The following is a 57,671-nucleotide window of genomic DNA, read 5'->3' on the forward strand; positions in this document are numbered from 1 at the left end:
GACTGGGGTTTTGATCAGGCCTTCCAGCTCTACCTCTTCGCCACGGGCATCGGTGTTACCGTCCATCACCAGACTGCTGTTCCCGCTGATCAGGTAGATACCCTCCTGCGCGGTTATCTCTATCTTCTTCTCCGAAGTCCATTCCAAATCCTTCTCTGCCGACAGCACAATTCCGGTATCACTCTGGATCGTGATGCCGTCGCTGTCTTCCAGCGAGATGAACAGACTGCCTTCGGTTGCTGTCAGGCTCATCTCGTTCGTACCGAATTTCAGCTCTTTGCCGAAATTGGTTCCCCAATATTTCGTATTCGGGTCCTCCAGCTTGGGGGAGGGCTGTCCGCCCTTGCGCACCGAGCCGCGCACGATCGCTTCTTCTTCCCTCGCGCTCTGAAAATACACCTGCACCGCATCCCCCACCTGAGGCATGACATACAGGCCGCTGCTGCCTTCTGCGGTATAGGGCGACTCGAACGGCAGCCAGACTGCCAGGCTCTTGTCCTGGAGTTCATCGATGTCCAGGTGCACGCGCACCCGATCTTTTTGCACATCCATAATTTTGCCGTCCAGGGATACCCCGGTAATCCGGTCGTTCAGGTAGAACGGCTGGCGGATCCCCGATTCCAGGCGAAGTGTGTAAGTATGTATTAGGGTGCCGTCCTGCAGAACGGACACCGCTCCGGCCACGGCCAGCTCCTGATCCCGGAATTTCACCCTGTCGCCAAGGCCGAGCCATCGCTCGGTTTCGACTTCATAATAGGTGAAGTCTGCCGGGCTTGCTTGAAGACCAGCCGCCTGCACCTGTGCGTAGGCGGCCAGATCACGGCCAACGGTGAAAGCCGTCTCTGACGGCAGCTGAGCCAAAGCACCATCCGGTAAGCCAATCCACAGTTTGGGTGAAGCGGCGGATGATTCCGGGATGATGACTGCACCGCTGCTGGAAGCCAGCCGTTTGATAAACTCCCAGTCCGTCTCCCGGTACTGAAGCACCAGCGAGTCCAGCCGATCCGCACCGTTCGTGGTGTCGATCAGATCCGCTCCGTCGTAAGCCATGACGACTCGTTCAATCAGCTCGGATGTGCTTTGATTCCCCAGCTGATAGGAACGGCTTTGCACCTTCCGGTCCAGCAGGGCAGAGTGGGAGACAGCTTCCAGCCTCAGCTGGTACACCCCGCGCACTGTCGTGATTTCTAGCTGCTCGACCCGGCCGTGGAACAGAACGCGCACCAGGGCGCCATCTGCATCCGTTTCCTGTATTTGGATCATTTCTTCCCTGACCTTCAACTGCACACTCTGGTCCTTCTGCTCTTCCGGAAGCACGGCGGTCAGGAACAACCTCGCGTGCTCCCCCACATGTCGTCTGATCTCAAGTGTGCCGAGGCTTTGAATTTCATAAGGAGACACGAGCCGAATCTGCCCGTATCCCTTCCAAGTATGTATCGCTGCCATCATAAATTCCCCCTCTCCCTGCACGGCCATCCACAGTTTTATCCGATCAATCCATTCCGCCGCTCGCGCTGCCTACGGATACCCCTCCCAGATTCTGGCCGTCATCCTCGATCACGATCAGACTGCCCGCGTAGATGCAGGTATTGGTGCACGTGCTAAGCAGTGCAGGGCTGCCTTCAATCAGGACGTCACTCTTTCCGTTGATCCAGGGGCCTGTAATGACCGGCACACAGGGCGCCTTCTGGACCCCTTCTGTATCGAACTGTCCGTTCTGCACAGCCGGATTGAGCTGGTTCGTACAGTTGCCGAAGTTGATAATATTCACGTTAGGCACATAATCGTCGATATTCATCTGGGGTTTCTCTTTCACGTAGACCCCGTGGCTGTATGGCAGCTTCAGTCTTGTCAGTTGTGTTCCACAGCTGCAGCTGAGAATGGCTCCGGCAACGACATATGACGCTTCAGCTTCCCCGCCGATCGAAGGCTGGATCTGTGGCATACTCTTACTGGACATCATGATTCCTCCTACGAATCCGCTCTGATCAGGCGAATCCCATTGTAGTCTCTTCGCAGCAGCGCTTCTGCCAGTGCCAGATGCATCAGCAGAATTCGCTCCCGCACGCCCCCGACCTGCAGGAGCATCTTCCCTCCCGTGTGGGCACGATCCACGACTAGCCGTTGCAGTGACCCATCGGGTGCAAAATCGCTCTTAACCGACAGACAATCGATACGGAGAGGTACGATCAGCCAATACACCTCTTGATGTCTGCGTGTTAGATCTGTAAAGGCTCCGGGTACGAACAGGGTGTCTGGAGCGAACTTCTCCACGATTCGCTTCAGCCTGTCCGAGACGAATGGAGCGGGCTGCTCGATATAATCCACATAATCGATCTGACCTGCTTCGGCTACCGTGAAATGCAGATTTGTGGCTGCAAGCTCCTGGGCATGGTCCGTTGACAGGAGCTCTGGCTTAACAACTTCCGATACGCCGAGCGGCTTGACCGCATTCACGAACCGATGATCCTGACTCAGAATGAAATAGCTCATCTTCCCGCCTCCCTCAGAAGGACGTTCCAGGGGCCTTCTGGAAGACTTGCTCCGGCCAAATTAGCCGCCTCCAGCACCGCGCCGGTAAGATTGGCTCCTGCAAAATTAGCTCCACGCAGGTCAGCCCCTGTAAAATCCGCGTCTCTCAGATTCGCTGCTGTAAAATCCGCGCCCCTTAGATCAGCATGGCGGAAGTCCGCTCTGTGCAGATCGGTCTCCGCAAAACAGACGCCAGCCAATCCCGGCATGATCCATTCGGTCTGTTCCTCTGTCGGCCATCCTGCGCTGATCCCGGTACATATGGCCTGCGGCAAGCGGCATCCTCTGAAATCGGCCCCCTGAAGCGCACTGAAGCTGAGATCAGTCTCCTCCAGCAGACACCCTCTCCAGTGAGTTCCAACCATCATGGAGAACGAAAGCTTGGCTGTTGACAGATTGCAGGCCCGAAAGGCCGTATACCGAAAATCCAAGCCGGGATTTATAATCCCGGACAAGTCCACTTCTTCAATCGCCTGATAAGCGTATTCGCCCTCCAGCTTGGCATCCAGCCATTCCCGGACCACGCTGCTGCTCAGACCCCTTCGGTCCTCTTTGTACACGGTGATGCTGTGATCCATGTATTCTCCGACCCTTACCTCGAATACACTGGTTCTTGCCAATGCCTGATATTCTGGCAGCAGAACAGCTTGCGGCATTGCATACCGGATCAGCTCGGATACATAACTGTGGAAATGAATCGCCTCTTCCAGCCTCAGTCTCTCAAGCAGCGGACGGGGAATTTTGCCTGCATACTTTCTTGCGTCAGGCTCCCAGCGTGACTCCAGTCCTTCCAGTGATTGAAATGCCCACTGTGGATCATATTCTTCCTGAACAGGCTGGCGGTCGAAGAACCAGCGCTCATCGAATGCCTCGGCTAGATAGGCTGGATGACCGTCTGTCAGCCCTGTCCGCAGCAAGGAATAGGTGATATAGCCGATTGCCTCCTTGTCTTTGGCTTGTTGGCGATCCAGTATCTTGCGGCAGAACTGCTGAAAATGTTCGATGAAGTCAGCCGCCCACTGCTCCCGCTTCGCTCGATATTCCCGATCCATGCTCAGAAGCGACGCATGGTGCCAAGGGGTCACCACGGTCTGTCTAAACTGTTCTAGCGCCTGTTCGCTGTACATCTATGCTCCTCCCCTCCGCTTCCCAGTGCCCTGCACCCGGCCGCTAGTTGGTATTCAGCTCTGTACCGATAAGCTTGGTCTGACCGTTCATCAGCAGGCTGCTCTCCTTACAGGTCAGGCTGATTTCGTCTTTGGCCGAAATGGCTACATTCTGTCCTGCCTCGATCATGATGTCTTCTGTGGCAATCAGCTTGATCATTTGACTGCTGGAAATTTCGATGCCGCCGCTCTCGTTTAGCCGGATGAAGATTTCCCCATCCTTGCCGGTAATAACGATCTCCTCCGGCCCCATCAGCAGCTCCTTGCCTGCCGCCGTACGGAAATATTTCATATCCGGGTTGCCCAGCTTGTTGCTCTCCCCTTCATCCGAGTTCTGCCGGACTGAACTGCTGGCCACCCCTTCCTCTTCCTTGCTGCTTGGAAAATACACCCGCACATGGTCGCCGACCTCAGGCATGCAGTACCAGCCGCTGTTGCCCTCCGCCGTATACATGGAGGCATACGGGAAGCAGTGCGCGCTATCCTTGCTCTGCGACTCGTCCATATAGAGATGAATCTGCACGGTGTCCTTCTTGACCCCGATGACCGTACCTTGTATAGAAGCCCCGATAATGCGCTCGTTGTACAGCTTGCGCTGGCGTAATCCCCGGCGTGTACACAGCACGTATCTGTGGACCAGAAGACCATCTCTCATCTCTGAGCAAGAGCTGCGGACATAAAGCAGACGGCCTTTGAATTCGATGGCATTCCCGAGATCCAGCACCCGGCTTGTCTCCACCTCGTAGAACATGAAGTCATTCTCGTCCAGGTGTGCTCCATCATTGGCAGAGTGGTACAGGAAATCCGATACGTTCTTGCCAACCTGGTAATGGAAGTTGTCCAGCTTGCCTTGCGAAGGAGTATCATAGATGCCGAAGTAGAATTTGGGATAGCTGAAGGTGGAAGCAGGCATGAGGGAAGTGTGGAAGCGGGAAGCAAGACGTTTGAGGAATTCCCAGTCTGTCTCCTGATACTGCATCGTAAAATTACCGATGGAAGCGCCGCCTGTCGCTTCATCCATGACGTCAAAGCCTGTATAATCGGCGGCAACCAGGTCGAGAAGTTCGCCATAGGTCATATTGTGATTCTGAAAAGAGCGGTTCTTCCGCTTGACATCAAGCAGGTACGTATGGGAAATCGCCTCAACCTCGAGATGGTATACTCCCCTTACCGCCTTCACCCCGACGTTCAGCACAATGCCGTGGAACAGGGGCACACTGCCGCCTTGTTCATCCACCTGGCTGACCTCAATGGTGGTATCGGCTTCTGTCATCAGCACGTAGCTCTCCTTCTTGTCTTCCGGAACAATCCCGGTCATCTTCAGGCGGGCATGATCATTGATCGCTTTGGTGATGGTGAGCTGCTGAAGACTGACAAGCTCGTAAGGGGTTATCTTCAAATTACCGTATGTAACAGCTAACGTGCTCATTGCGCCCCTCCTCCTTCGGCAGTTTCATGAACACGGAGAGAATCCAGCATGGCCAGGGCAACCGGACGCCACGCCTTCTTGTCCTCTTCAATGCAATTGAACGTGCAGATCAGAAAGCGCTTGTCCAGGGAAGCAAAAATCATCAAGTTATAAATATTGGTGTTCAGTGCGGGAGACATAAACTCACAATAGCCAAACGTCTTCTCTTCCGCTTGCTGCACGCCGTCCCCGATCCACTCGCGGATTGGCTGGGTAGAACGGGTAATCTGCACCATGGCATCCTTGAACTCCTCCACATCGGCTTCATCCAGTACATTGGCGGTGTGATTAAATGTCAGATTTATACTCAGACCATCATTGGTGAAGATAATTGCCGGACGGCGCTCGGAAGGATATTTCACCAGCGCTTCCTGTCTGGTCATGGGCCTTAACGAGCGGGGCATGGTGATCCTGACCCGTCCGTCGAGCAGTTCCTGCTCGTGGAACATCACCTTCTCCCCCTCAATCTCCACCAGCAGTTTCGACAGATCTGCACGGTCCGTCTGCCCTGTCCCGGCACTGGAAGAAGCTGCGGGATTACGCTTTGCTTCCGCCTCAATCAGCATGGATATTACTTTCTCGTCCATATGCTTCATTCAATTCCCCTCCTTGTCACAGTAATAATCCCCTAATCTACCATCATCCGCTGCGGACCGTTTCGCCTATAGCCTGTTAGCGGACGCTGTCCGCCATTCTCCTCCAGAATCCGCACCAGTGTCCGGTGGAGGCTCGTGCGATCCTGGGCCAAATGCCTGATATCCTGCAGACTGCTTCCCGTCCGCACCGCCACATAATGCAGCAGCGCCTCCATCTCGATGTACTCCTGATTCAGGCACAGCAGGGAGAATGACAGATCCGCCGGATCGGCGCTTCCCCTGCCCAGCAGTTCTCTCGCATAACACCTCAGAATCATCGGGGCGAGGGTGTCTTCTCCCCTGCCCGCACGCCGGACGTGAAGGACATTGAGTGTATTGTATTCGGTAGCCAGATCCGCAAAGTCTATGTAATTGGAGCGCAGCACGGCTCCTTCCTTCAGCTTGAATCGGCACAGCTCCAGCTCGTCAGGGCCGGGTGCATGCTCCTGAATGACGAGTCTTCCGGCATAGCTGTCGAAATCGGCAGACGACTCTACTGCTGCAAAACGCACGGCCAGCACCGCCTCCCTGCCGGTTGCAGTGTAAGGCACCTCCTGCTCCTCAGCCATCTGATAGATGATACCGGCATGCTTAACCAGTCCCGGCGTCACCGTCAGCGCATGCGGACCGACGTTGATATCGGCACCGGTCAGGATGCCGTCTGAATAGTCGCGGTACCGAATATCCAGATAGGAGCGCGGATAATCTCTCAAGCTCTCCAGCATGGAAGTCTTCAGGATTCGCCCCTTCTCGAACCGGGGCATCGTATGGATGAACATCAGCTGTCGCCTCCTCTCCCTTCGCTATTTCGTCCCGTCGAAGAAGTCCAGCTCGGACAGATCGTCCTCAAACGCGAAGAAGTGCTTTTCTCCAAGCTGCAGCATCTCATCCTGTCTTGCGACCGGAACGACATGGAATCCCCAGTGGCTGCCGCCTGTGAATACAAAATAGCGGGTCTCGCCGTTGCTAATCGAGTCGGTGTCATCCTGGAGGATGTCCTTCCCGTACTGCTGCGCGATCTCTTCGTAGGTTACCGGGCGGTATAGACCCGGCCGGTTATGGTACACATGGCGCCGGGGCGACGCCCCGCTTGCAGAGAGGAAGAATTCCACCTCCGCGGTGTGGGAAGGACGCGAGATATACCGCGCGGCCCCAAGCGGCGCCAGACTTTCAATCAGCACCTTCTCCACTCCGGTGTGCGTATACGCGCTGACCGCATAAGGAATGGCCGGCACATCGCTGGACAGGACCGGCTCGATCCGGCCCATCTTCTTCGAGTTCAGGTATCGGATCGCCCCTCGCACACATGCCAGCTTTAGTTCAGATACCCGGTCCTGATCCCCCGGCTTCTGCCGGAATTCAATGCTGCGACCCGGCACGAACTCCTTGAGTGCTTCGCGGAATACGTCAATGCGGCAGCTCTGGCCTGTCAGCTTGATGATCGAATAGTCCTGGAGTCGTCCATCCTGGTACAGATCCTCCAGAAACCTGCGCACGATGCCGTATATATCCGCCTTAAGCAGCTGCTCGATCTCCCGGATATTGAAGATGACATCGGGCAGCCTGTATTCTTCTCTGAACCGGCCATTCTCCAGGACCGAGACCATCCAGCGGTTCATGACCGCAATATTCAGATCCGTATCGGCAGGAATGACATTCTCTGTCTCGAACCGGCTGCGCAGAATCCCCGTACGCCGGAAGAATTCGCGCTTCATATTCTCGGCCGCATCCCAGAGCAGGTGGAAATTACCGAGCACCCGCTCATATTCTTCACGGTTCGCGTGCTCGTAACGTCTGTATGCGGTTGGAAGGATCGCCTCCGCTTCCCGGTAGCGCCGCTCAAGCTCGGCATACAGGGCATCCACGCCGTGTTCATCCACATACCGGTAGATATCGCCGGGCGATTCACGGATCAGAGCTTGAATCTCCGTGTCCGGCAGCCGCTCCTCAGCCGCATAGTAACCAGCGAACACAATCTTCATGTACTGCATGATCCGGTAGGTCAGATTGTTGCCTCCGAAGTTGGTATCACCGTTCTCATAAGTGGTATGAATGTCCAGCTTATAGGCGATGCGCCCGTCTTCAATCCGGAATCGGCAGGAGGAGAGATCCGTCGTTCCTCCCCCGCAGTCAATGACCAGCGCCTGATACTCTCTGCCGTCGGTGAACGTTCTTCTCTCCATCTGGTCTGCCAGCGTGTTGTACAGCACAGCTACCCCTTCGTCCAGCGCATCAGCGGCTTCAATCCGGTATTCCGGCACAATCTCGGTAAACATCTCGATGAACTGCGTCTTCAGCTTCACTGGAGCCGAGATATGCAGGTGGTGGAACCGGCATTTGAACTGCTGCTCCGCCATGCCCACGACGTAGCGGATGAATGCGCCCAATATCTCGCTGCGCGGAACCCGGGCCGTGCGGCCCTCGGGGTCTATCAGCTCCTCGGCGCGCTTGTAATCATTCACCCAGCGCTTGATTCCCCGCAGCACGGTAGCCTGCTTGCCGATCGTTCCCTCTCCCCGTGGCGCGGCCTCTCCAAATGCATAGACAATCTGCTTCGGATTGGAGCAATCCTCCACCGCAACGGCAGTCGGCAGCACTTCAAGCCACTCTCCGTCCGGGCCGGACGGTCCGGGGAATTGAACGTAATTGATGTCGTTCAACCGGATTCGCCCCGCTCCTCCGTGGTCTGGCATCGATACGTATCCGCTGTCCAGATAAGCACCGGCCGTTGTATTGGACGTGCCGAAGTCGATGGCCAGCACCGCATCGGTCCGCTCCGGCTGACGGATGACCAGCTCTGCAACCGGAACTCGAACCGCATGCAGACTGGTTGGCACGAGCGGTTTGTCGCCGTAATAAGCTTCATAGAGATAATCCGATTCCCGGCGCCTGAAGAACAGCAGGCTGTAGTGCTGATTGACGGTTCTTCGCAGCTCGGCCATACTGTCACGGCACAGATAATAGTCCTTTCCCTGCTCTCCACTCCTGACCAGATTCAGAACACCGCATAGTTCATCCTCCCTGTTCACGATCAGCACATTACCCTCATCCAGCCATGGCAGCTCTGCCTCCACCCTGTAACCGTCTGTACGATCCAGCATAATGTCTTCGTACAGTACGATCTTGGCTGGCACTCTCATCCGTCCGGAATCCTTGCGGTCCGTCCCCAGATATCGGCGAATCGCCTGCTCCAGACGCTCAAATCCGCCCTTATTCGGAACGGTGATCAATTTGCGGCTGTCAGCTCCCCGGTATCGCAGAATAAGCTGAATGAGCTTGTCCCGATCCAGCGGATTGGCGAGACCTTCTACCAGCCGTTCTTTTGTGCATATGCTGCGAAGCTGAAACGTCGTCATCTGCTCCAGCTCAGCTCTTGTATATTTCGCTGTGAACCGGACCCCTTCGGACGTCGTGGAGTCGTTGTACAGCCGGTATGTATATGGTCCGCTCATCCTTCATATGTCCTTTCTTATGGCCTCAAGGCCGCTGCTCTTTACAGACGGCACCTGGAAGACCCGGTTATGTAGGGTCAATACAGAGCTATTTCGTCCATCCGCATGGTGCTGTCCTGGTCCATAATTCCGAAATGTCTACTCCAATAGATCTCTGTATGCAAGCGCGCGGGAAGGAACAGATCCATAATGAGTCCGACACGCAGGCGGGATCCTTCACTCTCTTCCCGGCCCACATAGATCAGCAGTTCATCCTTCTCCTCGCAATTCGCATAGATGATCGAATGGGGAAATAACTGGCGCATCGTCTTGCGGAACAAGTGGACCGCTTCCCCCGTTTCATAGAGACTGAGTAAATTCTCTGCCACGTAGTCCTGTTCGGTGAGTTCAAGCCTGGCAAAACGCATCCCATTCTGTACCCCGAAGATGCCTTCGGCAAGATCCCGCTTCATGAAACGGATATAGTACTCCCGCCGGTTCATCCCCTGATACAGATCAGCCTCAGCCAGGAAGTGGATCAAGAGATCGAACAACGTCTCCCTGAGCTCCGCATGCTCTTCCACCCCGGGTCCGAACAAATCCCGGAAGATGGAGTAGAAGCGGTAATAAGGATTCACCTCTACGGTCTGCTCCGGTTTTGTAGCGTTCAGATCGGACAGGCTCAGCTCCATATAAGGGGAATAGGTGGTCGCCGGGACAAAACGGATGTCCTTGTCCGCAAGCTTCAAGCTTCGGGCCCGCATAAGCACATCCCAGACGTAATTCATACCCAGACCCCCACACACCGGTATTCGGGAAAATACATCTGTACTTCCGAGACGAGAAAGCTAATCAGATCCCCGTCAATAAAAGACGGGCCGGCTCCCCTCTGCTCTGTCCGGCGGAACCCCAGCCGCATGACCAGCTTGTCTTCTTCCCTACGCACATGATCACTAACGAACGAGTTCAGCGGATAGGTGAAGCCAGCAGCTGCTTGAGAAGCTGGCACAATATCTACCGTCTCGAGTTCAAGGCCCTCTCCCGCTTCCATGGTAGACACAATCCGGGCAATTTCCGCTTTGGCCCGAACCGCCATTCCCTGCTTATGGGCATATCGCCCGGCGAAGCTGTCCCGTCTCGTGTTGGACACGAGCTTGTACATCTGCCTGCCAAGCCGGAGCTCCATCGGCCGCGTAACTTTCAGCACTTCCCAGACCGCCGCCTTCTCGCGCGGTGTCACAATGGTCAGCTCCTGTTCAGAACGCTTGATGTACCGGATTTCCATTTCTTCGCCAGGACGTACAAGATAGCCGTGCTCTGCGCCAGTTTTGCGCAGTGACAGCACATGCTCATAATTGATTCTGTCAATCGCCGGAACCGGGAACCCGCTGTTCTTCAGCGACAATCGCTCGATATTCCAGAGCGGGATCAGGTCCTGTCTCCTCACCGATTCATATTCTTCCAGCGACACTGTAATCTCCCGAATTTCCTCATGGGGCTGAGGGTCTTCCTCACCTCCCGTAAGGACGCAATCGACGAACTTCCGGATATACGGATGGTTAACCGTTCTCCAAGGAACCCCGTTGTCCAGAAAGACATGGTAGAGCTTCTCGATCTCCTTAATATAAGTGTCGCTTGCTCTCAGCGTGACATCGATCCGGTAACTCCCCGCATCCGTCACGAGCTGGCCGTGAAATTTCCTGCCGCTCGCTGCAAGCTTCAGGATGTCAGCGGTGTCCATCTCCAGAAACAATCCGAACAGCTTCATCTCTCCGCCTTCGCGGATCACTTCCGCCACCTGGCTCATATCCACCATGGACCTGTTCACATCAGACGGAAGCATCGGGAACAAGTACTCATGAATCGGATCGTAATCTTCAAGGGAGCAGACAGCCCCGTAAATGTCATACCGGGAACCGGGGTCCTCCAGCTCATCGAACACGCGCTGCTCCAGCTTGCGAATCATCTCCTCCTGGTAGTCCACCAGATTGAGGAATACACCGGTCATCAGATTCTTCAGCAGCTGGCGCTGCTCAAGATCATTCATCTTCCCAAGCCGTTCCTGTACAAGTTCCTTCACATCTGCTCCCCCTTCCCCTATTCCTGACTTTCCGAATCTGAAGCCTCGGCTTCATTGCCATCTGAATTGTCTTCGCTTCCGTTCTCTGCTGGCTCTTTAGTCTGCTTCTTCTGCTCGGTCTGTTCGGTCTGCTTATTCTGTTCCGTCTGTTTGGTCTGCTCCCGGATAGCGGCTTCAGCTGCCATCCGGGCTGCCTGTTCAATGGCCGCTTGCTGTGCCGCAGCTTGATCGGCCGCAGCCTGCTGAGACCCGGCTTGACCGGCTGGCCCTTGTTGGATTGCTCCCAGATCACTGGCTTCCTGCTGCTGAGCCAGCGCAGCTCTCTCTTCATCCTGCTTCGAACGCTGCTTGTCCTCCACCTTGGTGATGGCGCGCTCCATAGACAGGACACTCTCCAGCTTGCCGATCTCCTGATAGATCTGCTGCGCCTCAGCATAGGCGTCGATGGCGCCGCTGTATTCTTCGGACTGCAGCAGCCGCTCGCCGCGAGCTGCTAGCTTGCCGGCCCGGATTCCCTGCAATTCATGCTCAATCGCGGTTAATTTGTCCTGGGTATCGCTTTGCTTTCCACTGATCTCCTGGATAACGCGATCATATCCACCCTCTGTCGCCTTCTTGTACGCCTGCTCATACAGCTTCAAGGCATCCGTGTAATCTCCCGCCCGGAACTTCACGTCTGCTTCGGTAATCTGCTTGCGGATCGCCTCATAACCGTCCAGATCCTGGATCCTCTTCTCAATGGTATCGACACTGGAAGAGAGGTAGGTCTTGGCGAGGCTCAGCGCCTTCTCGTAGCTAATCTTCGCATTCTCGAAATCCCCTTCATCCACGTAACCATCCCCATCGACAATCGCTTGTGACAAGGCCTGCTTGTTCAAATACAGTTTTCGGTTGACCAGATCCTTGATGCGAGTCGCGGCATTTTTGGCCTCACTGTAAGGAGAGATCGCCTTCTGGAAATCCCCGAGTCTCGCGTATTCGTCTCCGAGGCTCCCTGATTCCATGATCTCTTGCACCGCTTGGGCCTTCTTTTCAGCCGATCTTGCCAGGGTAATCCAGGTTCCGCCCCCGATCAGAAGCATGACAATAAGCGCGATAAGAATTCGCTTGATGAGCTTGGCACGGTTCTTTGGCTTCTCCTGATAGATCTTCTTGACACTTATGGCTGCCGCCGTGTAATTCGGTATAATTCGGCGCTGCCGGCTGAGCAGCACCTCTTCCAGCGTGTCTGTCAGTATGACCGGATCTTTCGACTCTTCGAGCGCACCCAACATCTCGGCCAGTTCGACCTCTTCCCACATGCCAGGTGTAACCATCAGCAGCACATCTCCGTCAGCAAGCATCGTCTTCTTGGAAACATAAGCTTGAAGCTTGCCCGGTTTGCCCAGATACTCAAGCAAGTTGCCGCGTTCCTCATGAAGGTGTGCAGCATCCTCCGGAATACGTCCGTCGTCTACGAGCGATTGGGCCAGACTGTGGTCCCTGCTGCGGAAATTCAGTCTTCCACCGCGGAAATGATACAGGCGGACATTGCCGACAGAAGCGTATACCATACGCGTGTAATCCGTGACAATCACCAGGAGACTAGCCTTCAGCCGGACCCGCCGACTCTCGAACTGCAGCCATTCATGAGCGTCACGCAGGCCGCGCATAAGCCGCCTTCTGGACATCGACGGCTTCTCCATGAAGTTCTCCAGCACGGCCTTCACCGCCATCTCGGCGCTGTTCATATCTGTCACCGTATCAAGCCCGTCGGCAAGCACATAACAGGCCAGATCCTCGGTCTCTATGTAGGCAAAATAATCCCGGTTGTCGATGAATGAGCCTGCTTCCGATACAAAGCCTGTCTCGAACTCGCTGTTTTCCTTGCGCATGTATACCTCCGTCATTCCCTTCTCTGCCTGTAAGCCTGCTGCTTCGGTTGTTACTGCATCTCCTGCAGGATCACCACAGTGGCATTATCCTGATTCCGCAGCCCTTTGGCCCCGATTTTCTCAATCATTGCATCTGCCATATCCTGCGGATGGTCATGCTTCTTTAAGATACTCTCCAGCTCGATCTCGGTCAGCGCTTCATAGATGCCATCACTACACAGCAGTACAAGATCACCTGGATAAAGTCTGTATGGAGCATCTGCAATCTCCATCTGTTCAAAGCCTTCATAACCCAAATAATTGGTCAACTGATGACGGACTGGACTGGCTGCCGCCTCCTGCATGGTCATCTCCCCGGCAAGCACCTTCTCCTCAAGCAGCGTCTCTGCCGTATGCTTGGAATTGACCGCTATGAATTCCCCCTTGCGGAAGATCGTAATCAGGGTGTCTCCAACAGCCCCGTAGTACATGTATCCTTCAGACAGTACAACTGCAGCCAGCGTAGTTCCGCCTCCCTGTCCATTCAGATGCTGCAGAATGAGACGGTTGCTCTTGACCGCTGTCTCGGCAAGATATTCGGCAATCTCATCCTGCCTGTCCAGTTTGCCGAACTCCTGTACGAAGGTGTTGACCGCCATCATGCTGGACATTCGTCCGTTGCGCAGTCCGCTGATCCCGTCCGCAACAACAGACAATGTGCCCAAGGACGTCGTAACACTAGCGAAGTAATCATCCTGCTCGTCCCGGGTTCCGATCGTCTGACCATTGCCGACTTGAACGCGCTCTTCCGGAATATTGATCTTGCGGACCTTCGCCGTCCTCATCAATCTGATGCGGATGATGAACAGCAGGGTAACCAAGCAGACCCCCGTGATGAATACATAATGGGGCTGAATTGCACTTGCTTCGGGCACTTCTCTTCACCTCTACCCAGCCTGAATCGACTAATTGTTGTTATCCCATTCGAAATGCGGTCCGCACAAAGGAATGAATATGAATTTGCTTCGCCCGAGCTGAATCATATCGTAGGCGTTCAGCTCAACCGGTGAATATACCGCCTCATTGTTGTGATATGCAAGACCGGATGCGTCCCCTGGCAGCAGGAAGAAGTTCCGCTTCTTCGGGTCGTACACCACAACTGCGTGATTTCTGCGGGATACGGTGTTATCCCCGAGAATCCGAATCTGCATCTCCTCCGCCCGGCCAATGAAGTTCTTCTCTGCCATAATCCGGTAATCCTGGCCTACCTGCGCACCTTCAATGCATACCAGCCAGCCGGTAACCGGATGTATTCCTGTCGTCTCGCCCAGATACGGCATCGTCTTGTCGTCTTCTGTCTGCTGCTGTACAGCCGGACGGCCTGATGGTGTCTCCGTATGTACCGCTGAGTTGCAATATGGACAGGTATTGCCGTGCTTACGTGTACTGAACATGTGACCGTTCGGACATCTTGTCAAACTCATCGTCTGTTTCCTTCCCCCGTCTTCTTGATATCAGTTCTTATTTGACCAGCAATCTGGTGTTGGCTATGTACAGCAAATCCCCCGAGTTAATCCTGCAGGGCTCACCGCTCTGCAGCTTCATTGCCGTGCTTCTGCTTGCGGCTCTGACACCTGTGCCGCTTGCGGAATCATTGTCCTCAATGAACCATTCCTGATTCACTCGATTTAGGACCGCGTGCACACTGCTGATCAAGGAAGCGTATTCGCTATCAGCCAGGTCAATCTCGACCTCCTGCATCGGATTACTCTTCCCGATCAGAAGTGATGTCTGTCCCATGATGTACCATTCCTTCACCGGTTCACCGTCTTCATCGATCTGGACCAGCTTGACAATATCGCGCGGCTCTGCGGGTTTTCTGAATCCGGCATTTGCCTGCACTCTTGTCGAAGAACCGCCATTGCCCCCCAATGCCAGATGCACCAGCGCGCATATGACCACACTTCCAGCGGCCGCTATCTGCCAGTGGATATCCTCGGATAACAGAAGCACATACGCTACGGCGGTAATCATAATGACCCAGATGGACAGATCCACGGCGAACAGCCATGCAACTTTAACCGGTTTTCCCACGCCCAGCTCCCCTTTGCGTTAATGTTTCTGGCGCCTATTTCCGGATACCGAAGAAATTGCTGAACAGATTGTCGGCATCAAGAGGGCCTTCGGGCTTCTTGCCCGGCTTCTTCTGTGCTTTCTTGCCCGTTCTCGGAGCGTAACCGAAGAATCGCTCGAACTCAGCTGCCACACTTGCCGCATCCGGCGGCGTATAAGCTCCGGTTCCGGTCGCGTGCGCCTGTCGATCCGCTTGCGGGCCACCCTTCTGTGCAGCCTGACTGCCCGTTCTCTGCTCTTGCTTCAGCCTGTCATCGTATGCCTGCCGCGAGGCTTCGCTACGCAACGTGTCATAGGCTTCATGGATCAGCTTGAACTTGTGCGCGGCATCCTCACTTCCTTGGTTCACATCTGGATGATAACGTTTAGCGAGCTTGCGGTATGCCTGTCCAATCTCCTCTGCCGAAGCATCGCGGCTGACATCGAGCAGCTTGTAATAATCGGTCATTGCCCTCTTCCTTTCGGTTCGATTCCCGGATGAGATAAGGATATGAAGAGGCATGAATGCCTCTTCATATCCTTCGTGTTACAGACCTGATGTGTAACCCGAAGCGGGTTATACAGCGTACCCGCCGTCGATCTTCGCGAGCTCCGTCTTATCCTTCTTCTGCTTGACGAACAAGGTGAATGAACCGACGCCTTCGGTATCGCCGAAGCTCTCGGTATAATCGACAACGAATGCATTAGGGAAGTGAATCTTGCGAACGACCTGGTCTGCCGCAATGACCTCAAGTGTTAGCTTACGGTAGCAGTCCGCCTTCTCTGCCGGAACGAGCGACCAGAGCGCCAGCTTCATCGTGTCGTCTGCACTGTCGCCATCTGTAGCTGTAATGATCTTGCCCTTGATGAGCAGTGTGGAACCGACATCCGTGGAGCGGGCATTGGAATCGTTAGGAGTATCCGTGTCGTATACAACCGTTTGGATGTTGTCCATCCCGAGTTCAATCGTTTCTTGTCCTTCTACCAGCAATCTGAATCCCATGTGTGTTGCCTCCTTGAAATAAAATGTAATAGCCTCCGGGGAGCTTTCGCCGCCCCGGAATTTATGTATAAAGGCGAATCTGTGAGATAACGCCCTTAACACCTTCTTGAATAATTCCATTACGCCTTAACCGGGCTGGTGCCCTTCGTAATCATGACTTCCAGGTTCTTCACATTGCCGTTAAAGACCAGATCGATATGGCACATATTGCTCTTCTCATCAATCACATAGCTCATATCGTCTCCGTCTTGAATAATGGAGTTGACATAGCCGCGGCTTCCGAGCCATTTGCTCTTCTGGCTGCTCGGATTGTTGCTGAAGAAGCGCACGATATTCTCATGCTTGAAGTCTCCGGTCTGGTAACGCAGAATGCGCTCGATATACGTACTGACCAGCGTTTTGTAGATGGAATCGAACCCGTCTTCCGACAGCGCCATGCTCCGGGCTTTGTATACCGTAATCCGGCGGATATCCTTCTCCTGCAGCTGGGCGTTCTCTGAGGAGAACACGAACCCGAAGTTCTTGCTGTTGATGGAATCCTTGATCTTGTTCGTGAAGCCTGTAATCTCCTTCGCCATCGTGGTCACCGTACGCAGACTGTTATCACCAGCTTCAATATCGAAGCGAACGCCCGGATAATCCTTGTTCACAGTCTTGAACGCCTCACGAAGGTACTCCGGACACTGATAGGCAGCTACCAGACCGGCCGCCACATAAGCTGCTCCGACATACACACCCTCGATCCACAGCTTCAGAATATCTTCCTTCTCCTTGGACAATTCGACGCCGTGCTCGGTCTGCAGCATTTTGCTGTCGATAATGACGCCCGATTTCTCCTTCGGAATGATCGTAAAGTTCGGCACACATGGAACAGCGAATTCACTGTATTCCCTCCGTACCAGCGGTGTACATTTGTCGATATATTTCTCGATGCCAGAGGTAGCCATGCTGTTGAAGGTCGTGTCTTCTCCTGATTCGAAGTTGAAGAACACCTGGATCTTGTAATCCTTGACCACCTGCAGCAGCATCGAGAGCGACTCCATCGAGTATCCTTCCTGCTTCACAATCTTCTCGTTGCCTTTGAAGCGCTGACGGGATACTCGAACATTGCCGGCTGTCTCCAGCTCGACTGAAGGTACGATGCCGAACCAGATCGTATCTGTGAAATCATTCTTCGAGTTTACCGTGTTCAGGAAGGTTTCCAGGCGAGGAATGTTGCTGCTCTTCACGAGCATGTCCAGCTTGGCATTAGCCACCAGCATCGTCGGCAGCATGCCTTTGTTCTTGGTCGCATACTGGTCGAAGAACATTTTGACCCCGAGAATTTTCTCCACCAGAGGCTTAACCGTTTTGACAAAATCATCCTTCGCGTTCTTGTAGAACTCCAGATAGGTGTTATAATTCTGAACCTCCTGCTCCACATTCACCTCAGTCTGAACCGCTGGCAGTGGCACGAAAGTGCGGACGACTAAGTCTCTCACATAACCCGAAGGGCTCTCACTGATCGAGTCGTAGTCCTCCTCGAAGACGGTCGTGAGTCCGGTCGAACTGTTCTCATCCAGCAGCATCAATTCCTTGGTTTCGCTCTTGGGAGCTTCGATAATCTTGAGTTCGCCGCTCTCACCAATGGTGAGCATGCCGATCTGAACAGCCTCTCCTTCGTTCTCCTCCTTGGTTCCCCCAAGAAGAAGACGGGTCTTGATATCCTCGATCGCCAGCGGCAGCATCGCCATTACATTGTTGTAGTTCTGGCTTGCCTCTTCGAACATCGCATTCAGCTTGTCGCCCATGTCCAGCTTCTTCGGATCATCATCGTCCAGCTTCTCATACTGGCTGTACATGTAATGAATCTCCTTGCGCACCTGACGAATATCGTCCATCACCTTCTTCGGTGAGATCATATCGAGCAGATTCTCGAACTTAAAATCCACATTCGTAATGCCCTGGCTCCGTTTTGTGTCGATCAGGGTGAAGAGCATCTTCAGAAAGTCGTTATGCTGGTTCACCTTGATCTCGGAGATCATGTCATCCGGTATGCCTTCAGGCTTCTTGAGCGTGTACATCACCCGCTGGTTGGCCGCGTTGAAAAAGGAATAGACCGTAGGTGAGAATTTGTCCAGGAACTCATCGAAGCTGCGCACCAGGAGGTGCTCGTTAATCTCCTTGATCTTCTCATCACTCAGGCTGTCAATTCCTTTGACATCGCCAACGATTGTGACCAGATCAAGCTTCTCGGGATTGATCTCCTCGAAAAGCATCGTACGGTTGGTTTGATTGATAATCTCCATTGCGGTCGGCAAGCAATTCGCGCACTTTGTCTGTCGCTTGCGAGCAAACGACGAACAGTTTATCCGCTTGCCTCCTCCTCCCTCTGGGTTTTGTATTGGATCGGCGGTAAGCCCCGGCTCATCATCTGCCCGGTACTTCATCCGTTTCCTACTTCCTGTTGTAAATTGGCTAAAGCATTAACTGCAGAGACGCACGGATCTCCTTTCTTTTACTTTAAATTCCAATTTCATTCATATCCTGACCCTGAGCAGTTCGAGTTTCTGCAGCAATATGTGAGTGATCATACTGTAAGGCTTTAAATTATGTCAATTTGTGGGGTTTTTCGCGAAAATCACACATTTCAGGTGTAATTACGAAATACAAAATGTACATAAACGAAATTAATGCGAAGAGAAATATGCATAATTATGATTCTTCTGATTCAATTCCATTATTTTCTATTTAATTGGAGAGGGGTGCGGTCGATACAAATGTATTGAGTTAAAAATTAGGGGATATCTGGAAGTATAGGATCTAATTTAAAGTTGTTCGAAATTATCCCTACCCCATTTATTTGCAGATATTTCAAGGCCTCATTGAGATTAACGACAAGCTAAAATCTACAAAAACGGAGGAAAATCATGAATCAATCAGCAGGCACTAAGACCATACTCCTTATGACTTTTTTCCTGTTTTTCTATTCCACGCACAATTTTTGGTTACCGCTATCCGCACAGGCGTACGCAGATGGGAAGAAGCCCGGCTATGACGCGGTGTTTGTGCTGGATACGAGCTATTCCATGACGGACTCGGATCCGGAAGGCATTGCGGCAGAGGTCATCAATATGTTCATGGACATGAGCGAGGCGAGCCAGACCCGAGTCGGGTTCGCAGCCTACTCCCATCGGATTGTGGCCTTAAGGCCCCTGACCTCTGTCTCCGTCTCCTCTCATAAGCAGCAAATTCAACAGGAGATCCGGCAGCTTAGACCTTCTGGCTATACGGATATCGGCCTAGGGCTCAAACAAGGGGCTAAGCTGTTGTCCGATGGAACTCAGGAGGACAGACAGCCATTCTTGATCCTGCTCTCTGACGGAGAGACGGACCTTGGCCCTTCCTCTGCGGGCCGCACCAAGACCGACTCCGAGGATGATGTCGCCGAGGTTATTCAGCTGGCTCAGGAAGAGGGGTTCCCGATCCATACGATTGGGCTGAATCATGACGGAACGGTTAACCGGGAGCAGCTTGAGCATATTGCGGCCGAGACGGGAGGCAGCTCGTACATTACGAGCAGCGCCGACGATCTTCCTGAAATTTTCAATCGGATATTCGCCAATCAGATCCGCTCCAAGCTGATGCCCTCCGCAGCGATTACCGCTACCGGAGAATTGCAGGAAGCAGTGGTGAACATACCGGATTCCACTATGGAGGAAGCCAATCTGATTTTGCTGTCCGAGCATAAGCTCAAGGAAGCTCAGATCTATTATGACTCGCAGAATATTCGAAGATATGAATCTAATAAGTACACCATTCTGAAGATCGGCCAGCCTGATGCCGGCGAAGTTAAACTGAAACTAAAGGGAAGGCCGGGAGACCTGATCAAGATCAGTCTGCTTGGGAGCTATGCGATTGATCTTCAGTCAACCTTGACGCCGGGCGCTGCCAACGCTGAGGGGGGAAGCTCGTCTGACAGTAACGGCAATTCAACGAGCGAGGTGCTGAAAGGGCAGAAGAATCTGTTCGAAGCGAGGCTTATCGGACAGGAAGGCGAACCGGTGAAGGACGAGGCGCTGTACAAGCCGCTCACAGCGGAGCTTGTCATCAATCCTGAGGAACCGGATAGAACAGAGCGTATCGGAATGACTTATACAGATGGGGTGTTCCGGGCTGAATACAGCTTCCCTGAGACTGGTATCTACGCTTGGCAAATCCTGCTTGATGGACCAGGGTTCTACCGAATTGGCAGTATTCACTCTGTTCAGGCCACGAACATTGCACCTGTCGCCTCAGGTGACTGGAATCTGTCCGCCGTTCGGGAGGATGGGGACATTACGCTGAATCTGAACGAGTATTTTCAGGATATGAACGGAGATCCGCTTGTCTATACCCTGTCTGATCAACAGGAGAGCTTTCCGTTAGCCGCTACGCAGATCACAGAAGACGGGCAGCTGATTCTACACGCACCTAAGACGGGAAAGGGCGAGCTGATTGTTACGGCTACAGATCCATCCGGTGAATCCGCAAGTTCAGCACTGCTAGTAACGATAAGCTCCAAATACACCGTACTGAAGTGGACAGCTGCCGGGGGCGCTTGCGCATTAGCTGCTGCAGCTCTGCTGTATCTGCTGCTGCGTCCGAAGCCTCAGTTCACCGGCAGACTGGAGGGCCTGTTCTTGGCCACTGCCAGCGGAGAAGACATTCCGGTCAAATCATGGCCGCTGACTTCATTTGGAGGAGGCACTGTAACCCTCGCGGAGCTGTTCCGTACCCTTCAAGTGCAGGAGTCGCTCCCGGAAGCAGCCAGAATCGTGTTCAGTGCAGGCAAACAGGGTAAGCTCTATGTCAAGCATAGTACACGATGCGCGGTTCAAATCGGCAAAATGCCTGTTCCAGCGGGCAAGAAGGCTGCCCTCGACTTCAACGAGAAGTTATATGTCACCTTCGAGGACGGTATAACCGAGATCGAGCTGCGGTATAAGGCTATTAAACCCAATACCAATATCTATACCGACCACCTGACTGTGAAAATATCCTCGTAATCGGCATTATCTGCTTCTGATAACAAAAGGAAGCTTTGGCGGATAGCGCTAACGCGCCGAACTTCGCCGAAGCTTCCTTTTGTTCATTAAATACTCCGTCCGCAGTGCCGCTTTGAGCCACCCGAGCGATATTCTGCGCTGTTGGGGACGGAGAGCCAAGCCACGACGAATCGCGGTTGATAGCAGCGCTGAAACCCCGTGACCCACGGGTTCAAAACGCAGACGGTCTTCAAACAGCCTTTGTCTTACATCCGGTGGCGTCTCGCCGGTACAGCAGCGGTACATCACCGCTGCCAGACTGTATATATCCGACGCGGGTCCCTGCTGTGACTTCTTCGAATAGAATTCCAAGGGGGAATAACCGGATGTGGTAAAGATCGGGTACTCCTCCTGTGTATACTGTACAGCAGATCCGAAGTCAATCAGCTTCACTTCCCCCTGGGAGCTAATCATCATGTTGGAGGGCTTGATATCCCTATGGATGATGCCGTGTGCATGAAGATATGCCAGCGCATTCATGACCGGCAGAAGCGTATCATACATCAGCTGCAGATCTGCTTCCCGCTGTTCCAGAATTTGCGCCAGCGTGGTTCCTTCGCAGAACTCCATGACGAGATAGGCCGTGCCTCGCTCCTCGAAATGGTCAAGGTATCGAACGATCCCCGGATGATCCAGCCCCTTCAGAATGAAGGCTTCCTGCAGGAACTGCTCCCTGAATTCATCGAGCTTGTGCGCAAGCGTCCGCTGACGGCAGACAACTGTTTTTCGGTCTTGTCCTCGTGCAGCCAGGGAAGTCGGGAATAGCTCCTTCACGATCACTTTCTCCCGGGTGTCGATCTTACGTGCCAAATATACGGCAGAGAGCGCACTGCTGGACAGAACCGTTCGGATCTGATAGGTGTTATGTAATTTGGTGCCTCTGGGTAGAGTTTCTTCCCTACTCCTGTATGTTCGATATTCGCTGATCAACCGTCTATCCTCCTGCATGGGAATTTAGCTGCTTAGCTGCATGGCTGTTCTTCATGAAGAGGTTGTCTTTACAATATATCGGTTCACCATTTCTTCAAGTTTAGTGGTTTAGAAAATACACTCCCTTCCGTTTACGCAAAACGGGAACAGGGCGCCTCAAAGGTCATTAACCTGACCAAATAGGCAGCCCTGCTTGTGCTCGGCACAGGACCCTTCAAGGAGAGATAACCGCTATGCCATTCATCCATGTGATTAGAATATTTTCTTATGCTCCCGATCCTCTTTAATGATCTCCACCGCTTCCCGGAAGCGGATCGAGTGAATGATTTCACGCTCGCGTAAAAATTTCAAACTATCCTGCAGGTCCACATCATCGGTCATGTCAATCAGCCATTGATATGTAGCCCGGGCCTTCTCTTCCGCAGCAATGTCCTCATACAGATCGGCGATCGGATCGCCCTTGGCCTGAATATAGGCTGCCGTCCACGGCACACCTGAAGCGTTCTCGTAGAACAATGCGTTGTCATGGTTCGCATAATGGGCGCCAAGGCCGGCTGCTTCCAGCTCCTCGACACTTGCATCCTTCGTAAGCTTGAACACCATGGCGGCAATCATCTCAAGATGGGCAAATTCCTCGGTGCCGATATCATTGAGGAGACCGATCACCTTGTCAGGAATCGTATATCTCTGATTCAGATAACGGAGAGCGGCTGCCAGCTCCCCATCCGCACCGCCATATTGCTCGATCAGAAATTTTGCCATTCGGGGATCGCACTTGCTAACTCGCACCGGATATTGCAGTTTTTTCTCATAGACCCACATCGGATTGTACCGCCTCCTTTATAAATTCCCCGCTTCCTTGGCCTGTTCGGGGGCCGCCAGGGCTTCTCCGGCTCGGCCCGGGGGCCCGAACTGTGCTCACACTTGCCATGGCCAAGGGCCTTGTGGCCATTCAAACGGATATTTCGAATAGGCCCGGCCAAAGTTTTGCAGCGGGCCGTACATTTCCTGAAACTGCTTGGCAAGAATCGTCCGCTCCTGCGTGACCTTGTTAAACTGTTCAATGCTTTTCAAGTCATCCGGATGGGTATCGAGATAGAGATTCAGTTCCACCAGTACAAAATCGAGGGCCTGCAGCTGCTCCAGCAGCTCATAGTATTGGCGGTCGCCCACCTTAGGCGCTGCATCCGTCATGGACGATCACTCCCCTTTGAATTTTCTGGACGTGTACGGACTGTATAAGGACGGCCATAATGTCCCGTGCTTCAAGGCTTCCGCGGGGCTGAACTGCGGCAAACCAGCGGGCTGGAACACCACATACTGGTTTACGGGCACAACATACGTTTTATAATGCTTCGGAGGGCAGGGATCGAACGGTGAGTGAAACAACGGGTACGCCCGCTCCTCTGGATTCTGCTTCAAGAGAGATTCCTCCTTTATCGGTTTATCATTCGTTTGGGAACCTGATCCTTTCGACTCTTCGTATTTAACATATGTCGTTCGCCCAGAAAATGAACTGGAAATTGACAAAAAAAACCTCTTCTCCGGCGTTTCGCCAGGAAGAGGCTTGGCACTTTCGTCCTAAAATTTGATTTTGATCTGGAACAGGCCCGCCTTACGCATGGCGGAATAAATAATGATAACCACCGGTCCGACAAAAAAACCGATCACCCCGATCAGCTTGAAGCCGACATACATGCTGATCAGTGCAGGAAGGGCCCCGATGCCCACCGCATCGCCGATCACCTTCGGCTCCAGCACGCGTCGTATAATTGTGATCACAATAAACAGCATAATCAATCCGACCCCGGTAAACACATCGCCCGCAAACAGCAGATAGATCGCCCACGGCACCAGTACCGAACCTACGCCCAGAATCGGGAGTATATCAACGACCGTCACAAGCAGCGCAATGGCCATCGGATAGTTGACGCCGAGAATGAGGAGTCCAAGCAGTGTCACGACATAGGTGAACATGCTCAGAATCAGCTGGGCACGGAGAAAGCCAAAGATCGACTTTTTCAGGCTGCCCAGCACTTCGGTTACCTGCGACTGCGATGATTCGTCAAACAGGGACAAGACGCTTTCCTGCATCGTATTCATACTGAATCCGAACAGGTACACCGCTACAAAAAATACGATCGAGCTGACAAACAGATTCGGCAGCGTCTTGGCAAACGAGAGCACAGCCGAGGATACGGAATTGACAATGGACTGAATGTAGGAAGAGATATTCGACATAAACTCGGTCAGGCTGTCCGCCAGTCCGGGAGAAATGCCGTTTAGCACGTCCTGCGCCTGCAAAATGGTTTCCTGCAAAATTTCATTCGCGCCTTCGAAATAAATCGGCGCACGGCTCCAGTACTCGACAAGCTGGCTGAACACCTGCAGGCCGATCACATAGACCAGGAGCAGCAATAGCAGCAGGAAAAGGGTGCTGGTGATCGTCGCCGCACCGATCCGGTTGATCTTCATGTTCCGGATCATGAGCCGATTCAAAGGCTCCAGCGATATGGCAATGACAATCGCCAGCAGAAACGGGGCTCCTACCGTAAACATCATGTATAACAAAAAGAGACCCAGGCTGATAAAAATCAGCTGTTTAATGGACATAGCGCTACTCCCCACCTCATCGTGTGTTCCGGTTCATATCCTACTCCAAGCTTTCTTGCGGCTTACGGTGAATCATGACGCGGATTACCCTAAGGTCTGTAGCTTCCTCAACCTCAAAAGTCGTTCCGTTATAGGTGAGCTGTCTTCCGATAACCGGCTTGCCTTCAAGCTCTCTGAACAGCCATCCTCCGATGGAGTCCACGGTCTCTTCCTCGATGACCACACCGGTCAAATCGTTCACTTCTTCAATCAGCATCCGGCCGTTGACAGAATAATAGTCGTCATAGATTTCGATCTCTGGCCGTTCGTCTTCAAACTCATCATGAAGATCCCCGACGATCTCCTCAACGATCTTCTCGACGGTCAGAATGCCTGCGGTTCCTCCGTATTCGTCCACCACAAGGGCCATCTGTTCATGCCGGTCCTGCATCAACCGAAGCACCTGGCTGATCTCCATCGTCCCCGGCACGTCCAGAATCGGCCTGACAATCGAGGCCAGATCCCCTTGCTTCTCTGGCGAAGCAAGCAGGAAATCAGTGATGTGCACAAATCCGATAATCCGGTCCTTATTGTCCGTAGCAACGGGATAACGGGAATGCTTCGTCTTGCTGATGATGCGTAGATTCTCCTCCACGGAATCATTCGTGAACAGACAGTCTACATCCGTCCGGGGAAGCATAATCTCCCTTGCGCGCAGATCGGCAAAATCAAACAGGTTGTCCATCAGCTTCATTTCGTTCTGATCAATCACCCCGCTCTTCGCGCTCTCGCTCATCAAGATTCGGATTTCTTCCTCGGAATGCGCACCCTCGGCTTCCGATACCGGCCTTACGCGCAGCAGTCGCAGCACCCCGTTGGCCGATACGTTGAGCAGCCAGATGACCGGAAGAAACAAACGATAGAACCATAGGAGCGGAGCCGACAGCAGAAGGGCTGTTCGCTCCGTTCTCTGAATGGCCAGCGACTTGGGAGCAAGCTCTCCTAACACAATATGCAGAAAGGTAATGATACAGAAGCCGACCACAACGGAAATCGTTGTAATGAGCCGCCCGTCAGTGTAACCCATGCTGTGCATGAGCGGTGCGATCAGCAGTCGGGAAATCGCCGGCTCCCCGATCCAGCCAAGCCCGAGCGAGGTGAGCGTAATCCCGAGCTGCGTTGCCGACAAATAGGCATCCAGCTTGCGGTTCACTTTAAGAGCGAAGCCCGCCAGCAGGTTGCCCTCGCTCACAAGCTGGGTCAATCGGGACTGACGCATCTTGACGAGGGAAAACTCAGCAGCCACAAATACGCCATTCAACAGGACAAGCATAAATACCAAGAATAAATTCAAAATCAGTTTCCCGACCTCAAATTCCATGGTGGTACGCCTTCTTTCCGGATTCTAGTTCGTCATCGCTGTCCTCGATTTAAAGTCTACGCCCTGATAATACATATCCGCTACCAGCAGATTAGGTCCGCAGCAATTCGCCGCATCGCAATGACAGTTGACCGTCTGGTTCAGCGGATGGCCGGTTAACCACGAGGCAAAGATGTCATCCAGCCTCTGTTCTTTAATATTACCAAATGGAGGAATGTCTGCAAAATCCGTCACATATACGTCCCCGGAGAACAGATTCACATTGACCCGGTTGCGGCCGTCAGGATCGTTACGGACGGTCACATTGGGCTCTTTCCACAAGCGGCGGATCAGATCCAGGTCGCTGTCATCCGAGCTGCAGGCAAAGAACGGGAGCGTGCCGAACAGCATCCATATGTCCGGATTGCGGGCATCCAGCAAACGATGGATCGCCGCTTTCATATCAGCCAGCGGCAGCACCGGCAGCGTGGATGCAAAGTTCGAAGCATACATCGGATGCACCTCATGGCGCTTGCAGCCCATTTGGTCGATGAGGCGGTGGATGCCATCCAGCTTCGTATGGGTGCGGTAATTGATCATGGATTCGGCGGAAATAAACATCCCGGCCGCACTCAGTTGTTCCGCATTGCGGATCATCGTCTCATACAGACGGTAGGCTGCCTCTTTCGGAACGGGGTGCGGGCTGTTCTTGAAGCCCACTTCATAGAAATCGTCCCCGTTTAAATAGTTGAATGATATATGCATCACATCAAGATAGGGCAGCATCTTCTCGTATCTTCCCAGATCGAGCGTCAGATTGGAGTTGATCTGGGTCCGGATCCCACGCTCCCGGGCATATTTAAGCAGGGGCACGATGACGTTGTCCACCGTTTTTCCCAGAAACGCCGGTTCCCCGCCGGTCAGACTGATCGTCTGCAAATGCTCCACTTCATCCAGCCGCTTCAGCATCATATCCAGCGGAAGCATCGGCGCCTCCTTCATGACGAGCATATCGCCCACCGCACAATGCTCGCAGCGCATATTGCACAGATGGGTCACCGTCATCTCCACGCTTGTCAGCACATGTCTGCCATGCTCGCGCAGTGAAGTGATTGGATCCCAGGGATCGTAGCTCGGAGAGAGCGGGATGAGGCTGGACTGTACAGGACGTGCCGTATAACTCATGTATTTTCACCTTATTTCTTTGAATTACCGATTTCAATCAGCACAAATGATATTTGCGCCTACGGTTTGATCATATCCATCGTATGATTATAACATACCCGGTTGAAGCCGTACTGCCACTTCGATCACGTTTTTCGATCCAGATCCCGGCTGTCTTGGTCCGGCATCGATGGGTCGATCGATGACTTCACTCGCTTCCGGGAAGCAAACATCCATCCGGGGCTCCACCAGTTGGCCCGGCCCAACAGCTTCATAAAGGCCGGAACGAGCAAAATCCGAATCAAAGTAGCGTCGAGCAGGACAGCGGCCGTCAAGCCGAGTCCGATCGCTTTCATGACCTCGTTGTCTGTGAACAGGAAGGCGCCTACGACCACGGACAGAATGAGCGCTGCTCCCGTAATCAACCCGCCGGTGTTCTCCAGGCCTTCAATCGTGCTCCGGTCATTGTCCCCGGTCCGCACATAGCTTTCCATGATCCGCGACAGCAGCATCACCTCATAATCCATCGAGATCCCGAATACCACGCAGAAGATAAGAATCGGCAGCAGCGCAAACAGCGATCCGGTATACGTTACCCCCAGCCACTCAGCGCCAACGCCCTCCTGAAATACCCAGGCGACCACGCCCAGGCCTGCGCCCAGACTAAGCACGTTCATCAGGCTCGCTTTGAGCGGAAGGAGAGTGGACCGGAAAGCAACACACAATATGATATAGGTAGCCAGAAACACGAATACCAGCACGGCTAGAGAATCACGGCTGATCGTTTGTATGATATCGTATTTATAAGCGGGATTACCGGTAACGTAGGTGGACAAGCCGTCCATCTCGATCCCCCGAAGGGCTTCAACCAGCTCTGTCGTTGACGGGTGCAGCTCTCCATGCTCCGGAACGACCGCCACAATGGCCATATTGCCGCGCACCACCCGGTACTGCTCCAGCTGCTCCCGGATATCCGCCTGCGCAAGGAGACGCATGACTTCATCCATCGACCCGCGCCCGATGCTGAGATAGCTTTCGACACGTCTTGCGTCAGGGAGCTGTCTCACTTCATCCATATAGGTCTTCAGCAGCTCGATGCTGCTGGGATCATCATAGGGTGCGGGCAGCTCGACAGCAATCATGATCGGACCGAGCTCGCGGCTGTTATAGGCCTGCATCAGCAGCTCTTGCCCGTAACGGGATTCATAAGCCGGTGGCAGCACCTCGGCATCGGGAATCGTCAAGCTCAAATTTTTCAATGGCAGCATGGCCCCCAGCAGCACCAGGATGACGGCAATCGATACACTTACAGGACGCGCCATCACAAAGCCGGCGATTGTATTCCACAGGCCGGACGAAGCGCCCGCTCCGCGCTTGCGTGCAGGCAGGACGGGCAGCGCATGGATTCGCCTGCCCAGCATGCCGAGCAGCCCCAGCAGAAGCGTATTCGCAGCCAGCACCGACACCAGTACAACGGTAATGCCTCCGATGCTGAAGGAACGAAAGATCGGCAGGTCGATAAAACCCATGGCCACAAATCCGATCAGCACGGCCGTCCCGGAAAATATGACCGCTTTTCCCGCAGTGGCACAGACGATCCCGACGGCGTGAGCCGGGTCAGCGCCGCGGTCGATCTCTTCCCGGAACCGGCTGACGACCAGCAGCGCATAATCAATGCCGACAGCAAGCCCGAGCATGGTGACAACATTCGGCAGGAAATTGCTGATGGTGCCATCCACCAGGGCCGGGAAATAAAGGGCGCCCATTGTCACAATCACGCTCGTCACGCCGACGATGAGCGGCAAGAGTGCGGCGGTCACATTCCGGAACACCAGCAGCAGGATGATAAGCGCTGCCGGGATGCCGATCAGTTCGGCGCGGATAATATCACTCTTGATCGCCTCGTTCATATCCGCAAACACCGCGGTGCTGCCTGTCACATAGACATCGGCGCCCGGAATGTCCGGAATCGCACTGCGGATCGTCTCGTACTGGGCAAGCGCCTCCGATGCTTCCATATCCAAATATACTTTCGCTGAAACGATATGATTCTCTCCGGCATCATGCGTCGCCAAATTCCAGTACATGGATCTGACATAGGAGCTGGACGCAAACGGCGCAAGCTCGTCCATCAGCCGCCGCTGGGCCGTCCCTGTCGTCAAATTGTCGCCATTGTTGCTGACAATGACGATATCGAGAATGGCCGAGGATAGGTCCAGGCCCTCCTCAAGCTTCGTAATGGCGATCTGGGAAGGGGAACTTTCGGAGGTAAAACCGTTGTGCTGCAGCAATGCAGGCAGCTTGAACGCGAGCGGAAGCAGCGCCAGAAACAGAATCAGCCATACCGCAGCAATGGCTCGGCGAAAGCGGAACACCATTCGCCCCCATATGTAGAGCTTTGAGTCACGGCCATTATGCTTCACGGTCTAACCTCCTTGCAGTTATATCGATTGTGTCTGGTTGTCTCCAATACCGGCGATCATCTTCGTCAGACTTTCCGACAAGTCCAGCTCATATGGCGGAGTCACCGGCTGTCCTTCAGAATCCGTCAAAATTCGCACCACAGGCCGATGAGGAACATGAGGATGAATCCGGGATACCACCCCGGTCTCCCCTGTGTGAAGCCTCACCGTCAGGCCGACAGGATAGATCGCCACCCTGTCCCGAAACAAGGCAAGAAACGGCTGCTCGTAGAGCGTGCCTGAACCGGTATACATGACCTCCACCGCTTCATGTGGAAGCATCGCCGGCTTATATACCCGCCTGGATACCATGGCATCATAGGAATCGACGATGCCGATCCACTTGGCATAATCATGGATATCGTCACCCTTCAGCCCCCGCGGGTACCCGCTGCCATCCAGCCGCTCATGATGCTGCAGGGCGCAATGGGCCGACAGGAGAGGAATGTTCGGTTCATCCTTCAATATTTTAAAGCCGATCTCGGTATGCCGCTGGATCTCGCGGAACTCTTCCTTGCTTAAAGCGCCGGGGCGGTTAAGCAGCTCAGGCGGCGTTCTCGTCTTGCCGATGTCATGCAGCAGCGCCCCCAGCCCCAGCACCTTCAATTCATCCTTGCTGTAACCATACGAGATGCCGAGCACCATCGTATATAGGCACACATTCAAGGAGTGGCGGTACAAATTGTAATCATTCGTATGCATGTCGGTCAGCAGCACCATCGATTCTTGATGGCTTGCGATTTCATCCATAATCGAATCCATCAGTCCGCCAAAGGTTTTTCCCAAATGAAGAAAGCTCCCTTTCAAATGGCTCTGGCTCTCCAGATTTCTGAAGCTGGACTGGATCGAGCGGATCGCTTTGAGCCGCGTCTCTTCCGAGACCAGCTCAGGGATGACGATATCCTCCGTCAGCTTGTCCTTGATGTATACGTATCCGAGGTCCATCCCTTGCAGGCGGCGAATCATTCCCTCCGACAGCTTTACACCCTCCGCAAGCAGCACCAAACCGTCACTGTTGTATATATTTCTCGCAAGAATCATTCCCGGGCTCAGTAATTTAACAGGTATAAGACGCAAACCGTCACTTCCTCTGCAGTCATTCAATGAATGGGAGCCTAAACCATTTATCCAAATGGAAGAAGCATTCCGTAAGGTAAAACTCATCCTGCTGCCTGTGAAGGAGAACAGGATTTAATGCATAATAAAGAGCCAGAACAGTGCGGCAAGAACAAATCGGTAAATCGCAAAATGAGTTAACCGGATCCTTTGAATCAGTCTCATAAAGACAAGCACTACGAAATAGGCCACAACAAAAGAAACGATAAACCCGACCGCAAACACGCCCAGCACATCGGAACTTAAATACCTGTATGAATCCAAAAGCTCATATCCTGATGCCGCGCACATGATCGGAATGGCGATCAGGAACGAAAAGTCCGCGGATGCCCGGTAGCTGACCCCGCTCAGCATCCCTCCGGCAATCGTGGAACCGGAACGGGAGAACCCGGGCCAAAACACCGATATAATCTGATAAAGACCGATCATCAAGGCCTGCTTGTAGCTGAGATCATCCAGCTCATGCGCCGTGATCTGCGCTTTATGTTTATTGTACCATTCGGAAAATATCATAAAAATGCCTCCGGCCACAAGCGCATATAATACGGTCTGGACGTGAAACAGGCTTTTGATGAAATCTCTCGCAAAAAATGCTACAACAAGCGCGGGTGCAATGCCGAGAAAGACATGCAGCAGATCCAGTCTTTTCTTCTTCGGCGAGCGCTTGGACAGCGGCTCAACCCGCGTCCAGCCGAGCAGATCCAGAATCCGGCGCCAATAGACGAGCGCAATGGCAAGAATGGCCCCTAGCTGTATCACGACCTCGAACGTTTTCATGACCGGTGTCTGATCGTCATATCCGAGCAGCTTCGTTGTCAATATCATGTGTCCTGTCGAGGACACCGGGATAAACTCCGTTAATCCCTCTACGATCCCTAGAATGATGGAGGTTATAAAATCCATATCGATCCCCTTCCTTCACCTTTGTCCTCCTATATGTATGCTTGGACAATGGAAGTTAGTCATGGGATCGGGTAGGCTCATCCGCCGCTTCAGGATCAATCAAGCCAGCGCGGAATCAGCGTTTGCTCCAGTGCGCCGGGACGGGACAGCTCATCGCGCAGCAGGTCCCTGATGAACTCCGGCAGCATGTATACCGTATCCTGGCCATGAGAAAGCGTCTCATAGCCGACCTTAAACGTGAACATATCCAGAGTGCCTACCGTGTATTCCCTGCTCCGGTCGAGCGGCTCGCCCTGGACGGTGATTTTCGAGATTTTGCGATAAGGCTCGGCGCTGGCATCATACCGGATCTCCATGCCGTCAACGGCCAATGCACCCAAAATGTAGCCGCGGAATCCGAATCCGAAAATCTTCTTCCCGCTGAATTCCTCCAGCAAGCTCTCCTCCAGCGCCTGCACGAGATCGGAGCCTGACAATTTAATGATGCACGGGTTAATGGGAGACGGGCACAGCGCATGCAGCATGCCCGTGCTGATCTCCCCTCCGGGCAAGGGACCGAGCAATTGACCGGCATTGACAACCGACAGCTGAGCCCCCGTATGGCGGCGTACCGCCTGAGCCAGCAGGTTCGCAAACGGAGATTCCCGCTCATAATGGATCGGAAGATCACGGGCTGTGACAGCGATCGTCTCGGACAGCGTCTCCTCAGCCCGCTGGCGATGGCGGATAATGGCATGTTCGACCTCCGGCTCCAGCAGCTCGTGGGTCACCGACAGCAGACGGCCTTCCTTACAGTCAAACGGTTCAGAGCGTGTCTTCCGCTCGAGGACAATTTTCCCGACATAGGCTCCGAATTTTCCAGCGGCGCAGACGGCCGTACGCTCGATGATCAGCGGCTCTTCCAGCACATGATGGGTATGACCGCCGAGAATTACATCGATGCCGTCCACATTCTCCGCAAGGCGCTTATCTATGGTTAATCCCAAATGAGATAATACGATAATGAGATCTGTCTTGTCCCGCAGCTCCCTGACCTGTTCAGCGATGGCCTGCTCTGGCTCCAAGGCATCCCAGCCAAGCAGCTGGTAAAAGCCGGAGAAAGCGGCGGTGGCGCCAATGATGCCGATCGTTATTCCGCCTTTCTCAAGGAGAATATACGGTTTCATCCAAGGTGGAGGGGTCCCTGTCCCCGTTTCGAGAATATTGCAGCATACAACAGGGCATTGAAGCCCGGCATAAATGGTGCCAAGCGTTTCCGGAGGAATGGTCAGACCTTCGTTGTTGCCGATGGTGATGGCATCGTATCCCGTCAGGTTAAGCACATCCACATTGGCCTGCCCCATCGTGCCCTCCGTTTCCGCAGCTGCACGATCCATATGATCGCCAACATCGAGGACGAGAACATGCTCCTGTCCGGCTGCCTCTTTTTCCCGGGAAATGATCGCCGCCACACTGCTCATCGTTTCAAAGTGACTGTGGATATCGTTCGTATGCAGAATCGTAAGCTTCTGTCTGCCGCTTTCCGCTTGCAAGATGACGGCCCCCTCTCTATCGTCGTTCAGCGTTTTTTCGTCCTTTTAGCATAACATTTTAACGGAGATTATGGTATATTGAGCCCATAAGAAATCAGAGGTGAAACAACAATGACAACTCCCTTGCATGTATTCCTATTCGCAGGACTGGCCGATCGCATCGGCTCCTCCTCGATCACTATGAACATCCCGCAATTGCCCGTGTCCGCCGGTGAGCTGAAGCAGCTGCTGAGCGAGGCATATCCTGACGCCGCCTCCCTGATTGCCGCCTCTTTTGTCGCTGTCAATCAAGAATATGCCCCGGCGGACCTTCTGATCCATGAAGGGGATGAAGTTGCGCTGATTCCGCCGGTATCCGGCGGGGATGGCCTTGGAGATCGAGCTGGTGCAAGCACGATGGCGACTGAGGATGGCATGTGCTTGATTACCAGCGAAAGTCTCTCCGTAGAAGACACACTTTCCAAGGTGCTGCATCCCGACCATGGCGCTTCCTTGTCTTTTGTAGGCACGACTCGAGAATTAACAGGAGAGAGAAGAACGGTGACGCTGGAATACGACGCCTATATTCCGATGGCTCTTAAGGAACTCGACAAAATACGTCAAAATATTGCAAAGAAGTGGCCGCCAAGCTTATGTGCCATTTCGCACCGGATCGGAACGGTTGGCATCGGCGAAATCAGCGTAGTTATCGCGGTTTCTTCGCCACATCGGGCCGATTGCTATGAGGCCAGCCGCTACGCTATTGAGGAACTGAAACGCACGGTTCCGATATGGAAACGTGAGATCTGGGACGACGGTTCGGAGTGGAAAGGTGCGCAGACAGGGACTTGGGACCCATCAAATTAGATAATTGGTTACGTTTTACGTTGAAAATCCATCTTTTACTTGCTAATATGAGTTTAATTACATTGATTTAACAATTAATTTAATGAGGTAAGAGGTGCTGTCATTTTGAAAGTTCATGTCTCGGATCTGATACCAGGCGATCAAATAGAGCAGGATGCTTTCAACAGTCATGGTGTACATATTCTACGAAAAGGAACCGCCCTTCGTACACAAGATATAGCGAAGCTGTTACAGCATAATATCGATTTCATTGAAATTGCACCGCGGGAGGAACAATCCAGCATCGCTTATGAAGCTCCATCAGAGTCTCAGGATCTGGTCGACAAGGTGACATCTCAATATGAATTGGCATTCGAGGGATGCGAAGCATTGTTCTCAGAGGCTCTGCAGACTGGCAGCTTTGATGAAGTCGTGGCTGAGGAATCCTTCCGGCCTCTGGCTCATACCATTAGCAAGCATAAAGATGCCGTCTCTCTTCTGCTGATGTTTAATAGCGATGATGATTATACCTACAGACATTCCATCCAGGTTGGCATGCTCTCCTATTATATTGCCACCTGGCTCGGCTACTCCGAAGAGGAAGCCTATGACATCGGCAAAGCCGGTTATCTTCACGATATCGGCAAATGCAAAATTCCGAAAGAAATCTTGGAGAAGCCCGGCAAGCTGACAAAGGAAGAATTCGAAACGGTGAAGCTTCATACGGTCTACGGCTATGAGTTGATCAGAGAATCGACCGATAACGAAGCCATTGCGCTCGCTGCACTTCAGCATCATGAGCGTATGGACGGCTCGGGGTATCCCCAGCGCCTGTACGAAGATGAGATCCACCCTTACTCGCAAATTTGTGCCGTTGCCGACGTGTACAGCGCTATGACGACCACACGGGTCTATCAGTCAAGACAGTCCATGCTTACCGCGCTGCGTGAATTACACCGCCTAAGCTTCGGAAAGCTTAGTGCCAAGCCGACTCATGCGTTTATTGAGCAGATGCTGCCGAATTTCATTGGCAAAAAGGTGCTGCTCACAACAGGCGAACAGGGAACGATTGTGATGAATAATCCGTCCAACTATTTCCGCCCGCTGGTTCAGGTTGGATCGCGATTCATTGATTTATCCAGGGAGTCCGAAGACGAAACCGCTATCAGGGACATTTTGCAAATTTAAGGTTAGGCTGATCTGCGGTGACTTCATTTCGTGCTGGCTATTATCCGTTTCTTATATCAACCGGCCCCCAGGCTAAAGCATCCCGTACATGCATGATGTGACGGGATGCTTTTTTATATCGTATAAGCCACTCATCCGGAGTCATCATCCCCTTTAATCCCCCACGTATCCCTCATAGGAAATCTACGGCACGCGAGGACCAGCTATGTATGTATAATGCAGCGCTTACTTAGTTACACTTTAGGAAAATATCGCAGAAACTGTATCCGCACAGGTGGTGGAATAAAAAAAGAAGGCGAACTGTGAAGTTCGCCTTCTGTCATTTAACATCGGTTGGCACCAGCAGAACTTAACCGATGGAGCCTTCCATCTCAAACTTGATGAGACGGTTCATCTCAACCGCATATTCCATCGGCAGTTCTTTCGTGAACGGCTCGATAAAGCCCATAACGATCATTTGCGTCGCTTCTGCTTCGCTCAGACCACGGCTCATGAGATAGAACAATTGATCCTCTGACACCTTGGATACGGTGGCCTCATGCTCAAGCGTAATGTTGTCATTCTTGATCTCGTTGTACGGAATGGTATCCGAGGTCGACTCGTTATCCAGAATCAACGTGTCACACTTGATGTTCGCTTTCGCGCCTTCCGCATTGCGTCCGAAGGAAGCAAGTCCGCGATAAGTTACTTTACCGCCATGCTTACTGATCGATTTCGATACGATCGTAGACGTTGTGTCCGGAGCCAGGTGAATCATTTTCGCCCCTGCATCCTGATGCTGGCCTTTGCCCGCAACAGCGATGGACAGTACGCTTCCTTTCGCCCCGCGGCCCTTCAGTACTACCGCAGGATATTTCATCGTCAGCTTCGAACCGATGTTGCCATCGACCCATTCCATCGTTGCATTCTCTTCAGCAACTGCGCGCTTGGTTACCAGGTTGTAAATGTTTGGCGCCCAGTTCTGGATGGTGGTGTAACGAACGCGGGCATTTTTCTTACAGATAATCTCAACGACCGCGCTGTGAAGCGAGTTCGTGCTGTAGATTGGAGCGGTACAGCCCTCTACATAGTGCACAAAGCTGTCTTCGTCAGCGATGATCAGGGTACGCTCGAATTGTCCCATGTTCTCGGAGTTAATGCGGAAATACGCCTGAAGCGGAATTTCACATTTCACACCTTTAGGAACATAGATGAAGCTGCCGCCGGACCATACTGCACTGTTCAGTGCCGCAAACTTGTTGTCTGCTGGCGGTACCACAGTTGCGAAGTACTCTCTGAAGATTTCAGGATGCTCTTTCAGCGCGGTGTCGGTATCCATGAAGATAACGCCCTGATCCTCAAGATCCTTCTGCATGTTGTGGTAAACAACCTCGGATTCATACTGCGCGGATACACCCGCCAGGAACTTCTGCTCGGCTTCAGGAATCCCCAGTTTATCAAAGGTTTCCTTAATTTCGGCAGGCACTTCCTCCCAAGTCTTTCCTTGCTTCTCAGAAGGTCTTACATAATACTGGATGTCATTGAAGTCCAGCTCGTCGAGATCGCCGCCCCAACGCGGAACCGCCATTTTCTCAAACTGTTCAAGCGACTTCAGACGGAAGTCCAGCATCCATTCAGGTTCTCCCTTAATGCGGGAAATTTCAGTGACAACTTCCCGTGTCAAGCCTTTGCCGGTCTGGAACACAGCCTTATGCTCGTCACGGAAACCATATTTATACTCTTCCAATTCAGGTGCTTTTTTAGCCACTAATCTTACCTCCCTATCGTAATATTACTGCTCTGATTCAATTCCTTTTCGCAGTGCGTTCCACGCCAGTGTTGCACACTTGATGCGCGCAGGAAACTTATTTACACCGGATAGGGCTTCAATATCCTCATATTCTTCAAACTCCACAGGTTCCCCCTGCATCAGAGCAGAGAATCGGGATGCAAGCTCAAGCGCTTCTCCGAGAGATTTGCCTTTGACGGCGTCTGTCATCATCGAAGCCGACGACATGCTGATGGAGCATCCTTCGCCTGTGTACATGGCATCGCTCACCACGCCATGATCAATCTTCAGCTGCAAGGAGATCCGGTCGCCGCAGGTCGGATTGTTCAGATCCACCGTAACGGCATCGTCTTCAAATTTCCCGCGATTTCGCGGATTTTTATAATGATCCATTATGACACGTCTATATAAATCGTCAAGTTGCATCGCCAAAATACTCCTTTGTCTGGATTAAGGCGCTCACTAATCGATCGATGTCCTCTTCTGTATTATACAGATAAAAGCTGGCCCGTGCTGTAGAACTTTCCTTGAGCCAGCGCATCAGCGGCTGACAGCAGTGGTGTCCTGCCCGAATAGCGATACCTTGCGCATCCAGTACCGTAGCGACATCATGCGGATGAACATCTCCGAGGTTAAAAGTAACGAGACCCACCTTCCGCTCGCGCGGGCCGTGCAGCCGAATCCCTTCGATTTCGGACAAGCGGTTCATCGCATATGCCGCCAGCTTCGTCTCATGCTGTTCGATCGCATCCAGACCGATCTCTTCAAGGAAATCAATGGCAGCTCCCAGGCCAACAGCACCTGCGATAATCGGCGTGCCTCCCTCAAACTTCCAAGGGAGCTCCTTCCAATTGGACTCATACAAACCGACATCGTTAATCATCTCGCCGCCGAATTCAATCGGCTCCATGCGATTCAGCAGCTCCTTCTTCCCGTACAGTGCACCGATGCCGGTTGGAGCACACATCTTATGCCCGGAAAAGGCATAAAAATCAATTCCAAGCTCCTGCACATCCACCTTCATATGCGGAGTGCTCTGCGCTCCGTCAACCACGATCACCGCTCCATGACGATGCGCAATCTCGGCAATCTGCTTCACGGGATGAACAACGCCCATCACATTGGACACATAGGCGATCGCCACGAGCTTCGTCCGGTCAGTAACCGTCTGTTCCACATCTTCTACCCGGATCGTTCCGTCCGGTTGAAGCGGGATATATTTCAGTGTGGCGCCAGTCGCGAGCGCGGCCTGCTGCCACGGAATGAGATTGCTGTGATGCTCCATTTCGGTCAAGACGATTTCATCGCCTGGACCACAAACCGAGCGTGCGTAGGACGAGGCGACCAAATTCAAGCCAACCGTAGTCCCTCGATTGAAAATAATCTGCTCAGCGCTTTCGGCATTAATAAAACGGGCGACCTTCTCCCGGGCCCCTTCATAGGCATCCGTTGCACGGCTGCCCAGCGTGTGTACGCCGCGGTGCACATTCGAGTTCTCCCACTCATAATAGCGCTTGACCGCATCGATAACCTGCCGCGGCTTCTGGGAAGTCGCGGCGTTATCGAGATACACCAGCGGATGTCCGTTGATCTCCTGATGAAGGATCGGGAACCATTCACGGACGGATGAAGGTATCATTGTCCCAGCTTCCTTTCAACAAGCCCTTGAAGCTGGTCACGGAGACCTTCAAGCGGAATTTCGCTGACAACCGGAGCCAGGAAGCCGTAGATGATCAGCGATTCTGCAACACGGCGGGAAATGCCGCGCGACATCAGGTAGTGGATTTGCTCCTGGTTAACCTGACCGACAGAAGCCGCGTGTCCTGCCGTCACATCATCCTCATCAATGAGCAGGATCGGGTTGGCGTCACCGCGCGCTTTCGGGCTCAGCATGAGCACGCGTTCGGTCTGCTGACCGTCAGCTTTCGTAGCGCCCTTCTCGATTTTGGTGATCCCGTTAATGATCGCCTGGGCTTCTTCCCTCATGACGGCACGGGTAATCATCTGAGAAGCGGAGCTTTTTCCGAAATGCTTCGCCTGTGTTGTATAGTTAATCTTCTGAGAACCGGAACCTACTGCGATGACTTTGGCATCCGAAGTGGAGCCGTTCCCTTTCAGAATGCTCATCGTATCGCTCGCGGTATCGCCGTCGTTCATCTCGCCAACGATCCATTCGATGGAGGCGTCGTTGTCGATCACAGCGCGACGGAATGTCACATCAGTTGCACCTTCAGCCAGCTGGTGAACGGTCGCGTAACGGACCTTCGCTCCGTTCTTGACAAATACCTCAACCGCTCCGTTGTGTGTGATAGGCGCAGACAGCGAATCCGAAACATAGTTGTCCACGTACGTAACCTGGCTGTTCGCTTCGGCTACAACGAGCACATGCGGCGCAAACGTTGCTTCCGCATCATCAACGAGGAAGATGGCCTGAAGCGGTGCATCCACCTCGACATTTTTAGGCACATACAGAAACACTCCGCCGTTCCAGAGCGCGGCATGCAGTGCAGCCATGCTGTGCTCGTCACGCTTCACAGCTTGATGCAGATACGGTTTCACCAGATCAGCATGCTCTCTGACCGCCGTCTGAAGATCTGTGAAAATGACGCCTTTCGCGGCCAGCTCTGGCGAGAGGCTCGCATGAACCGCACCCGAGTTGCGCTGAATGACCAGGCCGCCTTCTCTGGAGCCTGCCACCAGCTTCGCAACATGCTCCGGCAGATCGTCAAGCGAAGCAAGTGAAGCGCCCTCCTTGAATTGACCGTAGCTGTTAATCGCCCATTTCTCGATGCGTTGCTTCTCCAGCTTCGGCAGCTCAAGCTGTCCGGCCAGCTCAAGCGATTCCAGTCTGCTCTCAGTAAGCCATGCTGGCTCCTGCTTGCTTGCGGACAAAGCTTTCAAAGCTTCAGCGTTGACCGGAAGAATGGTTTGTGTAGTCATATCGTTTCCTCCTCCCGTCTATTTACGCTTCTTGTCCTACAGTTTCGTCTGTAATGCCCAGCTCTTCCTTGATCCAGTCGTATCCGTCCGCTTCCAGACGCTCAGCCAGCTCAGGACCGCCGGACTTCACGATGCGTCCTTGCATCATGACGTGCACATAATCTGGTGTAATATAGTTAAGCAACCGCTGATAGTGGGTAATAATCAGAAAACCGCGTTCTTCGGATTTCATCGCATTCACACCGTTAGCTACGATTCTCAGTGCGTCGATATCCAGACCGGAGTCGATTTCGTCCAGTACGACAATTTTCGGATCCAGCATCAGCATTTGCAGAATTTCGTTCCGCTTCTTCTCACCGCCGGAGAAGCCTTCATTAAGGTAACGGTGAGCGAACTCCGGGTTCATCTCCAGTTCCTTCATCTTGGTCTCCATCTGGCGGATAAACTTAATGAGGGAAATTTCGTTGCCTTCGCCGCGGCGTGCGTTGATTGCACTGCGCAGGAAGTCGGAATTTGTCACACCGGCGATCTCGCTCGGATATTGCATTGCCAGGAACAGGCCAGCGCGAGCGCGCTCATCCACTTCCATGTCGAGTACGTCTTCGCCATTCAGCGTTACACTGCCGTCAGTTACTTCATATTTTGGATGTCCCATAAGCGCGGATGCCAGCGTACTTTTACCAGTACCGTTCGGTCCCATAACCGCATGAACTTCTCCGCCTTTAATCTCCAGGTCGATTCCTTTCAAAATCTCTTTCCCTTCGATTGTTGCTTTCAATCCTTCAATGACAAACTTTGTTGACATGTTCGATTCCCTCCGTCGAATAGTTAGTATAGTGTGTCCTCAATTATGATAACAGGATTGGACGCCCTGATTTCATCCATATAGAACAATTACTTGTTTGTAATTATTCTAAACTGATTCTCACTGATTCTCAAGCCATTTTATAATAAAAAGTGACGTATTTCAACCGGACAAGCCGCTAACAGGGCAGGCGGCGGACTTTGCGAAATAAGAGAAACAGACCTGACCGTCCCCGGCCAGGCCTGTGATCAGGCAGCAGGATTGCTCTCCCTTGGAGCTTACCCCAAGAATGAACGAAGCATCCACATATGCTTTTCAAAGTCTGCTTTAAATCCTGTTAACATATCTGCAGTCGGAGCATCTCCGGCTTCTTCCGCCATATCGATGCCTTCCTGCAGCTCTTCCGCCACCGTAGCAAAGTCCTCGATCAGCGTTTGCACCATTTTGCGGGCATCCTCTTTGCCGGACGCTTCCTGAACGGTCGCAAGGTCCAGATAGTCCTTCATCGTGGAAGCCGGTTTGGCTTTCAGGGCCAGCATGCGCTCAGCAACCTCGTCCATTTTCAGCGTGACCTCATTATACAATTCCTCAAATTTCTCATGCAAAGCATAGAACTGCTCACCGGTTACGTACCAGTGGTAATGATGGAGCTTCACATACAGCACGTTCAAGTTAGCCACCTGCTGATTCAGCAGCTGTTCAATTCCCGAGCTTTTGGTTTTGCCTGCCGATTTGTTCGAAGAAGCTTTCGCCATGGTTTATCCCTTCCTTTTTATAAAGTGGTACATCCCTACTCGCAGAATGAAGGTTCAGCGGCCAGGGATTGCTCACGATATTCTTCCCGGCGCCCGAAGTCTATTTCCTGATCGTTCCTTACATGCCGAGAGTCTAATTATAGCATACCCGTTCGCCAATGTTTCGAATCAAAGCGCATCCATTCGCCAATATCCAAAAAAATATACAAAAACCGCGAAAAAACGTTATACTACTAATACCAAGCACATAAGTTGGCTTTAATTTCTTCTATCATATTTGGGGGTGACAGTTTATGTCTGCATATCATCCGCTCACCGCGGAAGAAGCTATACAGCTGGCCAAAAGTTTACCGGGCCGTTTCCCGGATCAAGCCGAACTTGAATGCCGGGAAATCGGCGATGGAAATTTGAATCTGGTGTTTCATGTCACCGCCAAGCATTCGGATCACAGCCTCATTATTAAACAGGCGGTTCCTTATGCCAAAGTCGTCGGTGAATCCTGGCCGCTATCGCTTGACCGGGCTCGCATCGAACGCGAGGCGCTCGAAATGGAGCATTCACTCTGCCCGGCTCTCGTTCCCGAAGTGTACGGTTATTCGGACGAGATGGCATACACGATCATGGAGGATCTGAGCGAATATACGATTATGCGCAAAGGTCTGATTGAAGGAAACAGCTATCCGAAGTTTGCGGAGCATATCGGCGAATTCCTTGCCAGAACCTTGTTCTATACTTCCGATCTCGGCATGAACCAGCAGAAGAAGAAGGAGCTTGCCGGACGCTTCATAAATCCGGATCTGTGCAAGATTACAGAGGATCTGATCTTCGAGGATCCTTACCGGGATTCTCCGAACAACAGCTACCCGGACAGCATCGCAGATGAAGCCGAGGCGCTGCGCGGCGATACCGAATTGCATTTTGAAGTGACGCTGCTGCGGCACAAGTTCCTCACGCAAGGACAAGCCCTTCTCCATGGGGATCTCCATACCGGAAGCATCTTCGTAAGGGCGGAGTCCACCAAGGTGATCGATCCGGAGTTTGCCTTCTTCGGCCCGATGGGCTTCGATATCGGGGCAGTTATCGGCAATCTGCTATTGAACTACGCCGCCACACCGGGCTGGGCTGCCGATCCGAAAGCGCAGCAGCTCCGGGAGCAGCGGCTTGTGCAGATGTCGCAGGATGTATGGAACCATTATGAGCGGAACTTCCGGCAGCTATGGAATGCAGACCTGCTGGATGAAATGTCCCGCACGCCGGGGTATCAGGATCATTACGTCCTGCAGGTGCTGCAGGATGCCGCAGGCTATGCAGGCTGCAAAATGATCCGCCGTATCGTCGGTTTGTCCCACGTTATCGATATTGATACCATTGCAGACGCTACCGCCAGGGAAGCGGCACAGCGCAAGGCGCTGGCCATCGGTAAAAATCTCGTTCGTCATCATCGCAGTATCAAGTCCATCGATGATGTGATTGAACTCGTTAAACAAGCATCAGGAAATGAGGTTTCGATATGAGCTATACATCTGCAGGCCAGACCCACACCTATGAACCTTTAAGCTCCGTCTCCTGGGGCGGCGACCATCTGATTCTGCTGGATCAGCGCCTGCTGCCTGAGGACATCGTTTATCTCAAGCTGTACACCCCCGAGGAAGTATGGGAAGGCATCCATTCCATGAAGGTCAGGGGAGCTCCTGCAATCGGGATAGCCGCTGCCTTCGGCGTCGTGCTCGGAGGCCTTCAATATGCCGGAGACCAGCCTGGCGAATGGCTGCAGCAGGTGCGGACCACATGCGATTACCTTGCTACATCGCGACCGACAGCCGTTAATCTGTTCTGGGCTCTGGACCGCATAAAGCTGACTGCCGAGAAGCTGGCCGAGACCCTATCGGACCGCACCGCCTTGAATGCTGCACTTCTGGCAGAGGCTGAAGCGATTCGCGCGGAAGACGAAGACGTCTGCCGCCGCATCGGAGAGAACGCTCTGCCGCTGTTCAAGGATGGCATGGGCATCCTTACGCACTGCAATGCGGGCGGTCTGGCTACGGCCAAGTACGGCACCGCGCTTGCACCGATGTACCTTGCCCACGAGCAGGGCATGAACATCAAGGTGTTCGCCGATGAGACAAGACCCGTGCTCCAGGGCGCCCGCCTGACGGCATTCGAGCTTCAGCAGGCCGGCATTGACGTCACCCTGCTCGCCGACAATATGGCAGCCATGGTCATGTCCAAGGGCTGGGTGCAGGCTGTCATCGTCGGCACGGATCGCGTAGCGGCCAACGGTGATGTCGCGAACAAGATCGGCACCTACGGCCTGGCCGTGCTGGCCAAGGCTCACGGCATCCCGTTCTATGTGGCCTGCCCGCTGTCTACCATCGATCTGAACACCAAGACCGGTGCGGATATTCCGATCGAGGAACGCCCGGCTGAAGAGATTACCGAAGGTTTTGGCAAGCGGACTGCACCTCATGGCGTCAAGGTCTACAACCCGGCCTTTGATGTAACGCCTAATGAATATGTAACGGCAATCATTACCGAAAAAGGCATGGTGCAGGCTCCATACAGCGAGAATCTCAAGAAGCTGTTCGAGTAGCGCCATTGCTGACCATTTCAGCGGCCAGCCGCTGCCGCGCTCCGGCTGGCTGCCAAGGATTGAAGCGTCATCTTGAACGCAGAATGATACCGTTATAAATAAAGAAGCCCTCCTTTGCTTAATCGCGGGTTATCCCGGCCATTAGTAAAGGAGTGGCTTTTTTTTGCGTATGCAGAACATAAAGCATTTCTTGACACAAGCCCCCGCAGCATTCTGCCACGTTGTATGGTTAGCTGCTGCGATGGCTGTTTCATTAATTCAGCTCCTGGATCTCTTCCAGCTTCAGCGCCAGCTGAAGCATCAGCTTCGTCTCCGGATCATCCAGCCTCAGTCCAAGCTCGCTGCGGATCCGTTCGAGCCGGTAGTTGACCGTGTTGTAATGCACGAACATCCGCTCCGCCGTTTCCTTCGCATTGCAGTTGCACTGGAAGTATGTCCGCAGCGTAGACAGCAGCGCTCCGCTTTGCCGCGTGTCCAGCTCCAGCAGCGGCTGCAGATACATCCGCTTGTATACCTCAAGTTCATCGCTTCCCTGAAGCCGGTAGAGCAGCAGGTAGAGGCCCAGATCGCCGAAGCGGACCACCGTATCGCTTAGGCGGCAGACGCTGCGAACTTCGGCTGCGCGTCTGGCATCCTTGTAACTGTTAGGCACAGCCCCGGTACCAACAGCTTCCCGGCCCAGGCACAGCGCCTCAGCTTCTCCGGGCAGCGCTGCCTGCAGCATATCCCATGCTTGGCGGATGAGCCGCTCCGGCACCCCGGCTTCGCCTTGCTCGTGACGAAAGGTAAGGAGAACGACAAGCGCCCCTTCCAGCACCGTCCATTTCACCGCATTTTTGTACAGAGCACTCTCATCATTTAGCCGTTTGGCGATGGCTTGCAGCTTCTTGACATCCGCTTTGACGCTTCGCATCGCCGCGACACCAATCACATAGGCAGCCCCGCGCTCCAGCGGCCATCCACAGGCCTCTGCGCGCAGCCGCAGATCAACAGAGGAGACCACCCTTCCGCTGATCCAGTCCTGAAGAAACTGGTCGAAATATTTGGCTTCAATCGTCTTTCTTGCCTGCATATTGCTGATCTCGAAGCCAAGCAGACGCCCGGCCCAGGTTACAGTGAGCGCATCCACCGGCCCATAGTTGCTGCCATCCTCGATGATAAGCAGCAGGAAGGATCTTGGGCCATCATCGGATACCGCAGTCACATGAACGCGGAGCTGGCGCTCTCCCATGCGCAGAAACTGCGTCTCTGCCATCGGCTCTCCCCTCAAACCGCTCCATGCCTCCTCATTAATCTGAACACACCAGTCCTCGGCGGCAGGGGAAGCCGTCCAGCGGTTCTCGGGGTCCAGCAGGGCGACCGGATGCTTGATCATAAGCTGTAGATGATTCAGAAATGCAGGAAGCCCATCCCCGTGCAGCAGCACGTGGGACAGGCGTTGAACGCGGCCCTGAAGAATCGATAAATCTCTCGATTCCGCAACAAGCACGCGCTCCATCACTTCACGAACAACATCGGAAAAGGTCGTAGCCGGGGGGAGTTCAATGAGCGGAATACCGTACTGATCAGCTGCCCGAATCGCCGCCTCGGGTACGGCATCCAGAAACCGCTTCGTCTTGATGCCAAGCGCAACCACACCCTTCTGCTTCAGCTGGGCAATCAGCGTAACCAGGGCGTTCGGATCCTCCTTGAACGGATATCCGGTCGTCATCAGGAATTCACCCGGTCTGACCCAATCGACCACGTCCGGCACTTCCATCACGTTGACACGGCTGATCGGCACGTCCAGCCCGGCATCTCCGCCAAGCAGCGCTGCATCCTCAAAATGAGGCACACCGAATAAATCCCTGACCGTAAATGCATCACGCATACCGTATTCCATATCATCCTCTCCCCTTCCAAGCTTCGCTAAGTTGTCATCTTAATGCGTGCGGCATCCACCTTTTCTAATCCATGCTCTGCCTCGTTCAACCGATCGCGGACATGAACGCAGCGCTGGCTGCCGTCCAGCCGAATATGCCGCCTTGCTGCCTGACCATATGAAGAGCTGCCTCATGATCGGCCGGATCAAAAGCCGCCGTCGCATCCTCCAGCACCAGACACCGGTATCCCCGGTCATTGGCTTCCCGCAGCGTTGTATGCACACAGACATGGGTTGTCACGCCGCACAGCACCAGATACTCGATCCGCCTTGCCTCCAGGAGATCCTGCAAATTCGTGGCATAGAAGGCGCCCTTCCCCGGCTTGTCTATCACGGGCTCACCTTCGGTCGGATACAGCTCCGGAATAATGTCATGCCCAATCTCACCCCGGACAAGAATACGTCCCATCGGACCAGGGTCACCGATGCCCGCGCCTTGCTTTCGGCTTCGCTCAAGCTTGGCGGGCGGACAATCGGATAGGTCCGGAAGATGCCCCTCGCGGGTATGCATGACCGTCAGCCCCGCTGCCCGGGCTGCCGCAAGCACAGCCTGGACCGCCGGGATGATGCGCCGGGCCGGTGTGACGTCATTGCCAAGGCGTTCGCCGAAACCACCGGGTGCGCAAAAATCATTTTGCATATCAATGATGATGACTGCCGTACGCGCCGGGTCGAATGGAAAAGCATACGGCAGAGCGGTTTCGATCACCTTTTCCGTTATCAAGCCTGTCACTTCCGTCCCCACCCCTCCGGTGCGCTTCATCGTCTCAAAACCTCGGCAAGATCCGCCGGAACCAGCGTCGTGCCGAAGAACCGATTCGGGGGCACTTCCGCTTCTGCCGGAACGAAGATGCTGATTTGCTCGGAAGGCTCGTCGCCGTCATTGGCCACAGAATGGACAACCCCTGCCGGCACATGGAACGTATCTCCGGCCCGGTAACATTGCCACTCCCCATTGCAGAGCAAGCGCACCTTCCCGGCTGTGATATGAATAATCTCGGCAACATCATGATAGTGAGGGAGAACGGCGCCCCCGACGCCAATCTTCTCCCATAGCACCGAATTCATTCGTATACCGAGCTCATCTGCTTCCTTGGCAGACACAATCTCGCGATGATACAACGCTACGTGATCCGGCATGAGCGCCCAAGGCATCTCTTCCGCTGTTCGCACTTCTGTCTTCCTGCTCTTCTCCATAGAAATCACGTCCTTGTCGCTTATTTCGGAATGCTGCCGATGACGCCTTCGACCAAATAATCCGTCGCTTCCAATTCCTCTGCATCCGGCTCCGCTCCCTCTTCGATCTTCACGTTTCCTTCCTGATCCTTCACCGGTCCGGCGAACGGATGCAGCGTCCCGTCAATGATCGCCTGCTTCTGCTCCAGCACGTAGGTCCGAACGTCCTCCGGCACGCTCGCTCCGAAATCTGTCAGCTGCACAACATCATCCTTCAGCATCCCGCGATATTTGCCATCATAGATACTGCCCTTGAAGCTGCCGTCAATCGCGGTCCGGGTCATATCCACAAACAGGTCCGACCAGTTCCAGACAGATCCCGTCAGCCATCCTTCCGGCGCCAGTGCCGAGGCGTCCGTATGGTAGCCGACCGACATCACCCCGCGGCGCTCGGCCGTTTCGATCACGGTCTTCGTGCAGTCCTGATGCTGGCCAAGCACGTCAGCGCCTGCATCGATCAACGAGTTGGCCGCATTCGCCTGCTGACCCGGGTCGCACCAGCTGCCGGTAAATACGACAGAGGTCGTTGCATCCGGATTGACCGACTGCGCTCCAAGCTGGAATGCATTCACATTCAGCAGCACCTGCGGAATCGGCACGGAGACGATGAAACCAAGCTTTCCGGTTTTGGACATTTGCGCTGCCGTTACACCTGCCAAATAATTCGGTTCCCATATCGTGCCGAAGTAAGTGCCGAGATTATCAGCCGTCTTCAGCCCGCCCTGGTGAAAGAACGCAACGTCCGGGTGGCGCTTAGCCACGTTCAGACTTGGCTCCAGATGACCGTACGAGGTCGGGAAAATGATCTTTGCCCCGTTCTTGATCATCTGCTCCATCACCCGCTCGGCTTCAGCCGTTTCCGGCACGTTCTCCGAGCGGAGCACCTTCATGTCAGGGAAGGCCTGCTCCACAGCTTCGCTGCCGATATACGCCGCCTGATTGTAGCCATGATCATCCTTCGTTCCTACGAAAATAAATCCGATCGCGGAACCGCCGGTTCCCGGAGCAGCCGCTTCGCCACCCTCTGCAGCCCCGCTTGGGCTCGGCGCAGCTCCCGGCTGGCTGCATGCGCTCACCAGCATGGACAAGGCCAGGACACCTAACATCAAGGTTGTACGGAATGCTTTTCGTGTATGGTTCATTGTTCTGTTTCCCCCTTAAAATATCGAAATGGTTAAGTAGCTTCCTGCGCCAATAACTAGCGGATAGCGCTAGCGAGCGCCGTCCCCGGCAAAAACCTTACCCAGTGATTCCGGCATCAAGCTTCGCTGCTTGCGCTCCACAATCAGCAGTGCTGCCAATGTGAGCAGGTAAGGCACCATGAACAGGAAGAACGGCGAGATCGGCAGGCCTTGCTGCTGCACCGTCAGCTGAAGCGCCTGGGCCGCCCCGAACAAATACGCGCCGAGCATCGCTCTGGCCGGCATCCATGAAGCGAAGATCACCAGCGCCACCGCTACGACGCCGCGTCCCTGTGTCATATTCTCCACCCAGCTATGGGTAAAGGCGACGGACAGCTGGACACCTCCCACGCCTGCCAGAAAACCTCCGGCCAGCACCGCCAGGTAACGAACCAGCTTCGGATTAATCCCGCTGGCAAACAACACCTCCTGACGCTCTCCGGTCGCTCTCAGCACGATGCCAAGCCGCGTCCGGAATAGCACGTACCACAGACATGGGACGAACAGGATCGCCAGATAGGTCAGCGGATCATGATTGAACAATATGCCGCCGATGAACGGAATGTCCGACAGAAACGGAATGGGGACGGGATTGAAGCCCACGATCTGCTCGCTGACGAAACCCCGGCCCAGAAACGAGGTCACCCCCATGCCGAAGAACATAATCGTCAAGCCTGTTGCCAGCTGGTTCGCTCCGCAAGCGAGAACCAGGAAGGCATGAATCGCGGATATGAGCATGCCCGCAATGCCGCCCGCCAGCACGCCAAGCCAAGGATTGCCGGTCCAGACCGTGACGGCGAATCCGCCGAGCGCGCCGCACAGCATCGAGCCTTCGGTCCCCAGGTTGATCACGCCCGCCCGCTCGGATATCAGCTCCCCCTGCGAGGCCAGCATAACCGACGTTCCCGAACGGATCGCCCCTGTTAAAATATCTGCAATCATCATGAAGACCTCCTTCCGCTGCCGAGTATGAAGAACAGTACGAGCCCCATCAAAATATGGACAGACGATGCGGGCAAGCCGGAAGCAATCTCCAGTGTGTTGCCCGCCACGCTGATCATCCCGAGAATAAATCCGGTCAGAACGATCCGAAGCGGATGGTTCCAGGCCATCATCGCCGCCAAAAATCCAAGATAACCGTAGTTGACACCGGTGGAAGCCCGCAGCCGGCCTTCGATGCCGGCGATTTCGATCATCCCGGCAATGCCGGCAAGCATCCCGCCTGCGACGAGCACCCAGAAGTAGGTGCGGTTAATGCGGAAGCCCGCTCGTTCGGCTGCAAACCGGTTGCTGCCGATAACGCGAATGCGAAATCCAAGTCTTGTTCGCGCAAGCACATACCAGGTGACCGCCGCTAGCACCAGCGCAAGGAGGATGCCGACATGGAGCCTCGTGCCGTTGACGACCGGCAGCCGCAGCGATGATGCGATCTCCGGCGAGAAGGGCCAGTTGAACGAGTTCGGATCCTTGAGCAGCCCATGCACGAAAAAGCCAACGGTAAACGCCGCAACATAATTGAGAAGCAGGCTCGTAATCGTCTCATTCAGCCCGCCCTTCACTTTGAGCAGGGCCGTAACGGCGGCCCATAAGCCCCCGCCAAGCGCGCCTGCAAGCAGCATCAGCGGAATGCCGAGCGCGGCCGGCATCGCATCAAGGTAGAATACAGCAAACCAGGTTGAGAACAGCGCGCCGATGGCCAGCTGACCTTCACCGCCCACATTCACCAATCCCGCCTTAGCCGGAAGCGCAGCCGCCAGGCCCGTCAGAATAAATGGCGTCGCCTTCAGCAGCACCTCGCCAAAACCATACAGGTCACCGAACGTGGATTGAATCATCGAAATATAGAGTGTGACAGGGTTGACGTTGTGAAATAACAGGAAGAGTCCGAACACAACAAATGGTGCCAGCATCAGCGCTGTCTTCAGGGCGGCCGGCTTCCAACGGTTTCCGCGAGTCATCCCATTCGCCGGGGACAGAGCCGCGGCTCCAGCTTGTTGTTTCATGCGGATTCTCCTTTCAGCATGCGTTCTCCGATCCTCGATACGTCGGTCTCATGCGTATCGTACGGGCCCAGCAGCTTCTTGCCGCTAAGTACCACCAAGCGGTCCGACAGCTTGAACAGCTCATCCAGATCTTCGGAGAACAGCAGCACCGCCGTCCCCTGCTTAGCCAGCTCAATTAGCTGCTGCTGGATCGTACGAGTTGTACCGATGTCCAGCCCGCGGCTGGGGTAGCTAATAATCAAAATGTCCGGCTTGCGGATCAACGCCCGGGAAAGCACCATTCGCTGCACATTGCCTCCAGACAGCTGATCCGCCCTTCTGCTCCCGTCGGCAAGTGCAAGCGCCCTGGCTTCCTCGCTGTCTTCCAGCAGTTTTTGCGCGCGGGCCCAGTCGATATTGGCCCCTTTGACAGGCGCCTCAATGCCATCGAGTATCATATGCTCCAGAATAGAGAAGCCAGGGATGACGGATTCCTTGATAGGATCCTCGGATACGAAGGTCACTCCGGCTTCCATGAATTCCTTCGTTGACGCATCGTTCATCACAGCCGAAGCGATGGTCAGCTCACCGGTGCCCAGCTTCCTGAGTCCAAACAGCACTTCTGCCAGTTCCCGCTGGCCGTTGCCTGAAATCCCTGCTACACCGGTAATCTCGCTCTTCCGAAGCGTCAGGTGAACGCCCTCCAGCACCGGCTCCCCATGATCTCCTCGAATTGTGCCGTCCTTAAGCTGTAATATAGGCTCGCGTTCTTCCCCGTGCATCCCTTGCTTCGTCACCGGGTTTAACGTTTTCTCCCCCATCATGGCGGAGATCAGTTTATCGCCGTCCCCGCTGTCCACCTGATCAGACTGGTATACCATCCGGCCGGCCCGCAGAACAGACACCTGATCGGCGCAGGCCAGCACCTCGTTGATCTTGTGGGTGATGAGCAGGATGCCGTAACGGTCCTTGCGGAGTTTATCCAGCATATCCAGAAACTTCTCCACTTCCTGAGGCACAAGCACGCTGGTCGGTTCGTCAAAAATGATGACCCTCGTTCCCGGCGCCAGCAGCACTTTCACAATTTCCAGACGCTGTCGCTGCCCGAGGTCCAGCTGCCAGACATAGGCGTCAGGGTCCACCGCCAGTCCGTATTTGCGCGATACTTCAAGAATCCGGGCCCGGAGCTGCTTTCGCCGCAATGCAAAACCTGATTCTACCGCGAGCGCAATCGACTCCAGTACGGTCATAGCCGGAATCAGGCGAAAATCCTGAAACACCATACCGATCCCTTTCGCTCTCGCCCGGCTTGGCGGATATAGTACGGCCGGCTCCCCATCCATCAGAACGGTTCCTTCGTCCGGTTCGTATACGCCATACAACATTTTCATGAGCGTGCTCTTGCCCGCGCCGTTCTCACCAAGGATGGCATGAATTTGACCAGGCCGGACTTCCAGATCAATTCCCTCGTTGGCTGTCAGAGAACCGAAACGTTTCGTAAGACCGGCGGCTCGGAGCAAATAGGCAGGTTTCACGGGATGATCAGTTTTCATTCGAACCGCCTCCTTTTATATGTCATATTAACTAACACTTATAATCACTTATCTTCACTTCCTCAAGTATAATACAGCTTTCTATCAATTTCTTTAGCAAATATTTATATAAATCCGACTACTATTTTGTTTTTTGTACACATAAGTACCTCGTATGTTACATATTATGTTATATATTACGAATAAAAAGGCTCCTCTCACTTGAGCATGAGAAGAGCCTATTCAGTCGTTCAACTCGATCCCTCTGTCTCCGGAGGTCCAACACAGCCCTTATAAATAATCCACAGCTTAAAGGACTTACAGCCAGCTACCGGCCAGTTTTCGCCCACCTCCGTCAGACGGCGCTTCCCGCTTCAGGCCGTACCGCCGCACGCCATCCCCCTAAAGACGTGATGTCCTCCGCCCCCTCGGATGAAGCCGCAAACGCTTCGCAAATAAACCCGGTCACTTCCGTTCCGTCCTCAAGCTCGACTCTGCCAATGCCGAGTGGTGAAGGGACGGTGGCTACCAGCTCGCCAAGGGATTTAACGGGCATCTCCCAAATTTCCAGGTCGATGCACGCCCCTCCAGCCTCCTTCCTGATCAGCCCCGGACGAGGCGGTTCCATTGCCAGCTTCACCAGCTGATATGCGGGCGATGTTCTGGCTTCCCGCAGAAAGGATGCCCCCAGCCGTTCCATCTGAGCCGCCAGCGGATATCCCCTCATATGAAGTCCGCAGACCGCCACCTGGACGGAGGCCGCGTCTTCTCCCGCAGCAGGGCGGGAACGATTCATCGCTTCCAGGAACGCTTCCGCCGCTGCCACTTCCGCGCCATCGTGCTCCGCCATCGCAAAGAACGTAATCCCAAACGGCAGCCCTTGCTCCGCATCTTCTCCCGGCACTGCGACCGCACTCATATCCAGCAAGTTGCAGTGGTTCGTGTATTGTCCGAGATCCTGATTGCGCCTGATCGGCTGCTCGTGAATATCAGCCCTGCTCCAGGTTCCTCCAGTCGTCGGCAGCACCAGAACACCATCGCCAAGCAGTCGGCGGGCCGCCAGCTTCAGCGACTGCAGCCGATGCATTGCCCGGAACACCGATGCGCCATCATATCCGGCGTCCGCCCCTGAACGAAGCACTGTTTCCGTTTCCGGCATCAGACTGCCTGGATTAGCCTCGACGAATCCCCCGAGTCCTGCCCGACGTTCTTCCACGAACGGTCCGCCATAGAGCAGGGCAGCGGCTTGCTCGAACACGTCTGTATCCACATAACGGATGTTTACATATATGTTCTGCAACCGGCGAACCGTCTTCTCCCAGGCGGATCGGTAAGCTTCCGCATACGGACCGAAGAAGGACAGCTCTCCCTTCGGCAAACATACCTGTTTCGGCATCCGGGCAACTGCCGGCCCAATCTCTCTTGACCACGGATCGTCTGCGTCGTATCCTCGGACAACGCCGTCCACAACCCGTGCATCCGCCAGCTGCCACGTAAACACACTGACACAGTCCAGGCTTGCACATGCCGGTACGACCCCAGAGGTTGACCAGGCTCCAAGCGGCGGCTTATATCCGACCAGCCTGTTGAGCGCAGCAGGAACCCGGCCTGACCCTGCCGTATCTGTGCCTAGGGCGAAGGCAGCCTGTCCCCTCGCAACGGCAACCGACGAGCCTGAGCTTGAGCCTCCGCTGATCAGCTCGGGGCGCAGCGCATTATGCGTCTCCCCATATGGGCTTCGCGTCCCGACCAATCCTGTCGCAAATTGATCCAGATTCGTCTTGCCAACAGGAATCGCTCCGGCTTCGATCAATTTGGCGACAACGGCGGCATGCTGCTGAGGGATAAACTGATAATCCGGACATCCCGCCGTAGTCGGAATGCCGGCGACATCAATATTATCCTTCACGGCAAACGGCACGCCCCATAGCGGCGATGTTCTCGGATCTAACGTATCCAGGCGTTCCAGATAAGGCCGTATCCGCTCCATCCGGGGTGGCGTGATCCATATGTTCATCTCCCGATCGGCTTCCGCCCGTTCGATCATGACCCGAATCACCTCCTCCGGCGTTACAAGCTGGCGACTATAGACTTCTCTGAGCCACTCAATCGTCATCATTTCAGGTACTACACAGCTCATCTTGCCCCTCCTTTCGCTAACAGCTGAAGCAAATATATATACCGGTATCTATGCATGGGCAGCCGCCAATGCCTTGAGCGCAGCGATCACGCGGCTAGAATCCGAGACACTGCCAAAAACGCCGCCCTGCATCGTCACCATCTTGAGTGCAGCCAGATGATTGTCATAATCGGTCGCCCCGGTGCAGTCCTCCAGGATCAGGCATTCATAGCCGCGGTCGTTAGCCTCCCGCATCGTCGTGTGAACACAGACATCGGTCGTGATGCCCGTGAGAATGAGGTTCCGGATTCCGCGATTGCGCAAAATCAGATCCAGATCGGTTGCGTAGAAGCTTCCCTTTCCCGGTTTATCAATGATGATTTCTCCAGGAAGCGGAGCCAGTTCGTCAATGATGTTCCAGCCGGCCTCGCCGCGCACAAGGATTTTGCCAGCAGGCCCCTCAGACCCGATCTCGGCTCCGATCTGCCGGCTGCGCCACCGCTTGTTGTCCGGCAAATCCGACAGATCCGGCTTATGCCCTTCACGCGTATGAATAATCGTGAAGCCTTCCAATGCCCGAGCCGTTTCCAGAATGCGCTGGATAGGCTCAATAGCTCGCCGGGTAAGTGAAAGATCATACCCCATTCGGTCCACATAACCGCCCGGCCCGCAGAAATCGGTCTGCATATCGATAATAATCAATGCCGTGTTGTCACAACGTAAATCCCCGTCGTAGGGGAAGGAATATGGGTTTGCTTCAATCATCAGTTACCCCTCACTTTTCATGTTATATTCGCGTTATATCCAACTCATTGTTTGTAACATTATATAACATCAAGGATAGCGAGTCATTGTAGACTGCCTACAAAAAAAGCCGGAGCCTCTTGTGTTCGGATGATAAAGCAGGAGTTTACGTAAATGCGAAACACAAAAAAGCCGCCCGTAAGGGCAGCCCGAAACCTGCAACCAATCAACCTGTATGTCGGCCATCTCACAGCATACGAAGCAGCGCTTCTTTTCCGGTAATTCCGGGATGAATCCCCATCTTCTCGGCCTCTAGCGTTACCGATTCCAATGGGGCTTCCATCAGCTGTTCCAATGTCCTTACACCAACGGCTCTCCCTGCTATAATATGCCTGTCGGCAAGCTTTTCATTAAGAAGACCAACATCAAGGGCTCCGCACATGATATATCCACGGGATGTGTAGACGGCCAGCAAGGTCGTTTTGGGCAGCTTCACCTCCACACCCATCACCGTATGCCCTTCCACCTCCATTGGCAGCAGAGTAACCATGTCCTTGTACCTCCCCTCATACGCCTTTAGATATATGTATTCCTAGATTATTCGTTTGGTTCCGAAGTCCGAAATTAGGTACCAGTATAATAGTCTCTGTCACAGAGACATTAGGACTATGAAAATTTTTGAAATATGGTATATTGTAGACACTAGGAATAATGTGAAAGCTGGTGAAGGTTAAAAGCTATGAGAAAGAACACAGACACCGACGACAGGGGCCATTTATTTAACGTTGATATATTGGTCAAAAGTCCCTCCAACGCACTGGCTTTGCAATATTTGCTGGAACTGCTTAACAGCAAGAAAGAGGTCGTCGATTTTCAAATCAAATCCGGCATAAAGCTTGGAAAATTGATCGACGTGATGGTTCAAACGAATAAAGAATCCCCAGAACCACTCCCTCTAAACCTCGAATCTGGTGATGTAGACTCCCAGGAGGTTGCGGTGACCACGGCATTATCAGAGAAATCAGAGACAACGGAGTCAGCTGAGATCACAGACACCACCAGTAAGAACGTAGAGAACATCACCGCTGGCAACGATCCGTTTGAATGGATCAAACAGTACAGCAGAGATAATCGGCTCGTTCGCTTGACCACCAATCAAAGAGGGAAGCAAATCAGCTTGCCTTGCCGCATTCTTAATTTTGACGAGGTCAACGCTTTGGTGAATGTGTATCATGTTGATGAAAAGCAAGTATACACGTTCAAAGTCAATGAGATAGACGAATTTAGTGTGAGCTCATAGGTCCGCAACTTAAAAATGGCTTCTCCCAGCAGCTGGGAGAAGCCATTTTTAATGTTCATCGCGATTGTCGCCGACCTGACAGGGCCGAGACCATTAGCGCAATCCACCCCGCAATAAAAGCGGTGCCACCGATTGGCGTAATCGCCCCCAGCCACTTGATGCCGCTAATACTGAGCACATACAAACTGCCGGAAAAAATAATCGTCCCGACAATAAACAGCGTGCCGACCCAGAACAATCCTCTTGAATTCCCGGAAACCCCGGCCAACAGTCCTGTAATCAAAATGGCAATTCCATGAATCATATGATAATGAACGCCCGTTTCATAAACGGCCAACGCATCCGCACCAATGCGATCCTCAAGCATATGCGCACCGAACGCCCCAATCGCTACCGACAGCGCCATCAGCACCGCGCCCCAGGCAATAAACATACGCTGCATTTCATTCAACTCCTTTACAACATATCACAGCATCCTTAGCCATCCTCATATGTACAGCCTTTAGTTTAACGGATTACCCCTTTCTTTGCCACCTTTCTGAATACCGCCCAGACTTGATTTCAAGGCCATTTTGTGAAACATTATTAGGGAGCTACTACATTAGAAGGAGCGAATATATTATGGAACCAACATCTTCCTCACCCGAGCAGCACGATGTCCCGGGCAACGACAACCATTCCTTTGCCCCGCCTGAAGACCGGAAGCATTCAAGACTTGGCATTGCTTCCTTCATTCTGTCTGTGATCACGTTGGTCGGATACATACTTCTCGGCGCGATGGGCAACACCATGATCGAACCGTTCATAACGCCAGACGGCACCGTACTTGAACCTACCCAGGAAACACTCGAAGCCATGACAACCCTTGCCGCCATCTTCATGATCATTATCTTCATCAATCTGGTCGGGTTGATTCTCGGTCTGGCCGGTGCCTTCACCAAGCAGCGCAAGCGCGTGTTCGGTGTTGTCGGCTCCATCATCAACGGTGTCATTATGCTTACGATCGGCTCTCTGTTTTTTATGGTTTTAACCGGTTAAGCCCCTTATTGCTCCTATCGACCGGCTCTCTTTCCTGCACTTTATCGGAAGAGAGTCTTTTTTTTCGCCATTTCACACTCACATATCGCTCTTTCTCCCGAATATAATGAGATACTACAGCGCATTAACTCAGATGAATCCTGCACAAGGTCAAGACTACACTTGGGAGGTGACTGCCGCTTGCAGAACAAGGACGCCTTTTCGTTTATCGTATCCCGGGAAGACTGGTCTCTCCATCGCAAAGGGTACCAGGATCAGGTCCGTCATCAGCATAAAATCCGTGAGGTCATCAAAAGCAACCTGCCCGATCTTATTACGGAAGAGAATATTATTCTGTCCGAT

Annotated in this window: 53 protein-coding genes (1 of these 53 running past the window's edge); 8 read left to right on the forward strand and 45 right to left on the reverse strand. The window is 53.6% G+C overall.

Going from position 1 to position 57,671, the window contains the following annotated elements; translation table 11 throughout:
- The 17 genes from CHH75_RS20670 to CHH75_RS20750 form a co-directional block, all read right to left on the reverse strand.
- A partial coding sequence (locus tag CHH75_RS20670) for a contractile injection system protein, VgrG/Pvc8 family (RefSeq protein ID WP_255223090.1) occupies positions 1-1,476 on the reverse strand: 1,476 nt, incomplete at its 3' end.
- A 16-nt stretch (positions 1,477-1,492) separates the two neighbouring features.
- The gene (locus tag CHH75_RS20675; protein WP_413773645.1) at positions 1,493-1,960 is read right to left on the reverse strand and encodes a DUF4280 domain-containing protein; all 468 of its coding nucleotides are present in this window, start codon (positions 1,958-1,960) and stop codon (positions 1,493-1,495) included.
- Positions 1,961-1,971: 11 nt separating this feature from the next.
- Positions 1,972-2,493, reverse strand: coding sequence for a serine protease (locus CHH75_RS20680; protein WP_095267266.1), 522 nt, complete (start codon positions 2,491-2,493; stop codon positions 1,972-1,974).
- The gene (locus CHH75_RS20685) at positions 2,490-3,659 is read right to left on the reverse strand and encodes a pentapeptide repeat-containing protein (RefSeq protein ID WP_095267265.1); all 1,170 of its coding nucleotides are present in this window, start codon (positions 3,657-3,659) and stop codon (positions 2,490-2,492) included. The genes CHH75_RS20680 and CHH75_RS20685 overlap by 4 nt, the downstream gene beginning before the upstream one ends.
- A 43-nt stretch (positions 3,660-3,702) precedes the next feature.
- Positions 3,703-5,127, reverse strand: a complete 1,425-nt coding sequence (locus tag CHH75_RS20690; protein ID WP_095267264.1) for a contractile injection system protein, VgrG/Pvc8 family — start codon at positions 5,125-5,127, stop codon at positions 3,703-3,705.
- Entirely contained in the window at positions 5,124-5,762 is a 639-nt protein-coding gene (locus CHH75_RS20695) for a hypothetical protein (protein ID WP_095267263.1), read from the reverse strand. The genes CHH75_RS20690 and CHH75_RS20695 overlap by 4 nt, the downstream gene beginning before the upstream one ends.
- Before the next feature lie 32 nt (positions 5,763-5,794).
- A complete protein-coding gene (locus tag CHH75_RS20700) occupies positions 5,795-6,580 on the reverse strand; it encodes a DNA and RNA helicase (protein WP_095267262.1) in 786 nt (261 codons plus the stop codon).
- Between the two features lie 24 nt (positions 6,581-6,604).
- Positions 6,605-9,253: an acetate and sugar kinases/Hsc70/actin family protein gene (locus CHH75_RS20705; protein ID WP_095267261.1), complete on the reverse strand. Its 2,649-nt coding sequence runs from the start codon at positions 9,251-9,253 to the stop codon at positions 6,605-6,607.
- 77 nt (positions 9,254-9,330) lie between these two features.
- Entirely contained in the window at positions 9,331-10,020 is a 690-nt protein-coding gene (locus CHH75_RS20710; RefSeq protein WP_095267260.1) for an iron-dependent peroxidase, read from the reverse strand.
- A complete protein-coding gene (locus tag CHH75_RS20715) occupies positions 10,017-11,312 on the reverse strand; it encodes a normocyte-binding protein (RefSeq protein ID WP_095267259.1) in 1,296 nt (431 codons plus the stop codon). Before CHH75_RS20715 ends, CHH75_RS20710 begins: the two co-directional genes overlap by 4 nt.
- 17 nt (positions 11,313-11,329) lie before the next feature.
- Positions 11,330-13,186, reverse strand: coding sequence for a PP2C family protein-serine/threonine phosphatase (locus tag CHH75_RS20720; RefSeq protein WP_141235871.1), 1,857 nt, complete (start codon positions 13,184-13,186; stop codon positions 11,330-11,332).
- A 50-nt stretch (positions 13,187-13,236) separates the two neighbouring features.
- On the reverse strand, positions 13,237-14,082 hold the full coding sequence (locus tag CHH75_RS20725) for a PP2C family protein-serine/threonine phosphatase (RefSeq protein ID WP_369680156.1): 846 nt from the start codon (positions 14,080-14,082) through the stop codon (positions 13,237-13,239).
- A 48-nt stretch (positions 14,083-14,130) separates the two neighbouring features.
- Positions 14,131-14,649, reverse strand: a complete 519-nt coding sequence (locus CHH75_RS20730) for an FHA domain-containing protein (RefSeq protein ID WP_095267257.1) — start codon at positions 14,647-14,649, stop codon at positions 14,131-14,133.
- A gap of 37 nt (positions 14,650-14,686) precedes the next feature.
- On the reverse strand, positions 14,687-15,259 hold the full coding sequence (locus CHH75_RS20735; RefSeq protein WP_255223092.1) for an FHA domain-containing protein: 573 nt from the start codon (positions 15,257-15,259) through the stop codon (positions 14,687-14,689).
- 34 nt (positions 15,260-15,293) lie between these two features.
- Entirely contained in the window at positions 15,294-15,746 is a 453-nt protein-coding gene (locus CHH75_RS20740) for a J domain-containing protein (protein ID WP_095399081.1), read from the reverse strand.
- 108 nt (positions 15,747-15,854) lie between these two features.
- The gene (locus CHH75_RS20745) at positions 15,855-16,280 is read right to left on the reverse strand and encodes a membrane-associated protease 1 (RefSeq protein WP_095267255.1); all 426 of its coding nucleotides are present in this window, start codon (positions 16,278-16,280) and stop codon (positions 15,855-15,857) included.
- A gap of 119 nt (positions 16,281-16,399) precedes the next feature.
- A complete protein-coding gene (locus CHH75_RS20750; RefSeq protein WP_095267271.1) occupies positions 16,400-18,568 on the reverse strand; it encodes a transcriptional regulator in 2,169 nt (722 codons plus the stop codon).
- 621 nt (positions 18,569-19,189) lie between these two features.
- On the opposite strand from CHH75_RS20750, the gene CHH75_RS20755 reads away from it, so the two are divergent.
- Positions 19,190-21,307 (forward strand): vWA domain-containing protein, encoded by a 2,118-nt coding sequence (locus CHH75_RS20755; RefSeq protein ID WP_230875864.1) that lies wholly within the window; start codon positions 19,190-19,192, stop codon positions 21,305-21,307.
- A 48-nt stretch (positions 21,308-21,355) separates the two neighbouring features.
- Here CHH75_RS20755 and CHH75_RS20760 read toward each other — a convergent pair whose 3' ends face one another.
- From CHH75_RS20760 to CHH75_RS20810, 11 genes are all read right to left on the reverse strand, one after another.
- Complete coding sequence (locus CHH75_RS20760) at positions 21,356-22,276, reverse strand: serine/threonine protein kinase (RefSeq protein WP_230875863.1); 921 nt, start codon at positions 22,274-22,276, stop codon at positions 21,356-21,358.
- Positions 22,277-22,528: 252 nt separating this feature from the next.
- Positions 22,529-23,098 carry a manganese catalase family protein gene (locus CHH75_RS20765; RefSeq protein ID WP_095267253.1) on the reverse strand — a complete coding sequence of 190 codons (570 nt, stop codon included), beginning with the start codon at positions 23,096-23,098 and terminating at the stop codon, positions 22,529-22,531.
- Between the two features lie 96 nt (positions 23,099-23,194).
- Complete coding sequence (locus tag CHH75_RS20770; RefSeq protein WP_095399082.1) at positions 23,195-23,470, reverse strand: spore coat protein CotJB; 276 nt, start codon at positions 23,468-23,470, stop codon at positions 23,195-23,197.
- 6 nt (positions 23,471-23,476) lie between these two features.
- Entirely contained in the window at positions 23,477-23,698 is a 222-nt protein-coding gene (locus CHH75_RS20775; protein ID WP_095267251.1) for a spore coat associated protein CotJA, read from the reverse strand.
- A gap of 159 nt (positions 23,699-23,857) precedes the next feature.
- Positions 23,858-24,889: a sporulation integral membrane protein YtvI gene (gene ytvI, locus CHH75_RS20780; protein WP_095399083.1), complete on the reverse strand. Its 1,032-nt coding sequence runs from the start codon at positions 24,887-24,889 to the stop codon at positions 23,858-23,860.
- A 40-nt stretch (positions 24,890-24,929) separates the two neighbouring features.
- Positions 24,930-26,249 carry a hemolysin family protein gene (locus CHH75_RS20785; protein WP_095267249.1) on the reverse strand — a complete coding sequence of 440 codons (1,320 nt, stop codon included), beginning with the start codon at positions 26,247-26,249 and terminating at the stop codon, positions 24,930-24,932.
- 24 nt (positions 26,250-26,273) lie between these two features.
- Positions 26,274-27,413 carry a radical SAM/CxCxxxxC motif protein YfkAB gene (gene yfkAB, locus CHH75_RS20790; RefSeq protein WP_095399084.1) on the reverse strand — a complete coding sequence of 380 codons (1,140 nt, stop codon included), beginning with the start codon at positions 27,411-27,413 and terminating at the stop codon, positions 26,274-26,276.
- A 125-nt stretch (positions 27,414-27,538) separates the two neighbouring features.
- Positions 27,539-29,815, reverse strand: a complete 2,277-nt coding sequence (locus CHH75_RS20795; protein ID WP_095399085.1) for an MMPL family transporter — start codon at positions 29,813-29,815, stop codon at positions 27,539-27,541.
- Between the two features lie 18 nt (positions 29,816-29,833).
- On the reverse strand, positions 29,834-30,931 hold the full coding sequence (locus CHH75_RS20800) for an HD-GYP domain-containing protein (RefSeq protein WP_095267246.1): 1,098 nt from the start codon (positions 30,929-30,931) through the stop codon (positions 29,834-29,836).
- A gap of 114 nt (positions 30,932-31,045) precedes the next feature.
- Positions 31,046-31,873, reverse strand: coding sequence for an undecaprenyl-diphosphate phosphatase (locus tag CHH75_RS20805; RefSeq protein WP_095267245.1), 828 nt, complete (start codon positions 31,871-31,873; stop codon positions 31,046-31,048).
- Positions 31,874-31,968: 95 nt separating this feature from the next.
- Positions 31,969-33,405 (reverse strand): bifunctional metallophosphatase/5'-nucleotidase, encoded by a 1,437-nt coding sequence (locus CHH75_RS20810; protein ID WP_095399086.1) that lies wholly within the window; start codon positions 33,403-33,405, stop codon positions 31,969-31,971.
- 111 nt (positions 33,406-33,516) lie between these two features.
- On the opposite strand from CHH75_RS20810, the gene moaD reads away from it, so the two are divergent.
- Entirely contained in the window at positions 33,517-34,251 is a 735-nt protein-coding gene (gene moaD, locus CHH75_RS20815; protein WP_095399087.1) for a molybdopterin converting factor subunit 1, read from the forward strand.
- 105 nt (positions 34,252-34,356) lie between these two features.
- Entirely contained in the window at positions 34,357-35,418 is a 1,062-nt protein-coding gene (locus CHH75_RS20820) for an HD-GYP domain-containing protein (RefSeq protein WP_095267242.1), read from the forward strand.
- A gap of 349 nt (positions 35,419-35,767) precedes the next feature.
- On the opposite strand, the gene sufB is transcribed toward CHH75_RS20820, so the two are convergent.
- The 6 genes from sufB to CHH75_RS20850 all read right to left on the reverse strand — a co-directional run bounded on the left by sufB (position 35,768) and on the right by CHH75_RS20850 (position 41,686).
- Positions 35,768-37,165: a Fe-S cluster assembly protein SufB gene (sufB, locus tag CHH75_RS20825; protein ID WP_095267241.1), complete on the reverse strand. Its 1,398-nt coding sequence runs from the start codon at positions 37,163-37,165 to the stop codon at positions 35,768-35,770.
- 24 nt (positions 37,166-37,189) lie between these two features.
- Complete coding sequence (gene sufU / locus CHH75_RS20830) at positions 37,190-37,612, reverse strand: Fe-S cluster assembly sulfur transfer protein SufU (RefSeq protein WP_095267240.1); 423 nt, start codon at positions 37,610-37,612, stop codon at positions 37,190-37,192.
- Positions 37,602-38,825 (reverse strand): cysteine desulfurase, encoded by a 1,224-nt coding sequence (locus tag CHH75_RS20835; RefSeq protein ID WP_141235872.1) that lies wholly within the window; start codon positions 38,823-38,825, stop codon positions 37,602-37,604. Before CHH75_RS20835 ends, sufU begins: the two co-directional genes overlap by 11 nt.
- Complete coding sequence (gene sufD / locus CHH75_RS20840) at positions 38,822-40,126, reverse strand: Fe-S cluster assembly protein SufD (protein ID WP_095267239.1); 1,305 nt, start codon at positions 40,124-40,126, stop codon at positions 38,822-38,824. Before sufD ends, CHH75_RS20835 begins: the two co-directional genes overlap by 4 nt.
- A 22-nt stretch (positions 40,127-40,148) precedes the next feature.
- Positions 40,149-40,931, reverse strand: a complete 783-nt coding sequence (gene sufC, locus CHH75_RS20845) for a Fe-S cluster assembly ATPase SufC (protein WP_095267238.1) — start codon at positions 40,929-40,931, stop codon at positions 40,149-40,151.
- Between the two features lie 278 nt (positions 40,932-41,209).
- Positions 41,210-41,686, reverse strand: a complete 477-nt coding sequence (locus CHH75_RS20850; protein ID WP_095267237.1) for a Dps family protein — start codon at positions 41,684-41,686, stop codon at positions 41,210-41,212.
- Between the two features lie 293 nt (positions 41,687-41,979).
- Here CHH75_RS20850 and mtnK point away from each other — a divergent pair, with 293 nt between their 5' ends.
- Both mtnK and mtnA read left to right on the forward strand, forming a co-directional pair.
- The gene (gene mtnK, locus CHH75_RS20855) at positions 41,980-43,200 is read left to right on the forward strand and encodes an S-methyl-5-thioribose kinase (RefSeq protein ID WP_095399088.1); all 1,221 of its coding nucleotides are present in this window, start codon (positions 41,980-41,982) and stop codon (positions 43,198-43,200) included.
- Positions 43,197-44,276: an S-methyl-5-thioribose-1-phosphate isomerase gene (gene mtnA / locus CHH75_RS20860; protein WP_095399089.1), complete on the forward strand. Its 1,080-nt coding sequence runs from the start codon at positions 43,197-43,199 to the stop codon at positions 44,274-44,276. Before mtnK ends, mtnA begins: the two co-directional genes overlap by 4 nt.
- A gap of 253 nt (positions 44,277-44,529) precedes the next feature.
- Here the strand turns inward: mtnA and CHH75_RS20865 are convergent, their stop codons facing one another.
- The 10 genes from CHH75_RS20865 to CHH75_RS20910 form a co-directional block, all read right to left on the reverse strand.
- Positions 44,530-46,158: a PucR family transcriptional regulator gene (locus CHH75_RS20865; RefSeq protein WP_095399090.1), complete on the reverse strand. Its 1,629-nt coding sequence runs from the start codon at positions 46,156-46,158 to the stop codon at positions 44,530-44,532.
- Positions 46,159-46,243: 85 nt separating this feature from the next.
- Complete coding sequence (locus tag CHH75_RS20870; RefSeq protein ID WP_095267233.1) at positions 46,244-46,960, reverse strand: cysteine hydrolase family protein; 717 nt, start codon at positions 46,958-46,960, stop codon at positions 46,244-46,246.
- On the reverse strand, positions 46,957-47,394 hold the full coding sequence (locus tag CHH75_RS20875) for a cupin domain-containing protein (RefSeq protein ID WP_095267232.1): 438 nt from the start codon (positions 47,392-47,394) through the stop codon (positions 46,957-46,959). The genes CHH75_RS20870 and CHH75_RS20875 overlap by 4 nt, the downstream gene beginning before the upstream one ends.
- A 20-nt stretch (positions 47,395-47,414) precedes the next feature.
- Positions 47,415-48,575, reverse strand: a complete 1,161-nt coding sequence (locus CHH75_RS20880) for a BMP family ABC transporter substrate-binding protein (RefSeq protein WP_230875657.1) — start codon at positions 48,573-48,575, stop codon at positions 47,415-47,417.
- Positions 48,576-48,644: 69 nt separating this feature from the next.
- Positions 48,645-49,559 carry an ABC transporter permease gene (locus CHH75_RS20885; RefSeq protein WP_244908272.1) on the reverse strand — a complete coding sequence of 305 codons (915 nt, stop codon included), beginning with the start codon at positions 49,557-49,559 and terminating at the stop codon, positions 48,645-48,647.
- Complete coding sequence (locus tag CHH75_RS20890; RefSeq protein WP_095267230.1) at positions 49,556-50,617, reverse strand: ABC transporter permease; 1,062 nt, start codon at positions 50,615-50,617, stop codon at positions 49,556-49,558. Before CHH75_RS20890 ends, CHH75_RS20885 begins: the two co-directional genes overlap by 4 nt.
- The gene (locus CHH75_RS20895; RefSeq protein ID WP_095267229.1) at positions 50,614-52,149 is read right to left on the reverse strand and encodes an ABC transporter ATP-binding protein; all 1,536 of its coding nucleotides are present in this window, start codon (positions 52,147-52,149) and stop codon (positions 50,614-50,616) included. The genes CHH75_RS20890 and CHH75_RS20895 overlap by 4 nt, the downstream gene beginning before the upstream one ends.
- A gap of 334 nt (positions 52,150-52,483) precedes the next feature.
- The gene (gene atzF, locus CHH75_RS20900; RefSeq protein WP_095399091.1) at positions 52,484-54,268 is read right to left on the reverse strand and encodes an allophanate hydrolase; all 1,785 of its coding nucleotides are present in this window, start codon (positions 54,266-54,268) and stop codon (positions 52,484-52,486) included.
- 48 nt (positions 54,269-54,316) lie between these two features.
- Positions 54,317-55,012 (reverse strand): biuret amidohydrolase, encoded by a 696-nt coding sequence (gene biuH, locus CHH75_RS20905; RefSeq protein WP_095267227.1) that lies wholly within the window; start codon positions 55,010-55,012, stop codon positions 54,317-54,319.
- Positions 55,013-55,238: 226 nt separating this feature from the next.
- On the reverse strand, positions 55,239-55,541 hold the full coding sequence (locus CHH75_RS20910; protein ID WP_095267226.1) for a YunC family protein: 303 nt from the start codon (positions 55,539-55,541) through the stop codon (positions 55,239-55,241).
- 189 nt (positions 55,542-55,730) lie between these two features.
- Between CHH75_RS20910 and CHH75_RS20915 the strand changes: the two genes are divergently transcribed.
- Entirely contained in the window at positions 55,731-56,291 is a 561-nt protein-coding gene (locus CHH75_RS20915) for a hypothetical protein (RefSeq protein WP_095399092.1), read from the forward strand.
- Positions 56,292-56,346: 55 nt separating this feature from the next.
- Here CHH75_RS20915 and CHH75_RS20920 read toward each other — a convergent pair whose 3' ends face one another.
- Positions 56,347-56,733, reverse strand: coding sequence for a DUF423 domain-containing protein (locus CHH75_RS20920; RefSeq protein ID WP_095399093.1), 387 nt, complete (start codon positions 56,731-56,733; stop codon positions 56,347-56,349).
- Positions 56,734-56,912: 179 nt separating this feature from the next.
- Between CHH75_RS20920 and CHH75_RS20925 the strand changes: the two genes are divergently transcribed.
- Complete coding sequence (locus CHH75_RS20925) at positions 56,913-57,329, forward strand: hypothetical protein (protein ID WP_095267223.1); 417 nt, start codon at positions 56,913-56,915, stop codon at positions 57,327-57,329.
- Between the two features lie 180 nt (positions 57,330-57,509).
- Positions 57,510-57,671, forward strand: partial view of a sporulation protein YhbH gene (gene yhbH, locus CHH75_RS20930; protein ID WP_095399094.1) — the 5' portion only. Its footprint extends 999 nt past the window's final position; 162 of the gene's 1,161 nt are visible here — the first part of the coding sequence; the start codon lies at positions 57,510-57,512; the stop codon falls past the right edge of the window.

The sequence above is a fragment of the Paenibacillus sp. 7541 genome (genome assembly GCF_002276395.1).
In the GTDB taxonomy this organism is placed as follows: Bacteria; Bacillota; Bacilli; order Paenibacillales; family Paenibacillaceae; genus Paenibacillus_AQ; species Paenibacillus_AQ campinasensis.

What these genes read in the sequence shown, in the direction of transcription:
- CHH75_RS20675 (WP_413773645.1), bottom strand. Translation starts at nt 1,960, where the DNA reads ATGTCCAGTAAGAGTATGCCACAGATCCAGCCTTCGATCGGCGGGGAA.
- CHH75_RS20680 (WP_095267266.1), bottom strand. Translation starts at nt 2,493, where the DNA reads ATGAGCTATTTCATTCTGAGTCAGGATCATCGGTTCGTGAATGCGGTC.
- CHH75_RS20685 (WP_095267265.1), bottom strand. Translation starts at nt 3,659, where the DNA reads ATGTACAGCGAACAGGCGCTAGAACAGTTTAGACAGACCGTGGTGACC.
- CHH75_RS20690 (WP_095267264.1), bottom strand. Translation starts at nt 5,127, where the DNA reads ATGAGCACGTTAGCTGTTACATACGGTAATTTGAAGATAACCCCTTAC.
- CHH75_RS20695 (WP_095267263.1), bottom strand. Translation starts at nt 5,762, where the DNA reads ATGAAGCATATGGACGAGAAAGTAATATCCATGCTGATTGAGGCGGAA.
- CHH75_RS20700 (WP_095267262.1), bottom strand. Translation starts at nt 6,580, where the DNA reads ATGTTCATCCATACGATGCCCCGGTTCGAGAAGGGGCGAATCCTGAAG.
- CHH75_RS20705 (WP_095267261.1), bottom strand. Translation starts at nt 9,253, where the DNA reads ATGAGCGGACCATATACATACCGGCTGTACAACGACTCCACGACGTCC.
- CHH75_RS20710 (WP_095267260.1), bottom strand. Translation starts at nt 10,020, where the DNA reads ATGAATTACGTCTGGGATGTGCTTATGCGGGCCCGAAGCTTGAAGCTT.
- CHH75_RS20720 (WP_141235871.1), bottom strand. Translation starts at nt 13,186, where the DNA reads ATGCGCAAGGAAAACAGCGAGTTCGAGACAGGCTTTGTATCGGAAGCA.
- CHH75_RS20730 (WP_095267257.1), bottom strand. Translation starts at nt 14,649, where the DNA reads ATGAGTTTGACAAGATGTCCGAACGGTCACATGTTCAGTACACGTAAG.
- CHH75_RS20740 (WP_095399081.1), bottom strand. Translation starts at nt 15,746, where the DNA reads ATGACCGATTATTACAAGCTGCTCGATGTCAGCCGCGATGCTTCGGCA.
- CHH75_RS20745 (WP_095267255.1), bottom strand. Translation starts at nt 16,280, where the DNA reads ATGGGATTCAGATTGCTGGTAGAAGGACAAGAAACGATTGAACTCGGG.
- CHH75_RS20750 (WP_095267271.1), bottom strand. Translation starts at nt 18,568, where the DNA reads ATGGAGATTATCAATCAAACCAACCGTACGATGCTTTTCGAGGAGATC.
- CHH75_RS20755 (WP_230875864.1), top strand. Translation starts at nt 19,190, where the DNA reads ATGAATCAATCAGCAGGCACTAAGACCATACTCCTTATGACTTTTTTC.
- CHH75_RS20765 (WP_095267253.1), bottom strand. Translation starts at nt 23,098, where the DNA reads ATGTGGGTCTATGAGAAAAAACTGCAATATCCGGTGCGAGTTAGCAAG.
- CHH75_RS20770 (WP_095399082.1), bottom strand. Translation starts at nt 23,470, where the DNA reads ATGACGGATGCAGCGCCTAAGGTGGGCGACCGCCAATACTATGAGCTG.
- ytvI (WP_095399083.1), bottom strand. Translation starts at nt 24,889, where the DNA reads ATGTCCATTAAACAGCTGATTTTTATCAGCCTGGGTCTCTTTTTGTTA.
- CHH75_RS20785 (WP_095267249.1), bottom strand. Translation starts at nt 26,249, where the DNA reads ATGGAATTTGAGGTCGGGAAACTGATTTTGAATTTATTCTTGGTATTT.
- yfkAB (WP_095399084.1), bottom strand. Translation starts at nt 27,413, where the DNA reads ATGAGTTATACGGCACGTCCTGTACAGTCCAGCCTCATCCCGCTCTCT.
- CHH75_RS20805 (WP_095267245.1), bottom strand. Translation starts at nt 31,873, where the DNA reads ATGGATTTTATAACCTCCATCATTCTAGGGATCGTAGAGGGATTAACG.
- moaD (WP_095399087.1), top strand. Translation starts at nt 33,517, where the DNA reads ATGACAACTCCCTTGCATGTATTCCTATTCGCAGGACTGGCCGATCGC.
- sufU (WP_095267240.1), bottom strand. Translation starts at nt 37,612, where the DNA reads ATGCAACTTGACGATTTATATAGACGTGTCATAATGGATCATTATAAA.
- CHH75_RS20835 (WP_141235872.1), bottom strand. Translation starts at nt 38,825, where the DNA reads ATGATACCTTCATCCGTCCGTGAATGGTTCCCGATCCTTCATCAGGAG.
- sufD (WP_095267239.1), bottom strand. Translation starts at nt 40,126, where the DNA reads ATGACTACACAAACCATTCTTCCGGTCAACGCTGAAGCTTTGAAAGCT.
- sufC (WP_095267238.1), bottom strand. Translation starts at nt 40,931, where the DNA reads ATGTCAACAAAGTTTGTCATTGAAGGATTGAAAGCAACAATCGAAGGG.
- CHH75_RS20850 (WP_095267237.1), bottom strand. Translation starts at nt 41,686, where the DNA reads ATGGCGAAAGCTTCTTCGAACAAATCGGCAGGCAAAACCAAAAGCTCG.
- mtnK (WP_095399088.1), top strand. Translation starts at nt 41,980, where the DNA reads ATGTCTGCATATCATCCGCTCACCGCGGAAGAAGCTATACAGCTGGCC.
- mtnA (WP_095399089.1), top strand. Translation starts at nt 43,197, where the DNA reads ATGAGCTATACATCTGCAGGCCAGACCCACACCTATGAACCTTTAAGC.
- CHH75_RS20865 (WP_095399090.1), bottom strand. Translation starts at nt 46,158, where the DNA reads ATGGAATACGGTATGCGTGATGCATTTACGGTCAGGGATTTATTCGGT.
- CHH75_RS20870 (WP_095267233.1), bottom strand. Translation starts at nt 46,960, where the DNA reads ATGAAGCGCACCGGAGGGGTGGGGACGGAAGTGACAGGCTTGATAACG.
- CHH75_RS20875 (WP_095267232.1), bottom strand. Translation starts at nt 47,394, where the DNA reads ATGGAGAAGAGCAGGAAGACAGAAGTGCGAACAGCGGAAGAGATGCCT.
- CHH75_RS20880 (WP_230875657.1), bottom strand. Translation starts at nt 48,575, where the DNA reads ATGAACCATACACGAAAAGCATTCCGTACAACCTTGATGTTAGGTGTC.
- CHH75_RS20885 (WP_244908272.1), bottom strand. Translation starts at nt 49,559, where the DNA reads ATGATGATTGCAGATATTTTAACAGGGGCGATCCGTTCGGGAACGTCG.
- CHH75_RS20890 (WP_095267230.1), bottom strand. Translation starts at nt 50,617, where the DNA reads ATGAAACAACAAGCTGGAGCCGCGGCTCTGTCCCCGGCGAATGGGATG.
- CHH75_RS20895 (WP_095267229.1), bottom strand. Translation starts at nt 52,149, where the DNA reads ATGAAAACTGATCATCCCGTGAAACCTGCCTATTTGCTCCGAGCCGCC.
- atzF (WP_095399091.1), bottom strand. Translation starts at nt 54,268, where the DNA reads ATGAGCTGTGTAGTACCTGAAATGATGACGATTGAGTGGCTCAGAGAA.
- biuH (WP_095267227.1), bottom strand. Translation starts at nt 55,012, where the DNA reads ATGATTGAAGCAAACCCATATTCCTTCCCCTACGACGGGGATTTACGT.
- CHH75_RS20910 (WP_095267226.1), bottom strand. Translation starts at nt 55,541, where the DNA reads ATGGTTACTCTGCTGCCAATGGAGGTGGAAGGGCATACGGTGATGGGT.
- CHH75_RS20915 (WP_095399092.1), top strand. Translation starts at nt 55,731, where the DNA reads ATGAGAAAGAACACAGACACCGACGACAGGGGCCATTTATTTAACGTT.
- CHH75_RS20920 (WP_095399093.1), bottom strand. Translation starts at nt 56,733, where the DNA reads ATGCAGCGTATGTTTATTGCCTGGGGCGCGGTGCTGATGGCGCTGTCG.
- CHH75_RS20925 (WP_095267223.1), top strand. Translation starts at nt 56,913, where the DNA reads ATGGAACCAACATCTTCCTCACCCGAGCAGCACGATGTCCCGGGCAAC.